General features: G+C 71.2%; 46 protein-coding genes and 1 tRNA gene (2 of these 47 running past the window's edge). 22 read left to right on the top strand and 25 right to left on the bottom strand.

Annotated features, from left to right (window positions below; translation table 11 throughout):
- Positions 1–4,214: the 3' portion of a glutamate synthase large subunit gene (gene gltB / locus ACIRVH_RS20305; protein WP_403955093.1), read on the top strand. It extends 379 nt beyond the left edge of the window; the window shows 4,214 of its 4,593 coding nt (coding positions 380–4,593); the start codon falls outside the window, past its left edge; it ends in the stop codon at positions 4,212–4,214.
- Complete coding sequence (locus ACIRVH_RS20310) at positions 4,207–5,670, top strand: glutamate synthase subunit beta (RefSeq protein WP_403955098.1); 1,464 nt, start codon at positions 4,207–4,209, stop codon at positions 5,668–5,670. Before gltB ends, ACIRVH_RS20310 begins: the two co-directional genes overlap by 8 nt.
- 98 nt (positions 5,671–5,768) lie before the next feature.
- On the opposite strand, the gene ACIRVH_RS20315 is transcribed toward ACIRVH_RS20310, so the two are convergent.
- The 3 genes from ACIRVH_RS20315 to ACIRVH_RS20325 all read right to left on the bottom strand — a co-directional run bounded on the left by ACIRVH_RS20315 (position 5,769) and on the right by ACIRVH_RS20325 (position 8,961).
- Positions 5,769–6,479: a calcium-binding protein gene (locus ACIRVH_RS20315; protein ID WP_403955101.1), complete on the bottom strand. Its 711-nt coding sequence runs from the start codon at positions 6,477–6,479 to the stop codon at positions 5,769–5,771.
- Entirely contained in the window at positions 6,476–7,639 is a 1,164-nt protein-coding gene (wecB, locus tag ACIRVH_RS20320) for a non-hydrolyzing UDP-N-acetylglucosamine 2-epimerase (protein ID WP_403955104.1), read from the bottom strand. Before wecB ends, ACIRVH_RS20315 begins: the two co-directional genes overlap by 4 nt.
- 122 nt (positions 7,640–7,761) lie before the next feature.
- On the bottom strand, positions 7,762–8,961 hold the full coding sequence (locus tag ACIRVH_RS20325; protein ID WP_403955748.1) for a glycosyltransferase: 1,200 nt from the start codon (positions 8,959–8,961) through the stop codon (positions 7,762–7,764).
- A 511-nt stretch (positions 8,962–9,472) separates the two neighbouring features.
- Between ACIRVH_RS20325 and ACIRVH_RS20330 the strand changes: the two genes are divergently transcribed.
- Together ACIRVH_RS20330 and ACIRVH_RS20335 are read left to right on the top strand one after the other, a co-directional pair.
- Positions 9,473–11,254 (top strand): DUF2334 domain-containing protein, encoded by a 1,782-nt coding sequence (locus ACIRVH_RS20330; RefSeq protein ID WP_403955107.1) that lies wholly within the window; start codon positions 9,473–9,475, stop codon positions 11,252–11,254.
- Positions 11,255–11,289: 35 nt separating this feature from the next.
- A complete protein-coding gene (locus tag ACIRVH_RS20335) occupies positions 11,290–12,315 on the top strand; it encodes a glycoside hydrolase family 113 (RefSeq protein ID WP_403955111.1) in 1,026 nt (341 codons plus the stop codon).
- A 13-nt stretch (positions 12,316–12,328) separates the two neighbouring features.
- Here ACIRVH_RS20335 and ACIRVH_RS20340 read toward each other — a convergent pair whose 3' ends face one another.
- Positions 12,329–13,219, bottom strand: coding sequence for a chitosanase (locus ACIRVH_RS20340; protein ID WP_403955113.1), 891 nt, complete (start codon positions 13,217–13,219; stop codon positions 12,329–12,331).
- Complete coding sequence (locus ACIRVH_RS20345; RefSeq protein WP_403955116.1) at positions 13,216–14,094, bottom strand: rhomboid family intramembrane serine protease; 879 nt, start codon at positions 14,092–14,094, stop codon at positions 13,216–13,218. Before ACIRVH_RS20345 ends, ACIRVH_RS20340 begins: the two co-directional genes overlap by 4 nt.
- A 143-nt stretch (positions 14,095–14,237) precedes the next feature.
- Between ACIRVH_RS20345 and ACIRVH_RS20350 the strand changes: the two genes are divergently transcribed.
- On the top strand, positions 14,238–14,963 hold the full coding sequence (locus tag ACIRVH_RS20350; RefSeq protein WP_403955119.1) for a VWA domain-containing protein: 726 nt from the start codon (positions 14,238–14,240) through the stop codon (positions 14,961–14,963).
- Positions 14,964–14,989: 26 nt separating this feature from the next.
- Here ACIRVH_RS20350 and ACIRVH_RS20355 read toward each other — a convergent pair whose 3' ends face one another.
- Complete coding sequence (locus ACIRVH_RS20355) at positions 14,990–15,940, bottom strand: acyl-CoA dehydrogenase family protein (protein ID WP_403955121.1); 951 nt, start codon at positions 15,938–15,940, stop codon at positions 14,990–14,992.
- The gene (locus ACIRVH_RS20360) at positions 15,940–17,079 is read right to left on the bottom strand and encodes an acyl-CoA dehydrogenase family protein (RefSeq protein WP_403955750.1); all 1,140 of its coding nucleotides are present in this window, start codon (positions 17,077–17,079) and stop codon (positions 15,940–15,942) included. The genes ACIRVH_RS20355 and ACIRVH_RS20360 overlap by 1 nt, the downstream gene beginning before the upstream one ends.
- Before the next feature lie 53 nt (positions 17,080–17,132).
- On the opposite strand from ACIRVH_RS20360, the gene ACIRVH_RS20365 reads away from it, so the two are divergent.
- From ACIRVH_RS20365 to ACIRVH_RS20375, 3 genes are read left to right on the top strand one after another with little or no spacing between them, the layout of a single operon-like run.
- A complete protein-coding gene (locus ACIRVH_RS20365) occupies positions 17,133–17,918 on the top strand; it encodes an SDR family oxidoreductase (RefSeq protein ID WP_403955124.1) in 786 nt (261 codons plus the stop codon).
- A gap of 24 nt (positions 17,919–17,942) precedes the next feature.
- Positions 17,943–18,650: a TetR/AcrR family transcriptional regulator gene (locus tag ACIRVH_RS20370; RefSeq protein WP_403955126.1), complete on the top strand. Its 708-nt coding sequence runs from the start codon at positions 17,943–17,945 to the stop codon at positions 18,648–18,650.
- Between the two features lie 38 nt (positions 18,651–18,688).
- Positions 18,689–19,846: an acetyl-CoA C-acetyltransferase gene (locus ACIRVH_RS20375; protein WP_403955129.1), complete on the top strand. Its 1,158-nt coding sequence runs from the start codon at positions 18,689–18,691 to the stop codon at positions 19,844–19,846.
- A 152-nt stretch (positions 19,847–19,998) separates the two neighbouring features.
- Here the strand turns inward: ACIRVH_RS20375 and ACIRVH_RS20380 are convergent, their stop codons facing one another.
- The 4 genes from ACIRVH_RS20380 to ACIRVH_RS20395 are packed head-to-tail and all read right to left on the bottom strand — an operon-like array spanning position 19,999 to position 23,413.
- Complete coding sequence (locus ACIRVH_RS20380; RefSeq protein WP_403955131.1) at positions 19,999–21,057, bottom strand: NAD(P)H-dependent flavin oxidoreductase; 1,059 nt, start codon at positions 21,055–21,057, stop codon at positions 19,999–20,001.
- The gene (locus ACIRVH_RS20385) at positions 21,057–21,821 is read right to left on the bottom strand and encodes a CoA-transferase subunit beta (protein WP_403955134.1); all 765 of its coding nucleotides are present in this window, start codon (positions 21,819–21,821) and stop codon (positions 21,057–21,059) included. The genes ACIRVH_RS20380 and ACIRVH_RS20385 overlap by 1 nt, the downstream gene beginning before the upstream one ends.
- Positions 21,818–22,669 carry a CoA transferase subunit A gene (locus ACIRVH_RS20390; protein WP_403955136.1) on the bottom strand — a complete coding sequence of 284 codons (852 nt, stop codon included), beginning with the start codon at positions 22,667–22,669 and terminating at the stop codon, positions 21,818–21,820. Before ACIRVH_RS20390 ends, ACIRVH_RS20385 begins: the two co-directional genes overlap by 4 nt.
- On the bottom strand, positions 22,670–23,413 hold the full coding sequence (locus ACIRVH_RS20395) for an enoyl-CoA hydratase family protein (RefSeq protein WP_403955139.1): 744 nt from the start codon (positions 23,411–23,413) through the stop codon (positions 22,670–22,672).
- A gap of 100 nt (positions 23,414–23,513) precedes the next feature.
- On the opposite strand from ACIRVH_RS20395, the gene ACIRVH_RS20400 reads away from it, so the two are divergent.
- On the top strand, positions 23,514–24,299 hold the full coding sequence (locus tag ACIRVH_RS20400) for an SDR family oxidoreductase (protein WP_403955142.1): 786 nt from the start codon (positions 23,514–23,516) through the stop codon (positions 24,297–24,299).
- Positions 24,296–25,207 carry an SDR family oxidoreductase gene (locus ACIRVH_RS20405; protein WP_403955144.1) on the top strand — a complete coding sequence of 304 codons (912 nt, stop codon included), beginning with the start codon at positions 24,296–24,298 and terminating at the stop codon, positions 25,205–25,207. Before ACIRVH_RS20400 ends, ACIRVH_RS20405 begins: the two co-directional genes overlap by 4 nt.
- A gap of 130 nt (positions 25,208–25,337) precedes the next feature.
- Here the strand turns inward: ACIRVH_RS20405 and ACIRVH_RS20410 are convergent, their stop codons facing one another.
- Positions 25,338–26,213, bottom strand: coding sequence for a hypothetical protein (locus ACIRVH_RS20410; RefSeq protein ID WP_403955147.1), 876 nt, complete (start codon positions 26,211–26,213; stop codon positions 25,338–25,340).
- A 113-nt stretch (positions 26,214–26,326) separates the two neighbouring features.
- The gene (locus ACIRVH_RS20415) at positions 26,327–28,084 is read right to left on the bottom strand and encodes a beta-galactosidase family protein (RefSeq protein ID WP_403955150.1); all 1,758 of its coding nucleotides are present in this window, start codon (positions 28,082–28,084) and stop codon (positions 26,327–26,329) included.
- Between the two features lie 98 nt (positions 28,085–28,182).
- Here ACIRVH_RS20415 and ACIRVH_RS20420 point away from each other — a divergent pair, with 98 nt between their 5' ends.
- The 6 genes from ACIRVH_RS20420 (at position 28,183) to ACIRVH_RS20445 (ending at position 36,171) form a co-directional block, all read left to right on the top strand.
- Positions 28,183–29,061 carry an AraC family transcriptional regulator gene (locus ACIRVH_RS20420; RefSeq protein ID WP_403955151.1) on the top strand — a complete coding sequence of 293 codons (879 nt, stop codon included), beginning with the start codon at positions 28,183–28,185 and terminating at the stop codon, positions 29,059–29,061.
- Between the two features lie 56 nt (positions 29,062–29,117).
- A complete protein-coding gene (locus tag ACIRVH_RS20425; RefSeq protein ID WP_403955153.1) occupies positions 29,118–29,459 on the top strand; it encodes a chorismate mutase in 342 nt (113 codons plus the stop codon).
- A 103-nt stretch (positions 29,460–29,562) separates the two neighbouring features.
- Complete coding sequence (pepN, locus tag ACIRVH_RS20430; RefSeq protein ID WP_403955155.1) at positions 29,563–32,043, top strand: aminopeptidase N; 2,481 nt, start codon at positions 29,563–29,565, stop codon at positions 32,041–32,043.
- Positions 32,044–32,170: 127 nt separating this feature from the next.
- A complete protein-coding gene (locus tag ACIRVH_RS20435; RefSeq protein WP_403955158.1) occupies positions 32,171–33,007 on the top strand; it encodes an NAD(P)H-binding protein in 837 nt (278 codons plus the stop codon).
- 396 nt (positions 33,008–33,403) lie between these two features.
- Positions 33,404–34,762 (top strand): pyridoxal phosphate-dependent decarboxylase family protein, encoded by a 1,359-nt coding sequence (locus ACIRVH_RS20440; protein ID WP_403955161.1) that lies wholly within the window; start codon positions 33,404–33,406, stop codon positions 34,760–34,762.
- On the top strand, positions 34,759–36,171 hold the full coding sequence (locus ACIRVH_RS20445) for a lysine N(6)-hydroxylase/L-ornithine N(5)-oxygenase family protein (protein WP_403955164.1): 1,413 nt from the start codon (positions 34,759–34,761) through the stop codon (positions 36,169–36,171). Before ACIRVH_RS20440 ends, ACIRVH_RS20445 begins: the two co-directional genes overlap by 4 nt.
- Positions 36,172–36,244: 73 nt before the next feature.
- On the opposite strand, the gene ACIRVH_RS20450 is transcribed toward ACIRVH_RS20445, so the two are convergent.
- Complete coding sequence (locus ACIRVH_RS20450) at positions 36,245–38,050, bottom strand: bifunctional metallophosphatase/5'-nucleotidase (protein WP_403955166.1); 1,806 nt, start codon at positions 38,048–38,050, stop codon at positions 36,245–36,247.
- Between the two features lie 149 nt (positions 38,051–38,199).
- On the opposite strand from ACIRVH_RS20450, the gene ACIRVH_RS20455 reads away from it, so the two are divergent.
- Both ACIRVH_RS20455 and pyk read left to right on the top strand, forming a co-directional pair.
- The gene (locus ACIRVH_RS20455) at positions 38,200–38,895 is read left to right on the top strand and encodes an SIMPL domain-containing protein (RefSeq protein WP_403955169.1); all 696 of its coding nucleotides are present in this window, start codon (positions 38,200–38,202) and stop codon (positions 38,893–38,895) included.
- Between the two features lie 154 nt (positions 38,896–39,049).
- Entirely contained in the window at positions 39,050–40,486 is a 1,437-nt protein-coding gene (gene pyk, locus ACIRVH_RS20460) for a pyruvate kinase (RefSeq protein WP_403955172.1), read from the top strand.
- An 88-nt stretch (positions 40,487–40,574) separates the two neighbouring features.
- Here the strand turns inward: pyk and ACIRVH_RS20465 are convergent.
- Positions 40,575–40,649, bottom strand: a tRNA-Leu gene (locus tag ACIRVH_RS20465).
- 100 nt (positions 40,650–40,749) lie between these two features.
- On the opposite strand from ACIRVH_RS20465, the gene ACIRVH_RS20470 reads away from it, so the two are divergent.
- Positions 40,750–41,406: an ANTAR domain-containing response regulator gene (locus ACIRVH_RS20470; protein ID WP_403955175.1), complete on the top strand. Its 657-nt coding sequence runs from the start codon at positions 40,750–40,752 to the stop codon at positions 41,404–41,406.
- A 96-nt stretch (positions 41,407–41,502) separates the two neighbouring features.
- Here ACIRVH_RS20470 and ACIRVH_RS20475 read toward each other — a convergent pair whose 3' ends face one another.
- The 9 genes from ACIRVH_RS20475 to ACIRVH_RS20515 form a co-directional block, all read right to left on the bottom strand.
- Positions 41,503–42,219: an ABC transporter ATP-binding protein gene (locus ACIRVH_RS20475; RefSeq protein WP_403955178.1), complete on the bottom strand. Its 717-nt coding sequence runs from the start codon at positions 42,217–42,219 to the stop codon at positions 41,503–41,505.
- Positions 42,216–43,127: an ABC transporter ATP-binding protein gene (locus ACIRVH_RS20480; protein WP_403955180.1), complete on the bottom strand. Its 912-nt coding sequence runs from the start codon at positions 43,125–43,127 to the stop codon at positions 42,216–42,218. The genes ACIRVH_RS20475 and ACIRVH_RS20480 overlap by 4 nt, the downstream gene beginning before the upstream one ends.
- A 5-nt stretch (positions 43,128–43,132) precedes the next feature.
- Complete coding sequence (locus ACIRVH_RS20485) at positions 43,133–44,956, bottom strand: branched-chain amino acid ABC transporter permease (RefSeq protein WP_403955183.1); 1,824 nt, start codon at positions 44,954–44,956, stop codon at positions 43,133–43,135.
- A 5-nt stretch (positions 44,957–44,961) separates the two neighbouring features.
- The gene (locus ACIRVH_RS20490) at positions 44,962–45,894 is read right to left on the bottom strand and encodes a branched-chain amino acid ABC transporter permease (protein ID WP_403955185.1); all 933 of its coding nucleotides are present in this window, start codon (positions 45,892–45,894) and stop codon (positions 44,962–44,964) included.
- Positions 45,895–46,003: 109 nt separating this feature from the next.
- Positions 46,004–47,242, bottom strand: coding sequence for a branched-chain amino acid ABC transporter substrate-binding protein (locus tag ACIRVH_RS20495; protein ID WP_403955188.1), 1,239 nt, complete (start codon positions 47,240–47,242; stop codon positions 46,004–46,006).
- A 290-nt stretch (positions 47,243–47,532) separates the two neighbouring features.
- On the bottom strand, positions 47,533–48,141 hold the full coding sequence (locus ACIRVH_RS20500) for a Tat pathway signal sequence domain protein (protein WP_403955189.1): 609 nt from the start codon (positions 48,139–48,141) through the stop codon (positions 47,533–47,535).
- Complete coding sequence (locus ACIRVH_RS20505; protein ID WP_403955191.1) at positions 48,138–48,575, bottom strand: hypothetical protein; 438 nt, start codon at positions 48,573–48,575, stop codon at positions 48,138–48,140. Before ACIRVH_RS20505 ends, ACIRVH_RS20500 begins: the two co-directional genes overlap by 4 nt.
- Positions 48,576–48,630: 55 nt before the next feature.
- Positions 48,631–49,122, bottom strand: a complete 492-nt coding sequence (locus ACIRVH_RS20510) for a hotdog fold thioesterase (protein WP_403955194.1) — start codon at positions 49,120–49,122, stop codon at positions 48,631–48,633.
- Between the two features lie 48 nt (positions 49,123–49,170).
- Entirely contained in the window at positions 49,171–51,513 is a 2,343-nt protein-coding gene (locus tag ACIRVH_RS20515; RefSeq protein WP_403955197.1) for an FdhF/YdeP family oxidoreductase, read from the bottom strand.
- 229 nt (positions 51,514–51,742) lie between these two features.
- Here ACIRVH_RS20515 and polA point away from each other — a divergent pair, with 229 nt between their 5' ends.
- Positions 51,743–54,469: a DNA polymerase I gene (gene polA / locus ACIRVH_RS20520; RefSeq protein WP_403955200.1), complete on the top strand. Its 2,727-nt coding sequence runs from the start codon at positions 51,743–51,745 to the stop codon at positions 54,467–54,469.
- A 281-nt stretch (positions 54,470–54,750) separates the two neighbouring features.
- The gene (locus ACIRVH_RS20525) at positions 54,751–55,158 is read left to right on the top strand and encodes a hypothetical protein (protein WP_403955201.1); all 408 of its coding nucleotides are present in this window, start codon (positions 54,751–54,753) and stop codon (positions 55,156–55,158) included.
- Here ACIRVH_RS20525 and ACIRVH_RS20530 read toward each other — a convergent pair.
- Positions 55,076–55,933 carry a DUF4184 family protein gene (locus ACIRVH_RS20530; RefSeq protein ID WP_403955204.1) on the bottom strand — a complete coding sequence of 286 codons (858 nt, stop codon included), beginning with the start codon at positions 55,931–55,933 and terminating at the stop codon, positions 55,076–55,078. The two genes, ACIRVH_RS20525 and ACIRVH_RS20530, sit on opposite strands and share 83 nt — an antisense overlap.
- 319 nt (positions 55,934–56,252) lie before the next feature.
- On the opposite strand from ACIRVH_RS20530, the gene ACIRVH_RS20535 reads away from it, so the two are divergent.
- Positions 56,253–57,671 carry the 5' portion of a lytic transglycosylase domain-containing protein gene (locus ACIRVH_RS20535; protein ID WP_403955207.1) on the top strand. The gene runs 273 nt beyond the window's last position, so only the first 1,419 of its 1,692 coding nucleotides appear in the window; its start codon is at positions 56,253–56,255; its stop codon lies beyond the right edge, outside the window.

Genomic DNA, 57,671 nt, shown 5'->3' on the forward strand with positions numbered 1-57,671 from the left:
AGACGATCGCGGCCGACGAGGGCCTGACCGTCCTCGGCTGGCGCGAGGTTCCCGTCGCACCGGAACTGCTGGGCGCCACCGCCCGGTCCACCATGCCGGTCTTCCGGCAGGTCTTCGTCGCCGACGGCGCCAGCGAGGGCATCGCGCTGGACCGCAAGGCCTTCGTGCTGCGCAAGCGCGCCGAGCGGGAGGTCGGTGTCTACTTCCCGTCCCTCTCCGCCCGCACCATCGTCTACAAGGGCATGCTGACCACCGGCCAGCTGGAGCCCTTCTTCCCGGACCTGTCCGACCGCCGCTTCGCCTCGGCCGTCGCGCTCGTCCACTCGCGCTTCTCCACGAACACCTTCCCGTCGTGGCCGCTCGCGCACCCCTACCGCTTCGTCGCCCACAACGGTGAGATCAACACCGTCAAGGGCAACCGCAACTGGATGCGCGCCCGCGAGTCCCAGCTGGTCTCGGACCTCTTCGGGGACAAGGGCCTGGAGCGGATCTTCCCGGTCTGCACGCCGGACGCCTCCGACTCCGCCTCCTTCGACGAGGTGCTGGAGCTGCTCCACCTCGGCGGCCGCTCGCTGCCGCACTCCGTGCTGATGATGATCCCGGAGGCGTGGGAGAACCACGACTCCATGGAGCCGGCCCAGCGCGCCTTCTACGGCTTCCACTCCACGATGATGGAGCCCTGGGACGGCCCCGCCTGCGTCACCTTCACCGACGGCACCCAGGTCGGCGCCGTGCTCGACCGCAACGGTCTGCGTCCCGGCCGCTACTGGGTCACCGACGACGGCCTCGTCGTCCTCGGCTCCGAGGTCGGCGTCCTCGACATCGACCCGGCCAAGGTCGTCCGCAAGGGCCGCCTGCAGCCCGGCAAGATGTTCCTCGTCGACACCGCCGAGCACCGCATCATCGAGGACGACGAGATCAAGGCGTCCCTCGCCGCCGAGCAGCCGTACGCCGAGTGGCTGGAGACCGGTGAGATCGAGCTGGGCGACCTGCCCGAGCGCGAGCACATCGTCCACACCCACGCCTCGGTCACCCGCCGCCAGCAGACCTTCGGCTACACCGAGGAAGAGCTGCGCGTCATCCTCGCGCCGATGGCCAAGGCCGGCGCCGAGCCGATCGGCTCGATGGGCACCGACTCGCCGATCGCCGCCCTCTCCGAGCGCCCGCGGCTGCTCTTCGACTACTTCACCCAGCTGTTCGCGCAGGTCACCAACCCGCCGCTGGACGCGATCCGCGAGGAGCTGGTCACCTCCCTGCGCAGCTCGCTGGGCCCGCAGGGCAACCTGCTCGACCCGACCGCCGCCTCCTGCCGCTCCGTCGTGCTGCCCTTCCCGGTCATCGACAACGACGAGCTGGCCAAGCTCATCCACATCAACGCCGACGGCGACATGCCCGGCTTCAAGGCCGCGACCCTCTCCGGCCTGTACCGGGTCTCCGGCGGCGGCGACACCCTCGCCGCGCGCATCGAGGAGATCTGCGCCGAGGCCGACGCGGCCATCGAGAACGGCGCCCGGCTGATCGTCCTCTCGGACCGGCACTCGGACGCCGAGCACGCGCCGATCCCGTCGCTGCTGCTCACCGCGGCCGTCCACCACCACCTCATCCGCACCAAGCAGCGCACCCACGTGGGCCTGCTGGTCGAGGCCGGCGACGTCCGCGAGGTCCACCACGTCGCGCTGCTGATCGGCTTCGGCGCCGCGGCCGTGAACCCGTACCTGGCGATGGAGTCCGTCGAGGACCTGGTCCGCGCGGGCACCTTCCTGTCGGACATAGAGCCCGAGCAGGCCATCCGCAACCTGATCTACGCCCTCGGCAAGGGCGTCCTGAAGGTCATGTCCAAGATGGGCATCTCGACGGTCGCCTCCTACCGCGGCGCCCAGGTCTTCGAGGCCGTCGGCCTGGAGGACACCTTCGTCGAGAAGTACTTCAACGGCACCGCCAGCAAGATCGGCGGCGTGGGCATCGACGTCGTCGCCAAGGAGGTCGCCGCCCGCCACGCCAAGGCCTACCCGGCCTCCGGCATCGCCCCGGCGCACCGCGCGCTGGAGATCGGCGGCGAGTACCAGTGGCGCCGCGAGGGCGAGCCGCACCTGTTCGACCCGGACACGGTCTTCCGCCTGCAGCACTCCACGCGCTCCGGCCGGTACGACATCTTCAAGAAGTACACCGAGCGGGTGAACGAGCAGTCCGAGCGCCTGATGACGCTGCGCGGTCTGTTCGGCTTCAAGTCCGACCGTCGGCCGATCTCCGTCGACGAGGTCGAGCCCGCGAGCGAGATCGTCAAGCGGTTCTCGACCGGCGCCATGTCGTACGGCTCCATCTCCAAGGAGGCGCACGAGACCCTCGCCATCGCCATGAACCAGCTGGGCGGCAAGTCCAACACCGGTGAGGGCGGCGAGGACCCGGAGCGCCTGTACGACCCGGCGCGCCGGTCCAGCATCAAGCAGGTCGCCTCCGGCCGCTTCGGTGTGACCTCCGAGTACCTGGTCAACGCGGACGACATCCAGATCAAGATGGCCCAGGGCGCCAAGCCCGGTGAGGGCGGTCAGCTGCCCGGCCACAAGGTCTACCCGTGGGTCGCGAAGACGCGTCACTCGACGCCGGGCGTGGGCCTCATCTCCCCGCCGCCGCACCACGACATCTACTCCATCGAGGACCTGGCCCAGCTGATCCACGACCTCAAGAACGCCAACCCGGCCGCACGTATCCACGTGAAGCTGGTGTCGGAGGTCGGTGTCGGCACGGTCGCGGCCGGTGTGTCCAAGGCGCACGCGGACGTGGTCCTCATCTCGGGTCACGACGGCGGTACGGGTGCCTCCCCGCTGACCTCGCTCAAGCACGCGGGCGGCCCCTGGGAGCTGGGCCTGGCCGAGACGCAGCAGACGCTGCTGCTCAACGGCCTGCGCGACCGGATCGTGGTCCAGACGGACGGCCAGCTGAAGACCGGCCGTGACGTGGTCATCGCCGCGCTGCTCGGCGCCGAGGAGTTCGGTTTCGCGACCGCTCCGCTCGTCGTCTCCGGCTGCGTGATGATGCGCGTCTGCCACCTGGACACCTGCCCGGTCGGCATCGCCACCCAGAACCCGACCCTGCGCGACCGCTTCAACGGCAAGGCCGAGTACGTGGTGAACTTCTTCCGGTTCATCGCCGAGGAGGTCCGCGAGATCCTCGCCGAGCTGGGCTTCCGCTCCATCGAGGAGGCCGTCGGCCACGCCGAGGCGCTCGACGTCGCCCGTGCCGTCGACCACTGGAAGGCACAGGGCCTGAACCTGGAACCGCTGTTCCACGTGCCGTCGCTGCCCGAGGGCGCGGTGCGTCACCAGATCGTCGAGCAGGACCACGGCCTGGAGAAGGCCCTGGACAACGAGCTCATCAAGCTGGCCGCCGACGCGCTCGCCGCCTCGGACGCCACCGAGGCACAGCCGGTGCGCGCCCAGGTCGCCATCCGCAACATCAACCGCACGGTCGGCACCATGCTCGGCCACGAGGTGACGAAGAAGTTCGGTGGCGCGGGCCTGCCCGACGACACCATCGACATCACCTTCACCGGCTCCGCCGGCCAGTCCTTCGGCGCGTTCCTGCCGCGCGGCGTCACGCTGCGCCTGGAGGGCGACGCCAACGACTACGTCGGCAAGGGCCTCTCCGGCGGCCGCGTCGTCGTCCGCCCGGACCGCGCGGCCGACCACCTCGCCGAGTACTCGACCATCGCGGGCAACACCATCGCCTACGGCGCCACCGGCGGCGAGCTGTTCCTGCGCGGCCGTACCGGTGAGCGGTTCTGCGTCCGCAACTCCGGCGCGCTGGTCGTCTCGGAGGGCGTGGGCGACCACGGCTGCGAGTACATGACCGGCGGTCGCGCGGTGGTCCTCGGCGCGACCGGCCGCAACTTCGCGGCGGGCATGTCCGGCGGCATCGCGTACGTCATCGACCTCGACCGCGACAACGTCAACGTCGGCAACGTCGGCGCGGTCGAGACGCTGGACGACTCGGACAAGCAGTGGCTGCACGACGTGGTGCGCCGTCACGCCGAGGAGACCGGCTCGACGGTCGCCGAGAAGCTGCTGGCCGACTGGGACGTGGCCGTGGCGCGGTTCAGCAAGATCATCCCCAGCACGTACAAGGCAGTGCTCGCCGCCAAGGACGCCGCCGAGCGAGCCGGTCTCTCCGAGACCGAGATCACCGAGAAGATGATGGAGGCGGCGATCAATGGCTGACCCGAAGGGCTTCCTGAACCACGGCCGTGAGGTCGCCGAGACCCGCCCCGTCACCGAGCGCGTCAAGGACTGGAACGAGGTCTACGTCCCCGGCTCCCTGCTGCCGATCATCAGCAAGCAGGCCAGCCGGTGCATGGACTGCGGCATCCCGTTCTGCCACAACGGCTGTCCGCTGGGGAACCTGATCCCCGAGTGGAACGACTACGCCTACCGCGAGGACTGGGCGGCCGCTCAGGAGCGCCTGCACGCGACCAACAACTTCCCGGAGTTCACCGGTCGCCTCTGCCCGGCCCCCTGCGAGTCGGCGTGCGTGCTCGGCATCAACCAGGCGCCGGTCACCATCAAGAACGTCGAGGTCTCGATCATCGACAAGGCGTGGGAGACCGGGGACGTCGCCCCGCAGATCCCCGAGCGCCTGTCCGGCAAGACGGTCGCGGTCATCGGCTCGGGCCCGGCGGGCCTCGCCGCCGCCCAGCAGCTGACCCGGGCCGGTCACACGGTCGCCGTCTACGAGCGCGCGGACCGCATCGGAGGCCTCCTCCGGTACGGCATCCCCGAGTTCAAGATGGAGAAGCGGCACATCAACCGCCGTATCGAGCAGATGCGCGCGGAGGGCACCCGCTTCCGCACCGGTATCGAGATCGGCCGCGACCTCAGGGCGACCGACCTGAAGAAGCGGTACGACGCGATCGTGATCGCCGCCGGCGCCACGACCGCCCGTGACCTGCCGGTGCCGGGCCGCGAGCTCAAGGGCATCTACCAGGCGATGGAGTACCTGCCGCTGGCCAACAAGGTGCAGGAGGGCGACTACGTCACCACGCCGATCTCGGCCGAGGGCAAGCACGTCGTCGTCATCGGCGGTGGCGACACCGGCGCCGACTGCGTGGGCACCGCCCACCGCCAGGGCGCGGCCTCCGTCACCCAGCTGGAGATCATGCCCCGCCCGAACGACGAGCGGCACCCGACCAGCCAGCCCTGGCCGACCTTCCCGATGCTCTACAAGGTCACCTCGGCGCACGAGGAGGGCGGCGAGCGGGTCTACTCCGTCTCGACGACCCACTTCGAGGGCGACGAGGACGGCAACGTGCAGTGGCTGCACCTGACCGAGGTCGAGTTCGTCGACGGCAGGCCGACCCCGAAGCCGGGCACCGAGCGCAAGATCCCGGCCCAGCTGGTCACCCTCGCCATGGGCTTCACCGGCACCGACCGGGAGAACGGCCTGGTGGAGCAGTTCGGCCTGGCCCTCGACGAGCGCGGTAACATCGCTCGCGACGCCGACTTCCACACCAACGTGCCGGGTGTGTTCGTCGCCGGTGACGCCGGCCGCGGCCAGTCCCTCATCGTGTGGGCGATCGCGGAGGGCCGCTCGGCCGCCCGCGGTGTCGACCGGCACCTGACCGGAGCCAGCGACCTGCCGGCCCCGATCCGCCCGACGGACCGCTCGCTGATGGTCTGACGGTTCCGCAGAAGAACGTCCCGTACAAAGGCGTACGGAACACTGGTGGCGCCTGCCCCACAGTCCCCGACCGGACGTGGGCAGGCGTCGCCGCCTTTTCAGCGCGAACTCGCGGTCAGCCCCTGGAACTTCACGGTCGCGTCCTCGGTGTAGGCGCCCACCCTGCCCTCGGTGTACGGCCGTTCGGCGTCGACGAAGGCCACCAGGTGCCTGCCGCTCACCTCGACGGTGAGCTTCCCACCGTTCTGCTCCACCCGGACGGTGTACCAGGCGCCCACCGGGTACACCGTCCGCCCGGTCGCCAGGAAGCGCTGGCCCCCCGGATAGGCCGGATCCCGCTTCCCCAGCTCCCAGCCGTTCGGCTTGAGGGTGATGTAGTAGAAGTGCTCCGGATCGGTGTACGCCCAGACCAGCCACGGCACTTCCCACGGGTTCGGGTCGGGATCGCGCAGCTGCTCCACCGTCCGCATCCGCGCCTCGTACCGCACGTCCCTGTACGAGGCGGTGCTCACCACGAGGCCCGCATGGGTGGTGCCGGGGTCCTCCGCGGCCCTGGGGGAGAGCGACAGGGAGTCGTCGTCGCCCAGGTTGGTGCCGTGGCCGTTGAACACCGAGAGCCAACGGCCGTGGATCGTGCCGTCGATCCACGGCTTGGGCGGCGGTGCGGTGTCGCCCCGGCACTGGGTCAGGGTGACCGCCAGGAGCGCGGTCAGTGTGATCGCCAGTGCCAGGGCGGTGAGCAGACGACCCCTGCGCCCCTGCGGGATCGACGGGATCCGGCGGCGGGGGCGCAGGAGTGACGACGTCATGCCGCAGAGTATGGCCCGGACGCGGTGAGGCCGACCGGAACTTCGGCGGCGAAGTCCTCGGCCAGTTGGGCGAGTACGCGCCCGGCGGCCTGTCCGTCCCCGAACGGGTTGCCCGCGGTCGCCATCCGCCGGTACTCCAGCGGATCGTCCAGCAGCCGCTCGGCCCAGGTCACGATGGCGTCCGGGTCCGTGCCGATCAGCCGGGCCGCGCCGGCCTCGACCGCCTCCGGGCGCTCGGTGGTCGTACGCAGCACCAGTGCGGGCTTGCTCAGGCTCGGGGCCTCCTCCTGGATGCCGCCGGAGTCGGTGAGCACCAGGTCGCACTCGGCCAGCGTGGCCGCGAAGTCCAGGTAGTCGAGCGGTTCGACGAGCGAGATACCGGCGTGGCCGTCGAGTTCGGGCAGCAGCGCGTCCCGTACGGCGGGGCTCTTGTGCAGCGGCAGCACGATCTCCACGTCCCCGCGCCCGGCGAGCCGGGTGAGCGCACGGCCCATGCCGCGCATCCGTTCGCCCTGGTTCTCCCGGCGGTGCAGGGTCACCAGGACCCGCCGGGCGCCGGTGCGGAACGCGGAGGTGCCGGTGCCCTCGGCCAGCACCCACAGCAGGTTGTCGATGACGGTGTTGCCGGTGGTGAACACCTGCTCCGCCGGGACGCCCTCGTCGGTCAGATGCCGTGCCGCGCGCGAGGTCGGGGCGAAGTGCCAGCGGGCCATGCGTCCGATGAGGCTGCGGTTGAGCTCCTCCGGGAACGGGTTGTCGATGACTCCGGTACGCAGTCCCGCCTCGACGTGGGCGACCGGGATCTTCTCGTAGAACGCGGCCATGGCGCCGGCCAGTGCGGTCGTGGTGTCCCCCTGCACCACGACCAGGTCCGGCCGCTGCTCCCGCATGGCCTCGCCGAGCTCGCCGACCAGGCGGGCGGTCAGCTCGGACAGCTGCTGCCGGCTGCGCATCACGTCGAGCGCGATCCGTACGTCGACGCAGAGCAGACCGAGCATCTGGTGGAGCATCTCGCGGTGCTGGCCGGTGGTGACGACGATCGGTTCGAACTGCTCGCTGTCGGCCATGGCCCGAGCCACCGGCGCCAGTTTGATCGCTTCCGGCCGGGTGCCCAGCACGAGCATGGCGCGTACGGGCAGGGTTGACGGAGGTGTGGACATGGAAGGCCCCCCTAGGGCATGCGCGATCGTCGCAGGACCGCGCAAGAGTGTGAGCGGTGCGGAGATGAGAGAAGAGAGGAGAGACGCGCGGCGGGAAGGCCGCGGGAGAGGGACGGTCGCCCTCAGGTGCGCGCGGTCTTCAGCCAGGTCTGCTTGCCGGTGAGCATCCGCCAGAACCCCCACCAGCCGGCGAAGAACCAGATGTAGCCGTAGAAGACGAAGACATGGGCGAGGAGCACACAACGCACCAGCCCGAGCTGCCGCTCACGCTTGAAGTACACGTAGCCGTACGTGTAGGCGGCCGTGAACGACAGGACGTACGGCCCGAGCAGCCACATCGGTGACACGAGCGCGTGGCCCACCTGGACGGAGGCCATGACGGTGGCACCGAGGGCCACCAGGAAGGAGATCGGCAGCAGCGAGGTGAGCAGGATCAGGACCGGGCTCGACAGGTGGTAGAGCATGTCCAGCGCCGGCCGGGTCGGCACGTCCCTGAGGATGAGCGGGACGAGACCGGCGGACTGCAGATGACCCTGGAACCAGCGGGATCGCTGCCGGACCAGGCGCCGCAGGCTGAGCACGGCCTGCTGGGACACCGCGGCGGTGGTGCAGTGCATGTTGGTCCAGCCCTTGGCGATCAGCCGCACCCCGAGGTCGAGGTCCTCGGTGAGGCTGTCGCTCCACGGGCCGGCGCCGTCCAGCGTGTTGAGCGCCGACAGCCGCATGAACTGCCCGTTGCCGCCCATGCCCACGCTGCCGATGAAGCGCCGGGCGCTCTGGAACACGTCGCCGTACACGACGAACTCCATGTCCTGCATGCGGGCGAGCAGCCCCAGGTGCCGGTTGTACATACGGACGCAGACCTGAACCGCGCCCGTACGCGGGTCGTCGAAGTACGGGTCGACGGACTGCACGACGTGCGGGTCGAGCCGCCCGTCCGCGTCGACCACGCACAGCACGACGTCCGCCGGGTCGTGCCCGGCGAGCAGGCCGGACTCCCTGAGGTGCCGCACCCCGTCGTTGAGTGCGGCGCCCTTGCCCCGGCGTGCGTTCGGAGGAGTGCGCCGGTGCAGCCGGACCAGGTTCGGGTCGGCGGCCAGCGCGATTTCACTGGTGCGATCGTCGGAGCCGTCGTCTATCACCAGGGCCAGGAAATTCCCGGCGGGTAACGAAGTGATGCGCGCAAGGCTTTCCGCGAGAACTTGCTCCTCGTTCAGACACGCCAGCAGGAATACGTAAAAACGTTCTCTACGGTCTGTCCTGGAGCGCCGAATTCTGCGTCGTGAGAGCAGGAAAAGACTGGTGTTGTAGCAGCCGGCCATCACGATCAGAGTGATGCTCGACCAAAGGAGCAACTCAATGATCACGGCTGCCCCCGGCGTGGGCCCGCATCCGCTGTCCCTGACGTCGCAGATGTATCCGGGCCAGCAGTATCAGGCACGCCGTCAGGCAGTAGAACAGAAATCCGGCCCCGGCTACCGCTTGTAGCGCCTTGGCCAAAGGTAGTCCGGGTATTGCTTCCGGTGCGGCCATCGCTCCTGCCAAGGGCAGCAGTGCCCCCAGGGCGGGTCGTCCGTACATTGTCCCCCCATATTCGGTGCGCATCCCCAATGCGCGAGGCGAACTTAGCAGACCTTCCGGGACCGAGATGGACATTTGACAGTCATCGAGGTGGCCAGAAGAATCTGGTCTTCCTAACGCCAAATGCTTTGTCAATCATTTGGCAAAGTGGGGGGGAAGATCGTGAGACGACTGATCCCGCTTCGGAAGCGGGCACGCAGCCGAATTTCCGTCGTTCTACTACTCGTCGCCGCTCTGCTGAGCGGCACGTTCATGGCCACCAACGCCCAGGCCGCCGGGGGGCAGCACCGCAGGGGCGAGGCCGCCGGCACCAGGTCCGGACTCAACCGGGTCGACCTCAAGGGCTGGGCGAGGGCCCAGTTCCAGGCCGACCAGACGCGGCGCACCCGGCCGCACCCGAAGACCACCCCGACCACCCGCGCGGCCGCGGCCGCCGTCCCGGTCCGCACCGCGACCAGGGCGACCACCGCGACCCGGCAGAAGGCCCTGCTCGCCCCTGCCGACGCGGCCGCGGACGCCACTGAGACCGCACTCGTCCTCTACGACACGGCGGGCCCCTACGGGCAGCTGGGCGAGCTGTACGCGATGGCCACGGCCAACCTCGCCGGCCACTTCGGCACGGTGACGGCCAAGCCGGTCCAGCAGTACACCGCCGGAATGATCGACTCGTACTCGGCCGTGATCTACATCGGCTCGACGTACTACGGCGGCACCATTCCGGACGCCGTCCCGGCCGCGTTCTACGCCGACGCGTCGGCGAGCACCAAGCCGGTGATCTGGATGGGCGCCAACATCTGGAACATGGCGGGGGCGGTGGGCGCGGCCCAGTTCACGCAGAAGTACGGCTGGGACCCGACGACGTCGTACTACGAGGACGGCGGTTCGGTCGGCGACGTCACGCAGGTGACGTACCGCGGCCAGACGCTGACCCGCACCATTCCGGCCGGGCAGGACGGCGGTGTGCTGCGCCCCAACGTCCTGACCGGGCCCGGGTATCCGGCCGTCACCCGGCTCGCGGAGGGCCTGGACAGCTCGAACGGGCACACCTTCGGCTGGGCGGTCCGCTCGTCCAACCTCACCTACATCGGTGAGATCCCGTTCGCCTACGTCTCCGAGACCGACCGCGTCATCGCCTTCGAGGACCTGCTCTTCGACGCCCTCGCCCCGGCCACCACCGAGCGGCACCGGGCGATGATGCGCCTGGAGGACATCAGCCCCGACGCCGACCCCACCGAGCTGCGGGCGATGGCCGACTACCTCTACTCGGAGCACATCCCGTACGGCATCAACGTGATCCCCGTCTACACGGACCCCAACGGCACCTACAACGACGGCGTCCCGCAGACGATCACGCTCGCCCAGCGCCCGCAGGTGGTCAGCGCGCTGAAGTACATGCTGGCCAGGGGCGCGGTCCTGATGGACCACGGCTACACCCACCAGTACGGCAACGTCGCCAACCCCTACAACGGCGTCACCGGCGACGACTTCGAGTTCTACCGGGCGCACGTCGACTCCGCGAACAACGTCGTCTACGACGGCCCGGTCGCCGAGGACTCCGGCCTCTGGGCGCAGACCCGGGTCACCAGCGCGCTCGCCCAGTTCGCGCTGGCGGGCCTGCCCAAGCCGACGCTGTGGACCACCCCGCACTACGCGGGCTCCGCGGCCGACTACAAGGTCTTCAGCTCCAACTTCTCGGCGCGCCTCGAGCGTTCGCTCTACTTCGCCGGGACGCTGAGCGGGGCCCAGTCCGACCCGAACCGGTTCATCGGCCAGTTCTTCCCGTACGTCGTGAAGGACGTCTACGGCACCAAGGTGCTGCCCGAGAACATCGGCAACTACGAGCCGGAGGCGTACAACAACCACCCGGCGCGCCTGCCCGCCGACCTCATCGCCTCGGCGAAGGCCAACCTGGCGGTGCGCGACGGAGTGGCGAGCTTCTTCTACCACCCGTACTACCCGGTGCAGCCGTTGAAGGACACGATCGACGGCATCAGGGCACTCGGCTACACCTTCGTCAGCCCGGCGGCGCTGTGACGGCGCCCGCCCCCAGGAGGAGGACCGTCGCCGTCATGGCGGCGGTCCTCCTCGCCGCCGGCGGCTGCGTGTCCACCGGGCCGGGCCACGGCTCCGGCCCCGGCAGCACGCACGCCTCCCGCCCGGAGACCGGGACCACCACCCTGCGCGGCATCACCCTGCCCTCGTGGTACCGCACCGACTACGACAGCCCGGCCGTGCCGCGCTATCTGCGCGACATCAAGGCCACCGGGGCACGCTGGGTCACCTTCACCCCGACCTGGTACCAGAAGCGGGTCACCGACTCCGGCCCGCACACCACGGAGGAGACCGCGAGCGACGCGAGCCTGCGCAGGATCGTCGAGCGCGCCCACGCGGCCGGACTCAACGTGATGATCAAACCGCACGTGGACCTGCCCGGCGACCAGGACCGCGCCGAGATCCGTCCCCGCGACCGGTCCGCCTGGTTCGCCGCCTACCGCCGCTTCATCACTCACTACGCGGACATCGCCGCCGACACCGGAGCCGAACAGCTCGCGATCGGCACCGAACTCGCCGGGGTCTCCGGCGACACCGCCGCCTGGACGAAGGTGATCAAGGCGGTCCGCGCCCACTACGACGGCCCGCTGACCTACGCCGCCAACTACGACGAGTACCAGCACATCCACTTCTGGAAGGACCTCGACCTCATCGGCATCGACGCCTACTGGCCGCTCGCGGAGAAACCCACCACCGATCCCGCCCTGCTGAACCGCGCCTGGGCCCCGATCCGGCAGAAGCTCGCCGCCTACTCGGCAGGCCAGCACCGCCGGATCCTGTTCACCGAGGCCGGCTACGTCAGCCAGCGCGGCTCCACCACCGCCCCGTACTCCTGGACCGTCAGCACCCACCCGGCCGACGCCGAACAGGCCGCCGCCTACCGGGCACTCCTCGACTCCTTCGAGGGCCGCCCGTGGTGGGCCGGAGTCTGCTGGTGGATGTGGGACGACTGGCCGGACAGCGGCGAGACCCCGGCACGCCTGGCGTACACCCCGCACGGCAAACCCGCGGAGGAGGTGCTGCGCCGGAAGTGGGCCGGCTGACGTCCGTGACGCGCTACGGAATCCGGTACGGCTCCTTGTACACCCGCCACTCCAGCGGAGTGTCCAGGTCGAGGTTGCCGTCGTAGAGGAACCGCCGCTGGGCCGTGTCGACGCGGGAGGTGTCGACGCCCGGCCTCTTCGCCCTCATGGCCCGGCGGCGGACGTCGAGGAAGATGTCGAGGTAGTTCTTCTCGCTGCCGCCCTCGGCGGGGGTGTCGGCCTCCTTCAGGGCGCGTTCGCGCAGTCCGTTGAAGCTGTCGGGGCCGGCGCCGGGGCCGTGATAGACCATCGCGTCGTAGTAGATGAACTGGCCCAGTGTGCCGAGGCCGTCGAGCTTGGCGCGGCGGACCGCGGGGTCGAAGTAGACGCGGTCGCGCTCCTCGTCCTGGGCCTTGCGGAAGGCCGGGAGCTTGGCCTCCGCCTTCCAGGCCGCGATGAAGCCGGGGCCCAGGCCCTCGTGCGAGTGTGAGCCGTCGACCTTGCGCAGGGCCGGCAGATACGTCGCGAGGCCGTTGTCCGGGTGGGCTCCGGTGTAGCGCTCGACCAGGGTGAGCAGGTCGTGGGTGCCGGTGCAGAAGCCGATGATGCCGGCGGTGTAGCCCTGCCCGTCGCCGATGTCCTCGATGTAGCCGTAGGCGGTGCGCCAGTCGAGCGTGGAGTTCTCGGCGCTGGCCACGATCTGCTGCGCCAGCTCCTTCTTGGCGGGCGCGGCCAGGCCCGGCGGGGCGTCGGCGATGACCTCCGCGTCCTGGTCCCGCGCCGACCCGGCCCGCCCGGCGGCCTCCCGGGAAGCCGTGGCGTGCTTGCCCTCCGGGGAGCCGGACCGATCGGGGCCGGTGGCGTACACCGCCGCCGCGACGACCACCGGCACGGCCGCGAGCAGCAGGATTCCCGCCCGCCTCATGCGGCCGCGCCTCCCGTGAGATCCCCGGCCTTGACCCAGGCGAGGACCAGCAGCAGCGCCATTAGGGCCACGCACGCGCCCGCCTGGATCAGGACGCGACGGTTGTCCCGGGGCGCGTACGCGTACGCCAGCGTCACCGCCCCGCCCGCCAGCAGGCCCCCGAGGTGGCCCTGCCAGGAGGTCAGCCATGCGGAGATCACCAGCCACAGCAGCAGACCGCCCATGTACTGGTTGACCGCACGCATGTCGTAGCCGAGGCGACGGCCCATGACGTAGTACGCGGCGCCCAGCCCGAAGACGGCCCCGGAGGCGCCGACCGTGAGGGTCTCGGGGGCGAGCAGCAGCACCAGGACCGAGCCGCCGAGCGCCGACAGCAGGTACAGGGCGAGATAGCGGACCCGGCCCAGCTGGGCCTCGACCACCCGGCCGACGTTCCACAGCGCCAGCATGTTCATCAGGATGTGCGCGATGCCGAACGTGCCCTCGGCGGGCGTCAGATGCAGGAACGCTCCGGTCAGCAGTCGGTACCACTCGCCGTGGGCGACGCCCTCCGGGTGGTAACCCGCCGGCACGGTGCCCAGCATGCCGAACCGGTCCTCGATCGACGGCCGCGCCAACTCGGCCAGGTAGGCGAGCACGTTGAGCCCGATCAGCACGTACGTCACCACCGGCACCGCGCTGATCCGGCCGCCGAACGCCGTGCGCGCCTGCCGGACCGAGCGTGCCCCCTCCTTCACGCACTCCACGCACTGATGACCGACCGCGGCCTCCCGCATGCAGGACGGGCAGATGTGGCGGTCGCAGCGCGTGCAGCGGACGTGGGACTCCACCTTGGGGTGACGAAAACAGGTGGTGACGGCGGACTCGGCGGTCACGGCCGGCTCCTCTGAGGAAAGTTCGGGACAAGGTGAGCCGGTGGGGACGGCGGCGAACAAAATAGCGAACTGATGTGACGGGAGCGACAGCAGGGGCCTGTGATCCCTTAGGCTCGGCTTCCCGCACAGCCGAGGGGGGAACCATGGCCGCGATCAGCCTGCGCAAGGTGGAGGAGACCGCGCCCGCGCTCGTCGAGCCGTACCGCTCGGCCGGCGTCTGCCTGCGCAAACACGGCCTGGACGGGCTGCGGGCCGCCGTGTACCTGGTGGTCGACTACTCGGGCTCGATGAAGCCGTACTACAAGGACGGCAGCGTGCAGGCGCTCGCCGACCGGGTGCTGGGCCTGTCCGCGCACCTGGACGACGACGGCCGGGTGCCCGTGGTGTTCTTCTCCACGGACGTCGACGCGGTCACCGACATCGCCCTCGACGGCCACGAGGGCCGCATCGAACGGATCGCGGCCGGGCTCGGGCACATGGGCAAGACCAGCTATCACCTGGCGATGGACGCCGTCATCGACCACTACATGGACAGCGGCGCCACCGACCCCGCGCTGGTCGTCTTCCAGACCGACGGCGGCCCGATCAACAAGCTCGCCGCGGAACGCTACCTGTGCAAGGCGGCGAAGCTGCCACTGTTCTGGCAGTTCGTCGGCTTCGGTGACCCGGGCAGCCGCCAGTTCGAGTTCCTGCGCAAACTGGACGAGCTGGCGGTCCCCGGCAAGCGGCCCGTGGACAACGCCGGCTTCTTCCACGCGGGCCAGGATCCCCGGCAGGTCTCCGACGCCGAGCTGTACGACCGTCTCGTCGCCGAGTTCCCCCAGTGGCTCGCGGCCGCACGCGCCGCGGGCATCGCGCGGCCTGCCTGAGCCGTGCGCCGGCCGGCCCCGACCGCCTAGCCGGCGTCCCCGAGCACCGTGTCCCTGCACTCGTCGGGCGTGCCCCACGCGGTGCGCAGGGCACGGGCCTTGGTCAGCCACAGGGACAGGTCGTACTCCGCCGTGTACCCGATCGCGCCGTGCAGCTGCAGTGCCGTGCGGGCGGTGGCGTAGGCCGCCTCGCAGGCCTTCAGCTTGGCGGCCGCCACGTCCGCGGGGCGCAGGGACAGCGCCGCTCCGAAGAGCAGGGGCCGGGCGAACTCCAGGGCGATCTTCGCGTCGGCGAGGCGGTGCTTGACGGCCTGGAACGAGCCGATGGGGACACCGAACTGTGTGCGCTGCCGGACGTGGGCGACCGTCCGGTCGAGCAGGGCGTGTCCCACGCCGAGGGCCTGTGCGGCGGTGGCCAGGCGCGCCCAGGTGAGGGCTCGGGTGTCCGGTGGGCCGGCGGACAGCAGTTCGCCGCCGGGGGCCAGCGGGGTCAGCCGGCGGGCGGGGTCGAGGGAGGGGCGGACCGGGCCGGGACCTGGCGACAGGTGCAGTCCATCCGGTGCCGGGACGAGGTGGAGCACGGCCGCGTCGCCGTCGAGGGCGTACCCGGTGGGCGCCGCCACGGTGGCGATGATCTCGCCCGCCGCGAGCCCGGGCAGGAACCGCTTGGCCGGCTCGACGGCACCGAGCAGTACGGCTGCAGCGACCGTCTCCACCAGTGGTCCGGGCACCGCGTGCCTGCCCAACTCCACGAACGCGACGGTCAGTTCCACCGGGTGCGGCCCCAGCCCCCCGTACTCCTCGGGCACGGCAAGACCGAACACCCCCGCGTCCGCGATACGGCGCCACAGCGCGCGGCCGCCCGTATGGTCGCCGCGGCTCCAGTCCCGGACCACCGCCGGGGTGTCCGCCGCCGTCAGCATCGCGTGCAGCGAGTCGGCGAAGGCGCGCTGCTCGGTGTCGAGGAGGAAGCGCATCAGCGGCGTCCCTTCGGCAGGCCGAGCAGGCGCTCGGCGACGATGTCGCGCTGGATCTCGTTGGCCCCCGCGTAGATGGGTCCGGCCAGCGAGAAGACGTACCCCTCCGCCCAGTCCGTGTCCGCCGACTCGCCCTCCGTGCCGAGGAGATCGAGCGCCGTCTCGTGCAGCGCCAGGTCGTACTCGGACCAGAACACCTTGTTCATGCTGGACTCCGGGCCGAGTGCGCCGCCCTCCAGGAAGCGGGCAGCGGCCGCGTAGGTGAACAGCTGGTAGGCGCGGGCGCCGATCAGGGCGTCCGCCACCCGGGCGCGCGCCTGCTCCGGGCGGCCCTGTGCCCTCCACAGCTCCAGCAGCCGGGCGGCGGAGGCGAGGAAGCGGCCGGGGGAGCGCAGGGTGAGGCCGCGTTCGTTGCCCGCCGTGGACATCGCGATCCGCCAGCCCTGGCCGGGCTCTCCGATCACGTCCTCGTCCGGCACGAACACCTCGTCCAGGAACAGCTCCGCGAAGGCCGGCTTGCCGTCCAGGCGGCCGATCGGGCGGACGGTGACGCCGGGGGCCCGCAGGTCGAACATCAGATACGTGAGCCCCTGGTGCGGCTTCGGGGCCTCGGGGTCGCTGCGGAACAGGCCGAAGGCCCGGTCGGCGAAGGCCGCCCGAGAGGACCAGGTCTTCTGGCCGCTCAGCAGCCAGCCGCCGTCCGTCCGTACCGCCCCGGACGTGAGCGAGGCCAGGTCGGAGCCCGCCTCCGGCTCGGACCAGGCCTGCGCCCAGACCACCTCGGCGGAGGCCATCGGTGGCAGCACACGCGCGCGTTGCTCCGCCGTGCCGTGGTCGAAGAGGGTCGGCGCGAGCAGGCTGATGCCGTTCTGGCCGACCCGGCCCGGCGCGCCCGCCGCCCAGTACTCCTCCTCGAACACCAGCCACCTGAGGACGGTGGCCGCACGGCCACCGTACTGCTCGGGCCAGGACACCACCGACCAGCGGTCCGCGGCCAGTTCGGCCTCCCAGGCGCGGTGCGCCGCGAAGCCCTCCGCGGTCTCCAGGGAGGGGAGCGGGGTGCGGGGCACGTGTGCCGCCAGCCAGGCGCGGGCCTCGGCGCGGAACTCCTCGTCGGCCGGAGCGTGGGTCAGGTCCACGGTCGCCGTCACCATCCTTCCCTAACAAGTGTTTGGTAGGTTAGCGTGGCCCTATGACAGGCGTCGAGAGTCCGGCGTACGAGCCCGGGCACGGGCTGCTGAAGGGGCGCACCGCCGTCATCACCGCGGCGGCCGGCGCGGGGATCGGCGGGGCCACCGCGCGCCGCTTCCTGGAGGAGGGCGCCCGGGTGCTGATCAGCGACGCGCACACGCGCCGCCTGAAGGAGCACGAGGCCCGGCTCGTCCGGGAGTTCCCCGGCGCGGTGGCCGCGGTGCCCTGCGACGTCACCGACGAGACCCAGGTGGGCGCACTCTTCGAGGCGGCCGTACAGGAACACGGAAGGCTCGACATCGTCGTCAACAACGCGGGGCTGGGCGGCACCTCGGACCTTGTCGACATGACCGACGAGCAATGGTCCCGCGTCCTCGACGTCACACTGAACGGCACCTTCCGCTGCACCCGGGCGGCCCTGCGCGCCATGCGGGACACCGGCGGCGGGGTGATCGTCAACAACGCCTCCGTCGTCGGCTGGCGCGCCCAGGCCGGCCAGGCCCACTACGCCGCCGCCAAGGCCGGCGTGATGGCGCTGACCCGGTGCGCGGCGATCGAGGCGGCCGCCTACGGGGTGCGGGTCAACGCGGTGGCGCCCAGCCTCGCCATGCATCCGCACCTGGTGAAGGTCACCTCCGCCGAACTGCTCCGGGAACTGACCGCACGGGAGGCCTTCGGGCGGTACGCGGAGCCCTGGGAGGTGGCCAACGTGATCGTGTTCCTGGCCTCCGGCTACTCCTCGTACCTGACCGGCGAGGTCGTCGCCGTCAGCAGCCAGCATCCCTGACGACGGGCAGACCACAATGGGTTCGTGCCGACCAAGAAGAAGCCCCAGGTGACCGCCCCGAAGAAGCCTGCGGCCGCCGCCCCGAAGAAGCCCACGGCCGCCGCCGCGAGGAAGCCTGCGGCTGCCGCCACGAGGAAGCCCGCGGCTGCCGCCGCTCAGGACCGCCGTCACGAACTCCTCGGCACCGCCGCCGAGGTCTTCGCCGAGCAGGGCTACAACGCCACCACCGTCCGCACCATCGCCGACCACGCGGGGATGCTCGCGGGCAGCCTCTACTACCACTTCGACTCCAAGGAGTCGATGCTGGAGGAGATCCTGCGGACCTTCCTGGACGAGCTGTGGGACGGCTACGACACCGTCCTGGCCTCCGGGCTCGGGCCCCGCGAGACCCTGGAGGCCCTGGTCACCGAGTCCTTCCGGGAGATCGACCGGCACCGCGCCGCCGTCGCGATCTACCAGAAGGAGAGCAAGCAGCTCGTCGCGCAGGACCGCTTCGCCTTCCTCGCCGACTCGCAGCGCCGGTTCGAGAAGGCATGGCTGTCCACGCTGGAGCGCGGAGTCGCCGAGCGCGTCTTCCGCGCCGACCTGGACGTCCGGCTCACCTACCGGTTCGTCCGGGACACGGTGTGGGTCGCCGCGTCCTGGTACCGGCCCGGCGGACAGCACAGCCCGGAGGAGATCGCCCGCCAGTACCTGTCGATGGTGCTGGACGGGATCGCCGTACGCGAATGACATCACGCTCAACACCCCTTTCTTGTGAGGGAGTCGCCATGGCCGAGGCCTACATAGTCGAAGCGGTCCGCACGCCCGTCGGGCGGCGTGGGGGAGGGCTCAGCGGGGTCCACCCGGCCGATCTGGGCGCCCATGTGCTCAAGGCGCTCGTGGAACGGGCCGGGATCGACCCGGCCGCCGTGGAGGACGTCGTCTTCGGCTGCCTGGACGCGGTCGGGCCGCAGGCCGGGGACATCGCCCGCACCTGCTGGCTGGCCGCAGGGCTGCCCGAGGAGGTACCGGGCGTCACCGTCGACCGGCAGTGCGGCTCCTCCCAGCAGGCCGTGCACTTCGCCGCGCAGGCCGTGCTCTCCGGCACCCAGGACCTGGTGGTCGCGGGCGGGGTGCAGAACATGTCCCAGATCCCCATCGCCTTCGCCTCCCGACAGGCCGCCGCCCCCCTCGGCCTCACCGACGGGCCCTTCCTCGGCAGCACCGGCTGGCGCGCCCGCTACGGCGACCAGCCCGTCAACCAGTTCGCCGGCGCCGAGATGATCGCCGCCAAGTGGGGCATCAGCCGCGCGGACCAGGAGGAGTTCGCCCTGCGCTCGCACCGGCGGGCGGTCTGGGCCATCGACACCGGCCGCTTCGAGCGCGAGACCGTTCCCTACGGCGAGGTCACCGTCGACGAGGGCCCGCGCCGGGACACCTCCCCGCAGAAGATGGCCGCGCTCAAGCCCGTCCTCGACGGCGGCACCATCACCGCGGCCTGCTCCTCCCAGGTCTCCGACGGGGCCGCGGCCATGCTGCTCGCCTCCGAGCGGGCGGTGCGGGAACACGGGCTGCGCCCGCGGGCCCGCGTCCACCACCTCTCCGTGCGCGGCGAGGACCCCATCCGCATGCTCTCCGCGCCCATCCCGGCCACCGCCCACGCCCTGAAGAAGACCGGCCTGACCATCGACGCCATCGACCTCGTGGAGATCAACGAGGCCTTCGCCCCCGTCGTGCTCGCCTGGCTGAAGGAGACCGGCGCCGACCCGGAGAAGGTCAACGTCAACGGCGGCGCCATCTCCCTCGGCCACCCACTCGGCGCCACCGGTGTCCGGCTGATGACGACCCTGCTGCACGAACTGGAGCGCACCGGCGGCCGGTTCGGCCTCCAGACCATGTGCGAGGGCGGCGGTCAGGCGAACGTGACGATCATCGAACGCGTGTGACCGGAGCGACGACAAGGGCGGCCACCCGCTTCGGCGGACGGAGTCCGGCGCAGGCTCCCGAAGCCTGGGAGGCCCCCTGGGGCCGAGCAGTGCGAGGGGGCCGTCGGGGATGGTGCCGATGTGCGAGGGCGGCGGTCAGGCGAACGTGACGATCATCGAGCGCCTCTGAGTCTCTCCAGTCCCGCCAGCACCTCCTCCGCCTCCTTCACGATCCGCTCCACCAGCTCCGCGCACGACGGCAGGTCGTCGATCACCCCGGCGACCTGCCCGGAGGCCATCACCCCGAGGTCCGTACGGCCGTCCACCATCGCCGACTTCAGCAGCATCGGCGTGTTCGCGGCCAGCAGCACCTGACTCCAGGACAGCTCCTTGCCGTGCCTGAGGGCCAGGCCGTCCCGGACCAGTTGCGGCCAGGTGAGCCCCGACAGCCGCCGGAAGCCCGAGGCCCGCCGCACCGCGTGGGTGAGGGCCCGTACGCGGCCGGACCGCTCCAGCGCGTCGACCAGGTCCGTGCGCAGCATTCGGTGCGGCAGCCCGTCCACCGCCCGGGTGACCGTCACGTCCCGGACCGTCGCCGCCAGATACCGGGCCTTCACCGCGTCCGGCACCGTCGAGTCCGAGGTCAGCAGGAACCGCGTGCCCATCGCCACTCCGGCCGCCCCGTAGGCCAGCGCCGCGACCAGGCCCCGCCCGTCGAAGAAGCCGCCCGCCGCCACGACCGGTATCCGCACGGCGTCCACCACCTGCGGCAGCAGCACGGTCGTCGCCACCTCGCCGGTGTGCCCGCCGCCCTCGCCGCCCTGCACGATCACCGCGTCCGCGCCCCACGCGGCCACCTTCTCGGCGTGCCGCCGCGCCCCGACGGACGGCACGACCACCACACCGGCCTCCTTGAGCCGGCTGATCAGCTCGGGGGAGGGGGCGAGGGCGAAGGAGGCCACCCGGACGTGCTCGTCCAGCATGATCTGCACCCGGTCGTCCGCATCGGCCGCGTCCGCCCGCAGGTTCACCCCGAACGGCGCCCGGGTCCGCGACCGGACCTCCCGTATCGCCGACCGCAGCTGGTCGACGGTCATCGTCGCGGAGGCCAGGATGCCCAGCGCCCCCGCGTTCGCCGCCGCCGTGACCAGCCGGGGGCCGGCCACCCAGCCCATCCCGGTCTGCACGATCGGATGCCGGACCCCCACCAGCCGGGTCAGCGCGGTCTCCATCACCCCCTCGCCCCCTCGGGCACCTCACGCGCGCGGGCCCCCGCCGGATCCAGCACCTCGCGGATCAGCCGCAGCTCCTCCTCGCCGGGGGCCCGGGTGTACGGCACCTCGTCGGGCACGGCGAGCGTGAAGCCCGTCGCCTCCCGCACCTGCTCGACGCTCACCCCCGGATGCAGCGAAGCCAGCCGCATGGACCGGTCGGGGGTGGCGAAGTCGAAGACGCCGAGGTCGGAGACGACCCGGGGGACGCGGTGGAAGCGGGCCGTGCTCCCCAGCTCCGCCGCCCGGTCGTACCCCACCCCGCACACCATGTCCACCCGCTCCACGAACACCCGCCCGGAGTGCCTCGGGATCCAGTAACTCGTCGGATTGTTCAGTGTGTTCAGCGGTGCTCCGCGCACCCCGAGCAGCTGCCGCCGGGGCCGGTCCCAGTCGCCGATGCAGGAGATGTTCTGGTTGCCGTACCGGTCGATCTGGCTCGCGCCCATCATCACGTGCCGGCGTCCGCCCGCCACCAGCGCCAGATGCTGCCGGTAGGGCAGCCAGCCCTCGGGCGTGCCGTCCGGGCGGACCAGCAGCGCCTCCCCGTCGGTGAGCAGCAGGTCCGGCGCGAAGGTGAGCCGGGCCAGCCGCGCGCCCAGCGACGGGATCAGGCCCATCGGACTGGCCAGGATCTCCCCGCCGCCCCGCCAGGCCTCGGCGCAGGCGATCACGCAGTACTCGGCGCGGGTGGGCGGGGGAAGTGGGGCCCGGGTGACCTTCATGATTCCCGCTCCTTCCGCCACTCCCGCACCGCCGACCGGTACGCCTCCTCGTCCCCGGACAGGTACCGCTCGGCGAACTCCGGCCACGGCGTGGACGCATACTCCCGCTGGTACTCCTCGTCCCGGCCGTAGTCCGGCGCGCAGGAGGTGAAGTGTGCGCCGTTCGGTGCCTCGACCACACCCGTCACCGCGAGCCGCTTGAGCAGCAGCGACTGCGGGGCCGCCTCCTTCGTCAACTCGGCCGTGTCGACGATCCGTTCGCAGGAGGCGTAGGCCGCGTCCGCCGCCTCGCAGAACAGGTCGTCGAAGTAGGGGTCCGGGCCCAGGTACTGCCCGTTGCCCAACCGGTCCGCGCGGTTGACGTGCACCAGGGCCACGTCCATCCGCAGGGCGGGCATGGCCACGAAGGTCTCCCCGTCCTCGTACGGCGAAGTGACCGTCCTCAGGTCCGGGTTGACCCGCATGACGTCCGAGCCGAGCCCCGCTCGCACCGGAAGGAAGGGCAGCCGGCCGGCGGCCGCGCGCAGCCCCCACATGAACATCCCCTCGTCGACCTCCGTCAGCTCGAAGTCCCCGCGCTCTCGGGCCGCCCGGTAGTGCGGTTCGAGCGGGATGGAGTCGAGGGTGACGAAAGCGGTGACCAGTTTGCGGATCCGGCCGGCCGCGGCCAGCATGCCGATGTCCGGGCCGCCGTACGAGATGACCGTGAGGTCCCCGATATCGGCTCTCAGCAGGGCCCTGACCAGTGCCATCGGCTTGCGCCGTGAACCCCAGCCGCCGATGCCCAGGGTCATCCCGCTGGACAGCCGGGAGACCACCTCGTCGGCGGTCATCGTCTTGTCGCCCACCTACGCACCCTCCTTCCCGAACGTGTCGCGGACCCGGTCGGCCAGCCCGCTGAGGTTGGCCTCGAACGTGAAGCCCTGTTCGAAGCGGTAACTGCGGCGCACGTCGACGGGATCGATCCCGTTGATGGCGGCCTTGGCCATGCGCAGCAGCCGTCCGTCCTTGGCGGCGATCTCGCGCGCCAGCTCCAGCGCAGCCGCCCGCAGCCGCGCCCGGGGCACCACCCGCCACACCGACCCGTGCGCGTGCAGCTCGGCGGCGCTCGCCGTGCGCGAGGTGTAGTAGAGCGCGCGCATCAGGTGCTGCGGGACCAGCCGGGCCAGATGCGTGGCGGCACCCAGCGCGCCCCGGTCCAGCTCCGGCAGCCCGAAGGAGGCGTCGTCGCTCGCCACGATCGCGTCCGCGTTCCCCACCAGGCCTATTCCGCCGCCCAGACAGAACCCGTGCACCGCCGCTATCACAGGTGTCTCGCACTCGTACACCGCCGCGAAGGCCTCCGCGCAGCCCTGGTTGGCGCCGATCAGCGCTTCCTGGCCCGCCGCCTGTATCTCCTTGATGTCCACGCCCGCGTTGAAACCGCGCCCCTCGGCGGCCAGCACCACGCACCGCACCTCGGGGTCACGGCCCGCCGCGCGCACGGCCTCGGCCAGGGCGAACCAGCCGCGCACCGGCAGCGCGTTCACCGGCGGGAAGTCGACGGTGACTACGGAAATCCCCTTTTCCGGGGCCGACATGGAGACACCCATGGACGCATCAGCTACCTTCGCACTCAACGCCTTTCCACCAAACATTTGTTAGGTGTGAGGCTTCGAAGCTAGCAGTCGGCGAAGACGAGCGGGAGAGCCTGTGGAAAACTCCGCGGCAGGGCCTGTGGACAACTCGCTGCACGGCAGGACCGTCGTCGTCACCGGCGGCACCCGGGGCGTCGGGGAGGGCATCGCGCAGGCCTTCGCCCAGGCCGGCGCCCAGGTGCTGGCCTGCGCCCGGCGGCCGCCCGAACAGCCCCTCGACGGCGTGGAGTTCGTGCCCCTCGACCTGCGCGACCCGCCCGCCGTCAGCGCCTTCTTCGCCGCGCTGCCCCGGCTCGACGTCCTCGTCAACAACGCGGGCGGCACCCCGTACCGACGGCTGGCCGACGTGGACGCCGAGCGGCACGCCCGGGTCATCGAGCTGAACCTCGTCACCCCGCTGACCGCCTCCCTGGCCGCCTACGACCGGCTCCGGCACACCCGAGGCTCGGTCGTCATGGTCGGCAGCGTGAGCGGCGGCCGTCCCTCGCCCGGCTCGGCGGCCTACGGCGCGGCCAAGGCGGGCCTGGCGAACCTGGCCGCGTCGATGGCCGTGGAATGGGCGCCGGAGGTCCGCGTCAACACGCTGGTCGTCGGCATGGTCCGCACCGAGCAGTCCCATCTGCACTACGGCGGCCCGGACGGCATCGCCGCGGTCTCCCGCACCGTCCCGCTGGGCCGGCTGGCCACCCCCTCGGACGTCGGTGCGGCCGCCGTCTTCCTCGCCTCCGACGCGGCCGCCTACATCAGCGGGGCGAGTCTGCTGGTGCACGGGGGCGGGGAGCGGCCCGCCTTCCTGGACGCCGCGACCGCCGACAAGGAAGAACAAGGAGGCCTGGCATGACCGGAATCTGCGCAGGGCGAGTCGTCGTCGTCACCGGAGCCGGACGGGGGCTGGGCCGCGCCCACGCCCTCGCCTTCGCCGCCGAGGGCGCCCGGGTCGTCGTCAACGACCTCGGCGTCGGACTGGACGGGGTGCCCGGACCCGACAGCCCGGCGGCGGCCGTCGTCGCGGAGATCAGGGAGGCGGGCGGCGAGGCGGTCGTGCACGGCGGCGACATCGCGACCACCGAGGGCGCCGCCTCCCTGATCAGGACCGCCGTCGAGACGTACGGCCGCCTCGACACCCTCGTCAACAACGCCGGCTTCCTGCGCGACCGCATGCTCGTCAACCTCGACGAGGACGACTGGGACGCCGTGATCCGTGTCCACCTCAAGGGGCACTTCCTCCCCCTCAAACACGCCGCCGCGCACTGGCGGGCCGAGGCCAAGGCAGGCCGCACACCGGTCGCCCGGATCGTCGGCACCAGCAGCGGGGCAGGCCTGCTGGGCTCGGTCGGGCAGGGGAACTACAGCGCCGCCAAGGCCGGGATCATCGGCCTGACCCTCGTCGCGGCGGCCGAACTCGCCCGCTACGGCGTCCAGGTCAACGCCGTCGCCCCGGCGGCCCGCACCCGCATGACGGAACGCACCTTCGCCGAGACCATGGCGGCTCCGGTCGCCGGCTTCGACGCCATGGCGCCCGAGAACGTCTCTCCGCTGGTCGTCTGGCTCGGTTCCGCCGCGTGCGCAGGTGTGAGCGGCCGGGTGTTCGAGGCGGAGGGGGGCCGGATCACGGTCATGGAGGGCTGGCGCCCGGGGCCCGGCATGGACAAGGGGGCGCGCTGGGCCCCGGCCGAGGCGGGGGAGGCCGTGTTGAAGTTGTTGGCGGAGGCGGAGCCGGCGGGGGCGGTGTACGGGGCCCCGGAGTAGGGGCCGCCGAGTAGTCGGACCTGCACTGGGCCCACCACGGGGCTCCGCCCCCCTGGACCCCCGCCTATGCCCACCCACCAACCGACTCGGTGGGTCGAGAAGCGCAGCTACAAACGAGGGTGTTGCGCACCTAGGTGTCGCACTCCAGAACCGTCCTGCACAACCCGCACCGCGCCCGCACCCGCCCCCGGACCGGGACCCTGATGCGCTGGTGGCAGGTGGGGCAGGGGAAGGAGACGCGGAGGTGGCCGGCGGGGTCGGGGCTGAAGGCGTAGGGCGCTCCGGGCGGGACGCCGTGGCGGCGGTCGTGGGCGTAGCGGCGGCGGCCCGCCCAGCCGGCCGCGGTCAGCGGCGGCTGCTGCTCGTCCCGCCGGGCCCGCTCCATACCCTTGACGTAGGCCGTGTACGCCTGCGGGCTGGTGAACCACACGGAGGGATCCTCGCCGAAGAGCCGGGCCCGTTTGGCGAGGACGTAACCGAACTCCTCGGGGGTGAGATAGCCGAGCTTCTGGGAGGAGGCGCCGTCCTCGCGGTAGGCGTCCAGCAGCAGCCACCCCGCGCCCAGGTAGGTCGTCGCCGTGTCCGTGAGGATCTCGTTCTCCGCCGTGGTGGGGAAGGCCAGGTCGAGGCGGTGCAGGTAGACGTGGGTCACCTCGTGGGCGAGGGCCGCGCCGATGTCCCTGCGGTGGGTGCGGAAGCGGTCGTTCAGCTCGACGAAGTACTCGGGGCCCGCCGCCAGTTCGACATTGGCCGCGTGGCTCATCTCCCGGAAGCCGACGATCAGCCGGGCATCGGGCAGCCGGAAGTGCCGCACGATCTCGCGGGCCACGCGCTGCGCGCCCAGATGCACGTCGTCCGTGTCGCTGAAGGCCACGTCGACGGGGGCCACACTGGTCGAGAAGGTCTGCACGGTGTCGTACGACAGCCGCTTGTACAGCGCGGTGATCGCGGCCCGCACCGTCTCCAGATGCGGGTAGCCGTGCTCGACCGGTCCGCCGTTCGCCACGTCCGACCCCCTAAGACGCCCAGAACTGCCATCCACTCTAGGCGGGTGTGAGCGGATTTCGCCGGTGGCGGCCTGAGTACCCTCGAACAAGCCGCGGTCGCCGGACCGGGGGCTCAGACCGGCAGCAGCCTCGGTGCGCACGGACCCGGCCCCGCCTCCTGCAGCTCCAGCACCCACACCTCGTTCTCGCCCTCCCGCAGCACCGGCCCGGGGACGTACAGGGACCGCTGCGGCCCCACGGACCAGTAGCGGCCCAGGCCGAAGCCGTTGAGCCAGACGAAGCCCCGCGCCCAGCCGGGCAGTTCGAGCCGGGCGTCCCCGGCCCCGCGGACCGTGACGCTGCCCCGGTACAGCCCCGGGGCGCCGTCCCCGGACACCGCGCCGAAGGCCACCGCCTCCAGGCCGTCGTCGAAGGCGTCCAGATCGAGCCCGCGCGCGCGTACCCCGTGCAGATACTGCCGCTCGTGCAGGACGCCCCCGGTGATGCCCTTCGCCTCGCCGGAGCGCGGCCCGTAGTTCACCCTCCCCAGGGACTCCACCCACAGCTCCACGCGCGCGGGGCCCGCGACAGGCTCCTTCAGCCGGGCCTCCTCCTCGGTGAGCACCCCGGCCCGCTCGCCGTCGACGTACACCACCGCGAGATCCCTGAGTCCGCGCACCGTCAGCGGGTACGGCTGCCGCGGTCCCGGCACGCTCACCTCGTAGCGCACCACGCCCCGGGCGACGCCCAGCTCCTCGAAGGACGGCGGTACGGGGGTGACGGTCTCCTCGCCGCCGAGCGCCTCCAGGACGTCACCCATGGGTGCCCATCCGGTGAGCGCCACCTCCGTCGGAGAAACCAACCGGGCAGGCGGGGGCGGAAGTTCGGGCAGCGGATCGGGGTGGTACTCGGCCAGCACGTCGCGGAAGCACCAGAACTTCTCCGTGGGGCGCCCGTACTCGTCGACCGGTGCGTCGTAGTCGTACGAGGTCACGTCCGGCTCCAGCGGACCCTCGTGCAGCTCGCCGCCGCCCCGGTTGGCGCCCGCCCAGCCGCCGAAACTCGTGCCGCCGTGCGCCATGTACAGGTTCACCGAGGCACCGCACTCCAGGATCTCCCGCAGGGCCTCGGTGGCCTCCCCGGGGTCCCGTACGACGTGTTCGCCGTCCCAGTGGTCGAACCAGCCGCACCAGAACTCCATGCACATCAGCGGGCCCCCGGGGCGGTGGCGGCGCAGCGTCTCGAAGGCCGCGCGCGCGTGGGAGCCGAAGTTCACCGTGGCGAGCACACCGGGCAGCGAGCCGCCGGTGAGCATGTGGTCCTCGGGGCCGTCCGAGGTGAACAGCGGCACGGTGACGCCCTTGACCCGCAGCAGGTCGGCGAGCTGTTCCAGGTAGTCCGCGTCCGAGCCGTAGCTGCCGTACTCGTTCTCGACCTGCACCATGATCACCGGCCCGCCCCGGTCGATCTGCCGGGGCACGATCTCGTGCAGCAGGTGGTGGAACCAGTTCCGCACGTGGAACAGGAAGCGCTCGTCACGGGTACGCGCGTGCGTGCCCGGCTCGCCGGTCACCCAGTGGGGCAGCCCGCCGTTCTCCCACTCGGCGCAGATGTACGGACCCGGCCGCACGATGGCCCACAGGCCGGCCTCGTGGACCGCGTCCAGGAACCGGCCGACCGCCCGCACGTCCCGGAAGCGCCCCGGGCCCGGCTGGTGCAGATTCCACGGGACGTACGTCTCCACGCAGTTGAGGCCCATCGCCCGCAGCATCTCCAGCCGGTGCCGCCAGTGCGCCTCGTGCACCCGGAAGTAGTGCAGCGCCCCGGACAGCAGCCGTACCGGCCGTCCGTCCAGCAGGAAGTCGGATTCCCCCACCGTGAACTCGCTCATGCACCCCAGCCTCGGCCCTGGCGGTGATCGACGCCATGGACGAAGATCGGCGCTGCTTGGACAAAAGTCCGCCGTCGCCGACGCCGGGAGGAGCACCGATGTACCAGACCTGGATGCGGTTCTTCAGCCCCGGCCCCGCCCACCACCGCCTCGGCCTGGTCTGCCTCGGCGTCGGCCTCCAGTACGGCGCGCTGCCCACGGTCGGCCCCCGCACCCTCGACCACCACGTAGCCGTCGTGGTCAGCACGGGCGGCGGCTGGTACCAGGGCGCCGACGGCCGCCGTACGACCGTCACCGCGCCCGCACTGCTCTGGCTCACCCCCGGAGTGCCGCACCACTACGGGCCCGACCCGGACACCGGCTGGGACGAGGGCTTCGTCGACTTCGCCGGGCCCGCCACCACGACCTACACCGAACTCGGCTACATCGAGCCCGAACGCCCCGTCGTCCCGCTCTCGGACGCCACCGGCCCCCGCGCGGTCGTCGCCCGCATCGCCCGTGCCGCCCGCCGCGGCAACCCCCTGCTGGAGGTCGAGACCGGCGCCGCCGTCCACGAACTCCTCGTCGCCCTGCGCCGCGCCCGTGCCGACCTCGCCCCCGACGGCGATCAGGTGCTGCAGGCCCTGGCCCGGGACGCCTGCCGGCCGATGAGCGTCGCCGACCACGCCGCCCGGCACGGCATGACCCCCGCCGAGCTGCGCAATGCCGTCCGCCGCGCCGCCGGATGCAGCCCCAAGGACTATCTCCTCGGTATCCGCCTGGGCCGCGCCAAGGAGCTCCTGGCCGCCACCGAGCTGCCCGTCGCCGCCGTCGCCCGCCGCGTCGGCTACGACGACCCCGCCTACTTCTCCCGCCTGTTCTCCCGCCGGGTCGGCCTCGCCCCCGTCCGCTTCCGCGCCCAGCAGGGCCGCAGCGTCCCCGGCGGCTGGAGCGACCGGATCCCGGATCCGGACGATCCTCCGACGATCGGCGGCTGATCGCATGCTGATCAGCCGGTGAACGGGAGGTGCCCCGCCCCTTAGGGTTGACGCCCATGACCATCAGGAACACCGGTAGCGGTGACGTCGACCCCGCGGTCCGCCAGGAACTGGAGCGGCTGCGCGAGAGCATCGACAACATCGACGCGGCCGTCGTCCACATGCTCGCCGAGCGCTTCAAGTGCACCCAGCAGGTCGGCCGGCTCAAGGCGGTGCACCAGCTGCCGCCCGCCGACCCGGACCGCGAGGCCCGGCAGATCGAGCGGCTGCGCAGCCTCGCCGCGAACGCCAAGCTCGACCCGGCGTTCGCGGAGAAGTTCCTGAACTTCATCATCGCCGAGGTGATCCGGCACCACGAGTCCATCGCCGAGGACACCGCGAACGGGCAGCCCGCCTGATCCCCACCACCGGGCACACCGGGCGGCGGGCGCGGGACCGGACATATGCCATGTACCGATCCACCCCTGTGCGCTGTCGGCGGCATCGGGCAGCATGGCCTGCATGTCCGTCATCACGCGCGACGAAGCGCAGCTCCGAGCACAGTTCCTCGACGTCCATCGTTACTCGATCGAACTCGACCTCACCACGGGGGACGAGACCTTCGACTCCCGTACCGTGATCAGGTTCACCGCGCGGACCGACGGGGACACGTTCGTCGAGCTGAAGCCCACCGAGCTGCGCACGGTCACGCTGGACGGACAGCCCCTCGACCCGGAGACCTTCCAGGACGAACGGCTGCCGCTGAAGAACCTCACCGCCGGCGAGCACGAACTGCGGGTCGAAGCGGTCATGCCCTACTCCCGCACCGGCGAGGGCATGCACCGCTTCACCGACCCCACCGACGGCGAGACGTACGTCTACACCCAGCTGTTCCTGGACGACGTCCAGAGGGTCTTCGCCGCCTTCGACCAGCCCGACCTGAAGGCCGTCTTCGAGCTCACCGTCACGGCGCCCGACGGCTGGAACGTCCTCGCCAACGGCATCACCGAGCACCTCGGCGAGGGCCGCTGGCGGGCCGCCCCGACCCCGCTGATCTCCACCTACCTCGTCGCCGTCGCCGCAGGCCCCTGGCACTCCGTGCGCAGCGAGCACCGCGGCCTGCCCTTCGGTATCCACTGCCGCCGCTCCCTCGCGCCCCACCTCGAGGCCGACGCCGAGGAGATCTTCGAGGTCACGCGCGCGTGCTTCGACCGCTACCACGAGAAGTTCGAGGAGCCCTACCCCTTCGACTCCTACGACCAGGCGTTCGTCCCCGAGTTCAACGCCGGTGCCATGGAGAACCCCGGACTGGTCACCTTCCGCGACGAGTTCGTCTTCCGCTCGGCCGTCACCGAAACCGAGCGGCAGACCCGCGCCATGGTCATCGCCCACGAGATGGCCCACATGTGGTTCGGCGACCTCGTGACCCTCAAGTGGTGGGACGACATCTGGCTGAACGAGTCCTTCGCCGAGTACATGGGCTACCAGACCACCGCCGAGGCCACCCGCTTCACCGACACCTGGACCGACTTCGGGGTCGCCCGCAAGGCCTGGGGCTACGACGCCGACCAGCGTCCTTCCACCCACCCCGTCGCCCCCGAGGCGGTCGACGACACCGCCGCCGCCCTGCTCAACTTCGACGGCATCTCCTACGCCAAGGGCGCCTCCGCGCTGCGCCAGCTGGTGGCCTGGCTCGGGGAGAAGGACTTCCTCGCCGGCATCAACATCCACTTCAAGCGGCACCGGTTCGCCAACGCCACCCTCGCCGACTTCATCGACTCCCTCGCCGCGGCCACCGAGCGCGACGTGCACGCCTGGGCCGACGCCTGGCTGCGCACCACCGGTGTCGACACGCTCACCCCGGCGATCAAGTCCGTCGACGGCTCCTTCGCCCTGACCGTCGACCGCGCGGGCAGCCGCCCGCACCGCGTCACCGCCGGCCTCTACGACCGCGACCTCGGCGACGAGGGCCGTCTCACCCTGCGCGAGCGCATCGACCTCGACGTCCCGCAGACCGCCCCGCAGCCCATCGGCAAGCGCCCCGCGCTGCTCCTGCTCAACGACGGCGACCTGACCTACGCCAAGGTCCGCTTCGACGCCGACTCCTTCGAGGCGGTCCGCACGGGCCTGTCCGGGCTGCCCGACCCGCTCACCCGCGCGGTGGTGTGGAACGCCCTCAGGGACGCCGTCCGCGACGGCGAACTTCCGCCCCAGGCCTATCTGGAGACGGCCCGCGCCCACCTCCCGCTGGAGACCGACCTGGCCCTCGTCCAGGGTGTCCTCGCGTTCGCCTCCACCTACGTCGCCGACCGCTTCCTGCGCCCCGAGGACCGCCCGGCCGCCCTCGCCACCCTCAGCTCCCTCTGCCGCGACCTGCTGCGCCGCACCGAGGACGGCGACAACCCCGGCCTGCGCCTGGTCGCCGTACGGCACTTCATCGACGTCGCCGCCCACCCCGACACCATCGCCGCCTGGTTCGCCGACGGCACGGTGCCCGGCGGGCCGGAACTCGACCCCGAGCTGCGCTGGCGCATCCTCGTCCGGCTCGCCGTGCTCGGCGCCACCGACGAGGCCGCCATCGCCGCCGAGCTGGAGCGCGACCCGTCCGCCACCGGCCGGGAGGGCGCCGCCACCTGCCGCGCCGCCCTGCCCGACCCCGAGGCCAAGCGCGCGGCCTGGGAGTCGATGTTCGTCACGGACGAGCTCTCCAACTACCTGTTCACGGCCACCGCGCGGGGCTTCTGGCAGCCCGAACAGGCCGACCTGGTACGCGAGTACGTGCCGCGCTACTACGAGGACGTGGTCGCCCTCGCCGCCCGCCGCGGCCCCGCCATCGCCGTCGCCGCCGGACGCTGGGCCTTCCCGCACCACGCCGTCGACGCGGAGACCCTCGCCCTCGGCGAGGCCTGCCTGAACGAGGCCGACCCGGTCGTCGCCCTCCGCCGCAAGCTGGTCGACGAACTGGACGACCTGGCCCGGGCGTTGCGGGTACGGGGGGAGTAGGGCCGGGAACGTAGGGCGCGGCCGGGGCGGCTGGTCCCTGACGACGATGCGGAGGGCCGATCGTCCTTCCTAGGCTCGGAGGGCCAAGGACGACCAGGACGATCAACCCGAGCCCAGGAGGCAACCCGTGATCGTAGTCACCGGTGCGACCGGCAACGTCGGCCGTGCCCTCGTCGAGCGTCTCGTCGCCGCCGGCCGGCCGGTACGGGCACTGACCCGCGACCCCGAGCGCGCGGGTCTGCCCCGGCAGGCCGAGGTGGTGACGTTCGCGCCGGAGGAGCCCGCCGCCCTCTTCGAGGGAGCGAGCAAGCTCTTCCTGTACGTCCAGGCGGGCGGCGAGCGGACCGCCGCCCTGCTGGCGGCCGCGCGCACGGCCGGGGTGCGCCACGTCGTGCTGCTCTCTTCCGGGATCATCCAGGAGGGCGCCGACGAGACCCATCCCATCCACGTCATGCACGCCACCGCCGAGCGGCAGGTCCGCGACAGCGGCCTGGAGTGGACGTTCCTGCGCCCCAACGCCTTCGCCACCAACGCGTTGCAGTGGGCGCCGCAGATCCGTGCCGGCAACACCGTCCACGGTGTCTTCGCGGGCATGCTCACGGCGCCCATCCACGAGGACGACATCGCCGCCGTGGCCGAACGCGCCCTGCTGGACGACGGACACGAAGGCGCCGTCCACCGTCTCACCGGGCCCGGGGCGACCACCAACACCGACCAGATCGCCGCGATCGGCCGGGCGGTGGGCCGCGATCTGACCTTCGTCGAAGTGTCCCCGGAAGAAGCGGGACCCAAGCTGTTCCCGCACGCCCCGCCGGAGTTCGTCCAGCCCTTGCTGAAGAGCTTCGCCGCCACGGTGGGCGTACCCCCCGAGATCACCACCACGGTCGAGGACGTCACGGGCACTCCGGCGCGCACCTTCGACCAGTGGGCACAGGATCACGTGGACGACTTCCGAGGCGTCTAGAACCTCAACTCAGCCCGCCGTACGTCCCCTTCGCCTCGCCCCGCCCGCCGATTGTCCACCTCGGCCGGGCGGGAGCAGGGGCGGTCACGTTGAAGCCGAGGCGCTCCAGGAAGCGCTCACCGGAGTGCCGGCCGGGACCGTGGCCGCCACCCGCTCACCGGGTACGTCGATCACCCACGCGTCAACCACCCGACCGACGTCAGCCGCAGGTCATCCCACTCCAACGCGTTTTCCCCGTACGGCAGTACCCACTTTCGGGTTCCGATCGTTGGGCTTTCCGGACGCGTGGGACTCTTCCCGTACAAACTGGAAGACGCCGTACAGCCGTACAGAGGTCCCTGCACCAGCCGGAAGCCCCCATGGTCGCCCCCATGTCCCCGCGCCCCAGGAGAGCCCATGAGCATGCCGCCCCTCGCCTCAGGACCCGACGGCCCCGGAGCCCTGCGGCCGCTCCTGGACACCGTCATGGACGCGCTCGCAAGCGGTGCCCGGGCCCGCGGCGGACCGCTGCCGGCCGGCGGGCCCGAGGCCGTCGCCGCACGGATCGCCGACGCCCTCGGGGACGTCCTGCCGGACGACGGCGACCCCGACGCGCTGCGCGCCCTCGTGCACGCCCTCGCCGAGGGCGCCGCCGACCCCGCCGACCCGCTGTGCGCGGCCCATCTGCACTGCCCGCCGCTCGCCGTCGCCACCGCCGCCGACCTCGCCGCCGGCGTCCTCAACCCGTCCCTGGACTCCTGGGACCAGGCCCCGGCGGCCTCCGCGCTGGAAGCCGAGGTCACCCGAGCCCTCGCCCAGGAGATCGGTCTCGCCGACGCCGTGGTCACCACCGGCGGCACCGAGTCCAACCAGCTCGCCCTGCTGCTCGCCCGCGAGGCCCACGGCGGCAGCGTCCAGCTGGTCTGCGGGGCCAACGCCCACCACTCGCTGCCCCGCGCCGCCTGGCTGCTCGGCCTGCCCGAGCCGGTCGTCGTCCCCGCCCCGGGCGGCATCCTCGACCCGGCCGCCCTGGACGCGGCCCTCACCGCGCTCTCCGGCCCGCTGCTGGTCGCCGCCACCGCCGGCACCACCGACGCCGGGCTCATCGACCCGCTGCCCGAGATCGCCGGCCTGTGCACCGCCCACGGTGCCCGCCTGCACATCGACGCCGCCTACGGCGGCGGCCTCGCCTTCAGCGACCGGCAGCGGGACAAGCTCGTCGGACTCGAAGCCGCCCACTCCGTCACCCTCGACCTGCACAAACTCGGCTGGCAGCCGGCCGCAGCCGGCCTCCTCGCCGTGGCCCGGCCCCGCGACCTCGCCGCCCTGCACCAGCGCGCCGACTACCTGAACGCGGACGACGACACCGAGGCCGGACTCCCCGACCTGCTCGGCCGCTCCCTGCGCACCACCCGCCGCCCGGACATCCTCAAGATCGCCGTCACCCTGAAGACGCTGGGCCGCAGCGGGCTCGGCGCCCTGGTCGACCAGGTCTGCGCCCGCGCGCGGGAGTTCGCCGCGCTCGTCCAGGGCCACACCGGCTTCGAGCTGTACGACCGGCCCGTCATCAGCACGGTCCTGTTCCGGCCCGTCGACGCGGACGACGACACGGTGGCCACCGTACGCCGCAGGCTGCTGCACGAGGGCCGGGCCGTCCTCGGCCGCGCCCGGCTCGACGACCGTCTCTGGCTCAAGGCCACCTTCCTCAACCCGCACACCCGGCCGGACGAACTGGCCCAGCTCGTCAAACTCGTAGAAGGAACGACCCCCAGATGACCATCCCTCCACGCCACGAGCCCGAGTCCCCGCGCGACCTGGTCGGCATCGGCATCGGCCCCTGCAACCTCTCCCTCGCCGCCCTCGCCCACCCGCTCGCCGAACTCGACGCCGTCTTCTACGAACAGCGCCACGCCTTCGCCTGGCACCCCGGCCTCCTCATCGAGGGCGCCACCATCCAGGTGCCGTTCCTCGCCGACCTGGTGACCCTCGCCGACCCCACCAGCCCCTGGAGCTTCCTCAACTACCTCAGGACGCGCGAGCGGCTCTTCCCCTTCTACTTCGCCGAGCGCTTCCAGATCCAGCGTGCCGAGTACGACGCCTACTGCCGCTGGGTCTCCGAGAACCTCCCCGGGCTGCGTTTCCGCCACCAGGTCGACGCCGTCCGCTGGAACCCCGAACGCGACGTGTTCGAGGTCGACTTCACCCAGCTCGACGCCGAGGGCGAGGCCGAGGCGCTGGGCCGCACCTACACCCGCAACGTCGTCCTCGGCGTGGGCACCGCCCCCTACGTGCCCGACCCGCTGCAGCCCCTCGTCGAGGCGCCCGGCGTCCCGGTCGTCCACGCCGCCGACTACCTCGACCACCGCGCCACCGTGCTCGCCGCCGAGCACGTCACCGTCGTCGGCTCCGGACAGTCCGGCGCCGAGGTCTTCCTCGACCTGTTGCGCCACCGCCCGGCCGGACGCGAGAGGCTGCACTGGATCGGCCGCAGCGAGGCGTTCGCGCCGATGGAGTACTCCAAGCTCGGCCTGGAACACTTCACGCCCGACTACACCCGCTACTTCCACGCCCTCGCCGAACCCGTCCGCGACCGGCTGGTCGCCGCCCAGTGGCAGCTGCACAAGGGCATCGACGCCGGCACCCTCGCCGACATCCACGACGAGCTGTACCGGCGCACCCTGGACGGAGGCTGGCCCGACGCGGTCCTGACTCCCGGGGTCCGCGTCCGTACCGCCGGCCGGGTCGCCACCACCAAGGTCGAACTCCACCTGGAGCACGTCCAGCAGGGCAGCCGTTCCCGGCTCACCACGGACGCCGTCGTCCTCGCCACCGGCTACCGCGAGCGCCCGCTGGGCCGCCTCCTCGCGGGACTCGACCCCTACATGCGCCGCGACAGCAGCGAACGCCCGCGTATCGAGGGATCGTTCCGGCTGCTTCTCGACCCCTCGGTCACCGGGTCGGTGTACGTCCAGAACGCCGGGCTCCACGCCCACGGCGTCGGCACCCCCGACCTGGGGCTCGCCGCCTGGCGCAGCGCCACCATCCTCAACTCCCTGACGGGCAAGGAGCCGTACCCGCTGCCCACCCGGACGTCCTTCACCACGTACGGACTCCAGGAGCCGCAGTCCCGGGTGCCGCAGACCAGGCAGGCGACGCAGCTGACCCCGCTGGTGGACGAACGGTAGAAGGCCCCCCGGGACGGTGACACGCATCCTGTGCGTGGCCGGTCCCGGGAGGCCGGTTCCCTGCTCGTGCGGCTTAGAAGACGGGCGTGCCGTTCCGCGTGAGCTTCCAGTCCACGGACGCGAAGTCCTTCGGGTCCAGGACGCCCTTCGTGGTGACCCACTCGGCGATCCGGGTGCGGATCTCCGTCGACTCCGACCACAGTTCCTTGGCCGACGCGACGTGCGGGAAGGCGCCGCCGCCGTTGGCGCGGTAGTTGTTCACCGCGAACACGAACTGCTGGGCGTCGTCCAGCGCGGCACCGTCGAAGGTGAGGTTCTTGATCCGCGAACCGACCGGCTGGGCGATGTCGATGTCGTACGACAGGCCCGAGACGTAGTCGTAGTTGTAGTCGGGACGGCCGCCCTCGTTGGTCAGCTTCTCGACGTCGACGGCGGCGTCGGCGGCCGTCTGGATGTAGTACGCCGCCGAGTACTCCAGGTACGCCCGCACCTGCGCGCCCGTCAGCAGCTTGGCGACCAGCGTGTTGTCGTACACGTACAGGCTCGACAGGTCCCGGATGGTCACGTTGCCGGCCGGGATCTCGGAGGTGCGGGAGAACGGCGAGGCCTGCGCGATGACCGGCAGCGAGGCGTACTCGGTGCCCGCCAGCGCGGCCTTGACCACGTCCTCCTGGACCTTGGTGATCAGGTCGATGATCGGGGCGTCCTTGTAGCGGGCCTCGACCGTCGTCAGGGTCGCGGTTGCGGTCCCGACGACCTGGTTCACGTACGTGACGACCTTCGCGTGCTCGTCGCTGAGCAGCTTGGTGATCTTCGGGTCGTCGGCGACCGAGTTGGAGTTGAGCACCTTCGAGGAGACGGACTCGACGGTCCACCGGCCCTTCTCGAAGACCAGCTCGATGTCGAACACGGACAGCCGCTCCGCGTAGGCCAGCGGCTCCGACAGCACGACCGTCTTCCCGGTCTGATCGTTGGTGACCTTCAGCTCCGGGATCTCCACGTGCGCGTGCCCGACGAGGATCGCGTCGATGTCCGGGACCTGCTTGGCCACGTTGGCGGCCGCGTTCTCCACGTACGGCAGCTGGTCACCGTAGGACGAGGTGCCGGAGGACCCGGAGTGCGCCGACACCACGACGACGTCCGCGCCGAGCGCCTTCAGCTTCGGCACCCACTTCGCGGCCTGCTCCTCCAGGCCCGGGAACGCCAGCTTGCCCTGCACGTACGCCTTGTCCCAGATCGCGATGCCGGGGTTGGTCAGGCCGAGCACGGCGACCTTGACCGGACGGGCGCCCGGCACGTGGAACGTCTTGATGAAGTAGGGCGGGAAGGCGGGCCGCAGCGTCTTCGCGTCGACCGCGTTGGCGCCGAGCAGCGGGAAGTCCAGCTGGTCCTCGAACTTGCGCAGGGTCTCGATGCCGTAGTTGAACTCGTGGTTGCCGAGCGCCGCGGCGTCGTACCCGATCGCGTTCATCGCCTGCGCCATCGGGTGCACCGGGCCGCCCTTGGCGGTGATCGGGTCGACCTTGGCGTAGTAGTACGTCAGCGGGGTGCCCTGGATCGTGTCGCCGGCGTCCAGCAGCAGCGTGTTGCAGCGGCCCTTCTCCGCGCGGATCCGGTCGACCAGGGTCGAGATCCGGGCCAGGCCCTGGGCGTTGCCCGCCTTGTCGGTGTACTCCGCGTTCTTGAAGTAGTCCCAGTTGAAGACGTGGCCGTGCAGGTCGGTGGTGCCCATGACGGTGAGCGAGTGGCGCTTCACATGCTTCCCGGGCGTCTGCTGCTCGGCCGCCTCGGCCGCCGGAGCCGCCGCCGCACCGGCGATCGCGACTCCCGCGCCCGTCGCGGCGGACTTCTTCAGGAACTTCCGGCGGTTCAAAGGCATCTCTCGGTCTCCTCGGCGAATGGTCAACGACGCGCGTAGATTCTGACCTGGTCATGACTGACGGCAACAGGTCCAAGAGGTTGCGATCTGGTGACCTGATGCGTGAACTCCGGCCGCCGAAGCGGGAGGTGCGTGACAGAGTGGGACGTATGACCTCTCCGTCGGCCGTCCCGTACGGCACCCCCGACGCCCCTCTCCTCGTGGTCCGCGGCGAGGCCGAACTCGACGTCGAGCCCGAGATCGCCCGCATCGGCGTGACCGTGACCGCCCGCGGCCGCGACCGGCGCTCCACCCTGGACGACCTCACCCGGCGCAACGCCGCCGTCCTCGACCTCGTGAAGTCCTACGGGGACGCGGTGGAGGAGCTGTCCACCGGCGCCTTCTCCATCACCCCGGAGCTCACCGAGCGCGGCCGGGGTGAGCGGGTGCGCAGCTACCAGGGCCGGGTCCACCTCGGCGCGGAATTCTCGGACTTCACCGTCCTCGGTGAACTGACCACGCGCCTGGCCGACTTGGAGCTGACCCGGGTCGACGGCCCCTGGTGGTCCCTGCGCCCCGGCTCGCCGGTGCACGCCGAGGCCCGGCGGCGGGCGGTCGGCGAGGCGCTCCAGCGGGCCCGGGAGTACGCCGAGGCCCTCGGCACCTCGATCGCCGCTCTGGTCGAACTGGCCGACACCGGCGCCGAGCGACCGCGGGGCGGCGGGGCCGCCTTCGCGCGGGGTGTCCGGCGCATGAGCATGGCCGAAGAGGCAGAGCCCGCCGAACCTCTCGATCTGGAACCCTCGCGACTGCGTGTCACCGCCCAGGTCAGCGCCCAATTCACACTGGTACCACCGCGGCTGTGAATTCCGGGCACGGAGAAGCTATGACCGAAAAGAATCGCTCATAGGAGCGGGCTGCCGCACAATTCAACACTTGTCAACAGCCCTTTACTCAAAGGTTGTTGAGTGGTCATGTGGCCCGGATTCTCTACCGACGGGTAAGGCCTAGGCTCGAATCATGCGCCGAGCAAAGATCGTCTGTACTCTGGGCCCCGCCACCGACTCGTACGACCAGATCAAGGCACTGGTCGAGGCCGGAATGGACGTCGCCCGCTTCAACCTCAGCCACGGCACTCACGCCGAGCACGAGGAGCGATACCGGCACGTACGAAAGGCGGCCGACGAGACCGGTCGCAGCGTCGGAATCCTCGCCGACCTTCAAGGTCCGAAGATCCGGCTCGGCCGCTTCAGCGAAGGCCCCGTACTCCTTGAACGCGGCGACTCCTTCACCATCACCGTGGAGGAGGGTGTCGAGGGCGACCGCCATGCCTGCGGCACCACCTACGCCGGCCTCGCCGCCGATGTCACCCCGGGTGAGCGCGTCCTCGTGGACGACGGCAAGGTCTGCCTGGAGGTCACCGCCGTCGACGGCCCCCGGGTCCACACCCGGGTGATCGAGGGCGGCGTCATCTCCGACCACAAGGGCCTGAACCTCCCCGGCGTCGCCGTCTCCGTGCCCGCCCTCTCCAAGAAGGACGAGGACGACCTGCGCTGGGCGCTGCGCACCGGCTTCGACGTCGTCGCCCTCTCCTTCGTGCGCAGCGGCAAGGACGCCGCGGACGTCCACCGCGTCATGGGCGAGGAGGGTCGCCGCCTCCCGGTGATCGCCAAGGTGGAGAAGCCGCAGGCGGTCGAGAACATCGACGACATCGTCGCCGCCTTCGACGGCATCATGGTCGCGCGCGGCGACCTGGGTGTGGAGATGCCGCTGGAGCAGGTCCCGATCGTGCAGAAGCGCGCCGTCAAGCTCGCCAAGCGCAACGCCAAGCCGGTCATCGTGGCCACCCAGATGCTGGACTCGATGATCGACAACTCCCGCCCGACCCGTGCCGAGGCCTCGGACGTCGCCAACGCGGTCATCGACGGCACGGACGCGGTGATGCTGTCCGGCGAGACCAGCGTCGGCAAGTACCCGATCGAGACCGTGCGGACCATGGCGAAGATCGTCGAGGCCGCCGAGGAGGACCTGCTCGCCAAGGGCCTGCCGCCGCTGACCGAGCGGAACAAGCCCCGTACCCAGGGCGGCGCCGTCGCCCGGGCCGCGGCCGAGATGGGCGACTTCCTCGGGGCGAAGTTCCTGGTGGCGTTCACCCAGTCGGGAGACACGGCCCGCCGGCTGTCCCGCTACCGCTCGCCCATCCCGTTGCTGGCCTTCACCCCGGAGCAGGCCACCCGCTCCCAGCTCAGCCTCACCTGGGGTGCGGAGACCTTCCTCGGCCCGCACGTCGACTCCACGGACGCCATGGTCGACCAGGTGGACGAGCTGCTGCTGAAGTACGGCCGCTGCCAGAAGGGCGACGTCGTGGTCATCACGGCGGGTTCCCCGCCCGGTGTCTCCGGCTCGACCAACATGGTCCGGGTGCACCACATCGGCGAGGACGACAGTCCCAAATAGCGGACCCAAAGTGGGACCAGGGAACGGAAAAGGGCCCCTCGTCCGGAGGGGCCCCGCCAATTCAGTGACCTTGGAATCCAAGGAAAAGTGCCCCGGGTCGGACTCGAACCGACACTGTACGGGTTTTGAATCCGTTGCCTGCTGCCAATTGGGCTACCGGGGCTCGCAGAATCCAAGGTTTCCCCCGACCCTCCGCGCGTCCACCATACCGTAGCTAGGTAGGCTCTTGTCAGCAGTACCCCTGCCCTGAACGAGGAGCCCCAGTGACCGCCGAGTCGCCCCAGCCCGTAGACGCGCCCGACGACGACAAGTCGCACGTGCCTCCGCTGACGACCCGTGTCGTCATCGCCGAGGACGAGGCACTGATCCGGCTCGACCTGAAAGAGATGCTGGAGGAGGAGGGGTACACCGTCGTCGGCGAGGCCGGGGACGGGGAGCAGGCCGTGGAGCTGGCCCGCGAGCACCGGCCGGACCTGGTGATCCTCGATGTGAAGATGCCCAAGCTGGACGGCATCTCCGCGGCCGAGAAGATCGCCGAGGAGTCCATCGCCCCGGTCCTCATGCTCACCGCGTTCTCCCAGCGCGACCTCGTCGAGCGCGCCCGGGACGCCGGTGCCATGGCCTACCTGGTGAAGCCGTTCAGCAAGAGCGACGTCGTACCGGCCATCGAGATGGCCGTCTCCCGCTTCACCGAACTGAAGCAGCTGGAGCAGGAGGTCGCCGACCTCACCCTGCGGCTGGAGACCCGCAAGCTGGTCGACCGCGCGAAGTCCGTCCTGCAGACCGAGTACGGGCTGACCGAGCCCGCCGCCTTCCGCTGGATCCAGAAGACCTCCATGGACCGCCGGATGTCGATGCAGCAGGTCGCCGAGGCGGTCATCGCGGACAACGAGGAGAAGAAGGCCACGAAGAAGGCCTGACACCCCGCACGTGAACAAGGCCTGACACTCTGCACGTGAACGAAGAGGCCCGCGCCCCGGAGAAGGGGGCGCGGGCCTCTTCGTGTGCCCCGGCGGTCAGTCCTCGCCGAGGTACGCCTTGCGGACCGACTCGTCGTGCAGCAGGTCCTGGCCCGTGCCGGACAGGACGATGTTGCCGACCTCCATGACATGGCCCTGGTCGGCGAGCGAGAGCGCCGCCTGGGCGTTCTGCTCGACCAGCAGGATCGTCGTGCCCTGGGACTTCAGCTGGGCGATCGTCGCCATGATCTTCTGCATCATGATCGGCGACAGACCCATGGACGGCTCGTCCAGCATCAGCAGCTTCGGCTGGGACATCAGGGCGCGGCCCATCGCCAGCATCTGCTGCTCACCGCCGGAGAGGGTGCCGGCCGCCTGCTTCCTGCGCTCCCCGAGGATGGGGAAGAGGTCGTAGGCGCGCTGGATGTCCTTCTCGATGCCCGGCTTGTCGCTCCGCAGGAACGCACCGAGGCGCAGGTTGTCCTCGATCGTCATGCGCGGGAAGATGTGCCGCCCCTCGGGGGAGTGGGCGAGCCCCAGCGAGACCACCTGGTGGGCCGGGATCTTCTTCAGCGACTTGCCGTTGAACCTGATCTGCCCGCCGACCGGCTTGAGCAGGCCGGAGAGCGTGCGCAGGGTGGTGGTCTTGCCGGCGCCGTTGGTGCCGATGAGGGTGACCACCTCGCCGGCCTCGACCTTGAAGGAGATGCCCTTGACGGCCTCGATCTTGCCGTAGGCGACCCGCAGGTCCTCTACTTCGAGCAGTGCGGTCATCGGTCGTTCTCCTTGCCGGGCGCGGCGTCCGTCGTGGCCTCGGCGTGCGCCTCGGCCGCCTCGACCTCGGCGACCTCCTCGTCGCCGGGAGCGTTCTCGAAGGGTTCGCCGAGGTACGCGGCGACGACCCGCTCGTCGCCCTGGACGGTCGCGCTGTCGCCCTCGACGAGCTTCTGGCCCTGCACGAGGACGGCGACGCGGTCGCAGAGATTGAAGATGAAGCGCATGTCGTGCTCGATGACGAGCACGGCGATGCCCTTGTCCCGGATGGCGAAGACCAGTTCCTCGGTGGCCCGGGTCTCCTGCGGGTTCATACCGGCGGTCGGCTCGTCCAGGAGCAGCAGGCCGGGCTCGCTGGCCAGCGCCCGGGCGATCTCCAGCTTGCGCTGCTCGCCGTAGGGGAGGTTGCGGGCGAGGTGCTCGGCCTTCGCCTCCAGGCCCACGAACTGCAGGAGTTCCATGGCACGGGCGCGGGAGGCCGCCTCGGCCTTGTGGAAGCCGGGGCCGCGCAGCAGCGCGGACCACAGGCCCTCCTTGGTGCGGGTGTGCCGGCCGACCAGCACGTTCTCCAGGACCGTCATGTTGCCGAACAGACGGATGTTCTGGAAGGTACGGGCGATGCCCGCCGCCGTGACCTTGAAGGACTTCGGCGGCAGGACCTGGCCCTTGTAGCGGACCTCGCCCTCGGTGGGGACGTACAGACCGGTGAGGCAGTTGAAGAACGTGGTCTTGCCGGCGCCGTTGGGGCCGATCAGACCGACGATCTCGCCGCTGTTGACGGTGAAGTCGACATTGCGTACGGCCGTCAGACCGCCGAAGCGCATCGTGACACCGCGGGCGTCGAGCACGACCTCGCCGGGGGCGGAAGCGCCGGGGGCGGCGTCCTGGGTGGTGGTGTCGGTGGTCATGGTGGTCACGCCCCTGCCTTGCTGAGGACGGCGGGCGCTTCTGCCTCTTCGTGGAATTCGAGCTGGCGGCGCCGGTTGGGGATGAGGCCCTCGGGGCGGAAGCGCATCAGGATTACGAGCGCGACGCCGAAGGCGAAGAGCTGGTAGTCGCCCAGGAACTGGAGCTTGGCCGGGATCAGGTACAGCAGCGCGGCACCGACCAGCGGACCGGAGATGGTGCCCATGCCGCCGAGGACCACCGCGGCCAGCAGGAAGGCCGAGTTGGGCGGCACGACGTGCGCGAACTGGTACTGCTCCGGGGTCACCGTGTACGTGACGTGGGCCTGGACGGAACCGGCGAGGCCGGCCATGGAGGCGCCCAGGGCGAACGCGATGAGCTTGACCCGGAAGCCGTTGATACCCATGGCGAGTGCGGCGGTCTCGTCCTCGCGGATGGCGATCCAGGCGCGGCCGATGCGGGAGTCGCTGCTGCGCCGGAACACCACGACCACGATGAGCGTGATGACCAGCATCAGCAGGAAGTAGTTCGCGAACCGGCCGACGGTGGCGCCGAGGAACTGGTGCTCCTGGCCGAAGTCGAAGCCGAGGATGTTCAGGTTCGGGATCGAGGAGATGCCGTTGGAGCCGTTGGTGACGTCCGGGCCCGAGGTGCCGTCCATGTTGAGGACGGTGATGCGGAAGATCTCACCGAAGCCGAGGGTCACGATGGCGAGGTAGTCGCCACGCAGTCGCAGGGTCGGGGCGCCGATCAGCACACCGAAGACCATCGCGACGGCCGCGCCGCACAGCGCCGAGGCCCAGAACGGCAGGTTGACGTGCAGCGGCGAGGACGGCGAGCCGGAGACCAGGGCCGCGGTGTAGGCGCCGACACCGAGGAAGGCGACGTAACCGAGGTCGAGGAGGCCGGCGAGGCCGACGACGATGTTCAGGCCGAGCGCGACGGTGGCGAAGATCAGGATGTAGACGCCGATCGTCGCGTACTGGTCGTCGGACTGGGTGAACGGGAAGGCGGCCGCGGCGGCGAAGGCACCGGTCATGGTGATGTTGCGGTGGCGCGCGGTGATCGTCGAGACCCGGGCCACGAGCCCGGCCTTGGCGAGGGCGCCGAAGCCGAAGCCGGCGGTGATGAGGAAGCCGATGAACAGCTGGTCGTACGCGGTGCCGATGCCGTAGGTGAAGACGATCAGACCGACCGCCATCGCCGCGATGATGACGAGGATCTCGGCGTAGGCGGGCAGCTTGGGGGCCGGCGCCGGGGCCTTGGCGGCGAAGGCCGCCTTGAAGTTGTTCCAGTTCTGCCGGGACTGGTGGCGGAACTTCTCCAGGCCGGTGTCGTCCGGGTCGGCGAGGTCCGGAGCCGGCCGCTCGTACGGCAGGGCCAGCGCGCCGACCAGGGCCGCCAGCGTGGCGATGGCCACGATGAAGCCGCCGGCCTCCAGGTTCACCAGACCGCCCAGCTTGGCGCTGATGGCGATGACCGTGTACCAGGCGGTGGCGAAGGTGCCGAGCGCGGCCGTCTTCAGGGCGCTGTCGGCGCTGCCCGGGGTCAGCCACTTCAGGCCCTTGACGCCGTAGGAGGCGAGACCGAAGGCGGTGGTGAGAATGCCGCCGATCAGGACGAGGACCTGAAGGCCGCCCGGGTAGCCGTAGACGGTGAGGTCGCCGGGGAACGCGGCGGTCCAGGTCCAGGCGAGGAAGGTGGAGAGGATCGTCAGGACGCCGCCGCCGGTGGCGAGGGCCCGGCCGAGCGGGGCGGGCAGGCCGATCAGGCCGGACGGGGCGGCCGCGGGAGCGCTCGGGGTCTCGGATGCGGTGGTCTGTGTGGTCATCGGTGTCACGCCCTGTCCGCGACGCGTTCGCCGAGCAGACCCTGGGGCCTGAACAGCAGAACGAGGATGAGGAGTACGAACGCCCAGACGTCTGCCCAGGACTGGCTGCCGAACTTGTCCATGCCGGGGATGTCGGCGATGTAGGCGGTGGACAGGGCCTCGGCGACGCCGAGGACGAGGCCGCCGAGCATGGCGCCGTAGATGTTGCCGATACCGCCGAGGACGGCCGCGGTGAACGCCTTCAGGCCGAGGATGAAGCCCATGCGGAAGTCGATCTGGCCGTACTTGAGGCCGTAGGCCACGGATCCGACGGCGGCGAAGGTGGCACCGAGGGCGAACGCGATCACGATGATGCGGTCGGTGTTGACGCCCATCAGCTTCGCGGTGTCCGGGTCCTGGGCGGTGGCCTGCATGCCGCGCCCGGTACGGGTGCGCATCACGAAGTAGGCGAGGAACGCCATGCTGAGCGGCGCCGCGCAGACCAGGAAGATGTCACCGGTCTGGATCGTGACGTTGCCGATCTCGAAGGGCCCGCCGGGGATGCTCGGGAAGGTACGGGCGGACTTGGCGCCCGGGTACCAGGCCCACACCGCCTGCTGGAGGGCGAGGGAGAGACCGATGGCGGTGATGAGGGGAGCGAGGCGGGGTGCGCTGCGCAGAGGGCGGTAGGCGAACCGTTCCGCTCCGACGGCGACCGTGACGGCGACGAGGATGGCGCCGACGAGCATGAGCGGCAGGGCCACCCACATCGAGGTGCCGTCGGGAAGGATGTAGGCGTAGACCGTGAGCGCGCCGAACGCTCCGGTCATGAATATCTCGCCGTGGGCGAAGTTGATGAGCTGGACAATGCCATAGACCATCGTGTAGCCAATGGCGACCAGCCCGTACATGGATCCAAGTAGCAGGCCGTTGACCAGCTGCTGCGGCAGTTCGTTCACCGCATGTCCTCCGAGCGTTCGGAAAGTTCGACGGATGTGTCCGGATGCGAGTCCGCGCGGGGCGCCTGTGGAACAGCGCCCCGCGCGGCTCGGCTGGTGCGGGTGTGGGTCAGCTGCCGTTGTAGGTGCCGGACTCCACGGCCTTCCAGGCACTGCCCGTGACGGAGTAGACGGTGAGCTGCTTGTTGGTCGCGTCACCGTACTCGTCGAAGGAGACCTTGCCGGTCACACCGTCGAAGGAGACGCTCTGCATCGCGGCGGTGATCTTCGCGCGGGCGTCGGACGGCAGCTTGCCGCCGTTGTCGTCGACGACCTTCTTCACGGCCTCGATGATCGACCAGGCGGAGTCGTAGGAGTAACCGCCGTACGCCGCGTACGCCTCCTTGTAGCCCGCCGCCTTGTAGTTGGCGACGAACTCCTTGGCGGAGTCGAGCGTCTCGACCGGCGCGCCGACCGAGGTGGCCAGGTCACCCTTGCCGGAGGCGCCGGCCAGCTTGATGAAGTCGTCGGCGTAGATGCCGTCACCGCCGACCAGCGGGATCTTGGACCCGGCGGCCTTGATCTGCTTGCTGAGCGGACCGGCCTGCGGGTACTCGCCGCCGTAGTACACCACCTGGGCACCGGAGTTCTTCACCTTGGTGGCGACCGCGGAGAAGTCCTTGGTGTCGGGGTTGATGTGCTCGGTGCCGACGATCTTGCCGCCGAGCTTCTTGAACTCGTCGGTGAACGTCCCGGCGAGGCCGGCGCCGTACGTCTTCTTGTCGTCGATGACGAAGGCCTTGGTCTTCTTGGCCTTGTTGTAGACGTACTGGGCGGCGAACGGGCCCTGGATGGCGTCCGTGGTCGCGGTGCGGAAGTACGACTTGTACTGGCGCGACTTCGACTTCCGCCAGTCGGGACCCTGGGTCAGGTCCGGGCTGGTGTTGGCCGGGGAGACCTCGACCAGCTTGGCGTCGTCGAAGACCTTCTGCATCGACTGGGCGACGGAGGAGTTCAGCGGACCGACCACACCGAGGACGCCGGACTCACCGACGAACTTGCTGGCGTTCGTCTGACCCGAGGAGGGCTGGGCCTGGTCGTCGAGGGCCTCGACCTTGAAGGTGACGCCCTTGACGTAGTTCTTCTTGTTGGCCGTCTTGGCCGCCAGGTCCACCGAGTTGCGGATGCCCAGGCCGAGCGCGGACAGGTCGCCGGTCAGCGGGGCGTCGACGCCGATGGTGACGGTGGTGCCGCCGCCGTTGCCGGAGTCCGAACCCTTGTCGCCGCTGTCGCGCGAGCCGCAGGCGGTGAGGGTGAGTGCACCCGCCGCCAGGGCGGCGGTGATGGCGATGAGCGAACGTTGACGCACGATCAGTCCTTTCCGATCGACGACCGCATCCCCGTGGAAACGGTCGAGCCGCTCGCGCCTGGCCGAAGTGGGAATCCGACTGCGCGGTGACTGGCCGTGACTCTAGGCGCGTGTGGGGAACGTGGAGGAGGGTCTGACCAATGCTGTGACGCTCTTGTTATGACACGAGGTAATGCAGAGCGGTACTCCGTGGGGGGAACGCCGGAATTCAGGCCGATTCGCCCCGTCCGCATTGTGAGAACCCGCAGGACTCACCGTGATCCGTTCAGGTGTCTCGAGGGTTTTGGTGATTACACACCACTGTTGCTGCAGGCGACTTTCAGGGCGTGTGAGAGGTGCTGTGCGTAGCGGGGGCCGAGGATGAAACTCTGAATCTGGATTGCGCGCGTATTACGCAGAGTTACTTCCAGGAAAGGCATCCCGGCGTCCTTCGGAACCTTTCCGCATTCCGTCACTTGCATGGTTATGGTGATCTTGCGGGGAGCGCCTGCCTTTGTCCGGATGGGGGCATGTGGCGTAGCGGCCACCGCGAGGCCGGCGTACGGCTGGGTCACCCGGGTCACGGTGACCGGCGGTCCCGACTCCACCTTCAACAGCACCTCGAAGCTGAAGCTGCGGGCCGGCGCACCGGGCGGGGTGGCCCGCTCGCGCAGGTACGACATCGTCACCACCTGGGCGGGGTACGGCACTTGGGGCGGTGGCGGTTGCTGCGGGCGGGTCGCGTAGAGATAGCCGCCGCCCGTGAGCAGGAGCGCGACGGCGGCGAGGACCAGGACGGCCCGGCGGTGGCGGGCGTACAGGGACGAGATCAGTGCGTGCCTTCGGCCGCGGGGCGCTTGCGGCGCGGTGTCCCACGCCTGCGTACCCTCGCCGGGCTCCAGGGGGCCGATGCCGCTCATCGCCACGGACCTCCGCTCGGGGTTCCGTGCCGGTACCGCTCGGCGCAGGACTCGTGGGCCTGACGGCCGATCAACTCATCGGCGGCAGCGGCCCCTTGGCGCCGCTCGGCCGCCCGCGCCGCGTCCACGACGTCGCGCAGGATCTCGTACTGCCCGTTGGACAGCCCCATGGACTGGTAGTCGCCGTAGGTGCCGCTGTCGAGCACCTTCCGCGACCAGTGCGCGACGATCCTCGCGCACAGCTCCGCGTCGGAGGCCGGCGACGCGGACGCGGCGGCCGGGCCGCGGGCCGAGTGCCCGGGGCCGCCGGAGCCGCCCGCACCTCGCCCGGCGCCGTCCGCCCCGCCGCAGCTCGTCGTCCACAGCAGTGCCGGCAGCGCCAGTGAGAACACCAGGAACCTCACCCCCGGCCGGGGGCCCCCATGCCGTCCCATGTGCCGAAGCTAAGGGGAGGGACGGCGGGGGAGCAACGGGGCGGCGGGGACGCTCTCAGTCGCCGGCGGGCCGGACGTGCGCCTCGTCACCGGCCCGCACGTCGCGCAGCAGGCAGGTCAGCCGGGCACTGCACACCCGGCGGCCCTCCTCGTCACTGATCACGATCTCGTACGTCGCCGTCGACCGTCCCCGGTGCACCGGCGTCGCCACGCCCGTCACCAGGCCCGAGCGGGCCCCGCGGTGGTGCGTGCAGTTCAGGTCCACGCCGACCGCGATCTTCGAGCTGCCGCCGTGCAGCATGGAGCCGACCGAGCCCAGCGTCTCCGCCAGCACCGCGGACGCGCCTCCGTGCAGCAGCCCGTACGGCTGGGTGTTGCCCTCCACCGGCATCGTGCCGACGACCCGCTCCGCCGATGCCTCCAGGATCTGCACGCCCATCCGCGTCCCGAGGTGGCCCGCCGAGAACAGCGCGGGCAGGTCGACACCGAGCGCCGCGTACTCGTCGATGACGTCCTGCGGGAATTTCACCTGCTGCTGCTCGCCCATGGCCCCGGCTCCGTTCGTCGTACACCTGTCTCTTGGCTGAGCAAACGCTCAGTCGGTCGCCGATTGTTCCAGACGGGCTTCCGGCCGGGTCGCCGGGCGGCCCTCCAGCGCGCTCTCCAGGCGCACCACGACGGACTTGCTGGCCGGGGTGTTGCTGGTGTCGGCGGTGGCGTCCAGCGGCACGAGCACGTTGGTCTCCGGGTAGTACGCCGCCGCGCAGCCCCGCGTCGTCGGGTACTGCACGACACGGAAGCCGGGAGCCCGCCGCTCCACGCCGTCCTTCCATTCGCTCACCAGGTCCACGTACGACCCGTCGGTGACCCCCAGGGCCCGCGCGTCCTCAGGGTTCACCAGCACCACCCGGCGGCCGTTGGTGATGCCCCGGTAGCGGTCGTCCAGACCGTAGATCGTGGTGTTGTACTGGTCGTGCGAGCGCAGCGTCTGCAGCAGCAGCCGGCCCTCGGGCAGCTCCGGGTACTCCACCGGCGCCGCCGTGAAGTTCGCCTTGCCGGTCGCGGTCGGGAAGCGGCGCTCGTCGCGCGGCGCGTGCGGCAGCGTGAAGCCGCCCGGGCGGGCCACGCGCACGTTGAAGTCCTCGAAACCGGGGATCACGCGCGCGATGCGGTCGCGGATCGTCGCGTAGTCCTTCTCGAACTCCTCCCACGGCACCTTGCTGTCCGCGCCGAGCACCCGGCGCGCCAGCCGGCACACGATCGCGGGCTCGGACAGCAGCTGCGGGCTCGCCGGCGCGAGCCGCCCGCGCGAGGCGTGCACCATGCCCATGGAGTCCTCGACCGTGACGAACTGCTCCGTGCTCTTCCCGTTCGGGCCGACCTGCAGATCGCGCTCCGTGCGGCCGAGCGTCGGCAGGATGAGGGCACGCGCGCCCGTGACGACGTGCGAGCGGTTGAGCTTGGTCGACACGTGCACGGTCAGCCGCGCGCGCCGCATGGCCGCCTCGGTGACGTCCGTGTCGGGGGAGGCGGAGACGAAGTTGCCGCCCATGGCGAAGAACACCTTCGCCTCGCCGTCCCGCAGCGCGCGGATCGCCCGCACGACGTCGAATCCGTGCTCGCGCGGGGGCGCGAACCCGAACTCCTTCTCCAGCGCGTCCAGGAAGGCCGGGGCGGGCCGCTCGAAGATGCCCATCGTGCGGTCGCCCTGCACGTTGGAGTGGCCGCGCACCGGGCACACGCCCGCGCCCGGGCGGCCGATGTTGCCGCGCAGGAGCAGGAAGTTGACCACTTCGCGGATGGTCGGGACGGCGTGCTTGTGCTGGGTGAGGCCCATCGCCCAGCAGACGATGGTCCGCTCGGAGGCGAGGACCATGCCGAGGGCCTGCTCGATCTCCGTGCGGGACAGGCCGGTCGCCCGGAGCGTCTCGTCCCAGTCGGCGGCACGCGCGGCCGCGGCGAACTCCTCGTACCCGTGCGTGTACTCGCGGACGAACTCCTCGTCGACCGCGCCCTCGCTCTCCAGGATCAGCTTGTTGAGGAGACGGAACAGGGCCTGGTCGCCGCCGATGCGGATCTGCAGGAACAGATCGGTGAGGGCGGCGCCCTTGAGCATGCCCTGCGGGGTCTGCGGGTTCTTGAACCGCTCCAGGCCGGCCTCGGGCAGCGGGTTGATGCTGATGATCCGCGCGCCGTTCGCCTTGGCCTTCTCCAGCGCCGAGAGCATGCGCGGGTGGTTCGTCCCCGGGTTCTGCCCCGCGACGACGATCAGGTCGGCCTTGTACAGGTCCTCCAGCAGGACGCTGCCCTTGCCGATGCCGATCGTCTCGGAGAGCGCCGAGCCGGACGACTCGTGGCACATGTTCGAGCAGTCGGGCAGGTTGTTCGTGCCCAGCTCGCGCGCGAAGAGCTGGTACAGGAACGCGGCCTCGTTGCTGGTCCGCCCCGAGGTGTAGAAGACGGACTCGTCGGGGGAACCGAGGGCGGAGATCTCCTCGGCGATGATGTCGAAGGCACGCTCCCAGCTCACCGGCTCGTAGTGATCTCCGCCTTCGGGGAGATGCATGGGATGCGTGAGCCGCCCCTGCTGTCCCAGCCAGTACCCGCTCCTGGTGGCCAGGTCGGCCACCGAGTGCGCGGCGAAGAACTCCGGGGTGACCCGGCGCAGGGTGGCCTCCTCGGCGACCGCCTTGGCGCCGTTCTCGCAGAACTCCGCCTTGTGCCGGTGGTCCGGCTCCGGCCAGGCGCAGCCCGGGCAGTCGAAGCCGTCCTTCTGGTTCACCCGCAGCAGGGTCAGTGCGGTGCGCTTCACGCCCATCTGCTGCTGGGCGATGCGCAGGGTGTGCCCGATGGCGGGCAGCCCCGCCGCCGCGTGCTTCGGCTCCGCGACCTGCGGCGCGTCCTGAACCGGATCACCCTTGGGCGGCTTGGTCGCCATCGCACGGTCCCCTTCGACTGCGTATGAGAAGTACGCCTCCGATCCTCCCACGGGGCACCGACAGCGATGAGCCCCGGTCCTGCCGGGCGACGGGCGCCATGCCTGCGCCGGGGTCTGCGGGGTTCCAGCCGGGATCCGCGGGCTTCCGGCCCGTGTCCGTGGGGTTCCGCGCGCGGTGCCGAACCCGCCGCGGCCCGGAGTGTCAGTGGGGCGTGGCAGGATCGGGGGCGTGGCAGAGACAGCATCGAAGAAGACCGACAAGAACCCCGGCGGCACCCGTCCCCGGCTGATGCTCATGGACGGGCACTCGCTGGCCTACCGCGCGTTCTTCGCGCTGCCCGCGGAGAACTTCACGACCGCGACGGGCCAGCCCACGAACGCGATCTACGGTTTCGCGTCGATGCTGGCCAACACCCTGCGTGACGAGGCCCCCACGCACTTCGCGGTGGCCTTCGACGTCTCCCGCAAGACCTGGCGCTCCGAGCAGTTCACCGAGTACAAGGCGAACCGCTCGAAGACCCCGGACGAGTTCAAGGGCCAGGTCGAACTGATCGGCGAGCTGCTCGACGCCATGCACGCGCCGCGCTTCGCCGTCGAGGGCTTCGAGGCCGACGACATCATCGCCACCCTCGCCACCCAGGCCGAGGCCGAGGGCTTCGAGGTGCTGATCGTCACCGGCGACCGCGACTCCTTCCAGCTGGTCACCGAGAACACGACCGTGCTGTACCCGACGAAGGGTGTCTCGGAGCTGACCCGCTTCACCCCGGAGAAGGTTTTCGAGAAGTACGGGTTGACACCCGTCCAGTACCCCGACTTCGCGGCCCTGCGCGGCGACCCGTCCGACAACCTCCCCGGCATCCCCGGGGTCGGCGAGAAGACCGCCGCGAAGTGGATCAACCAGTTCGGCTCGTTCGCGGAGCTGGTCGAGCGCGTCGACGAGGTCAAGGGCAAGGCCGGGCAGAACCTCCGCGACCACCTGGAGGCGGTCAAGCTCAACCGCCGCCTCACCGAGCTGGAGCGCCAGGTCGAGCTGCCGAAGACGGTCACCGACCTGGAGCGGGGCCCGTACGACCGCAAGACCGTCGCGATGGTCCTGGACACCCTGGAGATCCGCAACCCCTCCCTGCGCGAGCGTCTCTACGCCGTCGACCCGGGCACCGAGGAGGCCGAGACCACCCCGGTCGCGGCGGACGGCGTGGAACTGGACGGCAAGATCCTCGGCGCCGGCGAGCTGGCCCCCTGGCTGGCCGAGCACGGCACCGGGACCCTCGGCGTCGCCACGGTCGACACCTGGGCCCTGGGCACCGGCTCGGTCGCCGAGGTCGCCCTGGCAGCGGCCGGGGGAGCGGCCGCCTGGTTCGACCCCGCCGAGCTGGACGAGACCGACGAGAACGCGTTCGCGGCCTGGCTGGCCGACGCCGGCCGCGCCAAGGTGTTCCACAGCGCCAAGGGCGCGATGCGTGTCCTCGCCGAGCACGGCTGGAGCGTCGAGGGCGTCGCCATGGACACCGCCCTCGCCGCCTACCTGGTCAAGCCGGGCCGCCGCTCCTTCGACCTGGACGCGCTGTCCCTGGAGTACCTGCACCGCGAGCTGGCCCCCGCCGCCGCGGCCGACGGCCAGCTAGCCTTCGGCGCGGACGACGGCGCCGAGGCCGAGGCGCTGATGATCCAGGCCCGCGCCGTCCTCGACCTGGGCGAGGCCTTCGAGGCCCGCCTCCAGGAGGTCGGTGCCGCCGACCTCCTCCGGGACATGGAGCTGCCCACCTCCGCCCTGCTCGCCGGCATGGAGCGCCACGGCATCGCCGCCGACCGCGCGCACCTCGAGGCGATGGAGCAGATGTTCGCCGGTGCCGTGCGGCAGGCCGTGAAGGAGGCACACGCGGCCGCCGGCCACGAGTTCAACCTGGGCTCCCCGAAGCAGCTCCAGGAGGTCCTCTTCGGCGAGCTGGCCCTGCCGAAGACGAAGAAGACCAAGACCGGCTACACCACCGACGCCGACGCCCTCGCCTGGCTCGCCACCCAGACCGACAACGAACTGCCGGTGATCATGCTCCGGCACCGCGAGCAGGCGAAGCTCCGCGTCACGGTCGAGGGCCTGATCAAGACCGTCGCCGGCGACGGCCGTATCCACACCACCTTCAACCAGACGGTGGCCGCGACCGGCCGGCTGTCCTCCACGGACCCGAACCTGCAGAACATCCCGGTCCGCACCGACGAGGGCCGGGCGATCCGCCGCGGCTTCGTGGTCGGCGAGGGCTTCGAGTCCCTGATGACCGCCGACTACAGCCAGATCGAGCTGCGCGTGATGGCCCACCTCTCCGAGGACGAGGGCCTGATCGAGGCGTTCACCTCCGGCGAGGACCTGCACACCACGGTCGCCTCCCAGGTCTTCTCGGTCGAGCGGGACGCGGTGGACGCGGAGATGCGCCGCAAGATCAAGGCCATGTCGTACGGCCTGGCGTACGGCCTCTCCGCCTTCGGCCTCTCCCAGCAGCTGAACATCGAGGCGGCCGAGGCACGCGCCCTGATGGACACCTACTTCGAGCGCTTCGGCGGCGTCCGGGACTATCTGCGCCGGGCGGTCGACGAGGCGCGGGCGACGGGCTACACGGCGACGCTCTTCGGGCGCCGCCGCTACCTCCCCGACCTCAACAGCGACAACCGTCAGCGCCGCGAGGCGGCCGAACGCATGGCACTGAACGCGCCGATCCAGGGCACGGCGGCCGACATCGTCAAGATCGCCATGCTCAACGTCCACCGGGCCCTGCGCGAGGCGGAGCTCAAGTCCCGCATGCTCCTCCAGGTGCACGACGAAATCGTCCTGGAGATCGCCCCCGGCGAGCGCAGGGCCACCGAGGAGATCGTCCGCCACGAGATGGCGAACGCGGTCCAGCTGAGGGCCCCGCTCGACGTCTCGGTGGGTGTGGGCCCGGACTGGGAGTCGGCGGCGCACTAGCCTTCGGCGATTCGGCGTAGGGGCGTTGTCCGACCGAGGGCCGGACAACGCCTCTACGCCGCCCGACGGTCGCTTCTTCCGCACCGGGCGCCGGTCACTTCGCCGCCGTAACGGCGATCGACCCCCATCGGTGCTCCCGTGGTGCCGAACGCGCCGAACCCACGGCACCTCGACGGCCCTCACCCACCCGCACCCGTCCCGGCCGAACCCCCGGAGGGCGTTTCACTCACGTGGCCCCCGCCAAAACGCCCCCCGAGCCCCGCAACCGCAACACTGCGAGCATGGGTATACGCATGCTCCACCGCCGGACGCCCGAGGCGCCGGGCGGCACCCCGGCCCCGGCGGACACCGCCACGGACGGGGCCACGCCCGCCTCGCCGGTTCCGGCCCTAGCGGCCGACGCAAGCACCGCCCGCATCCCCGCCGACCTGGCCACGACCGTGCGCAGCGCCGCGGTGGACCTCCGGCGCCGACTGGCCGCCCGCACCCGCCACGCCCCCGACTGGCGCGCCTGGCCAGATCTCGCCCGTGGCTATGTCGCGCTGCTGATCACCCTGATCCCCAGAACGCGGCCCCGGCGCACCCTCACCGTGTTCGTGGCCCCTGTCATCGAGCGGCGGACCGGTCCCGGCGCGCACCGACCGCCGCTGCGGGACTGCCCGGAACCGGGGCAGGGCGCCACACCCTGACCCCGGCCGCGTACACCAGCACGCCGAGGACCAGCCCGGAGCCCACACCGAAGCACAGGGTGGGCACCAGGTCCCAGGGCTGCGCGTTCGCACCCCAGTACTCCCACCATCGCGTCGCCCGCTGCACCGCTCCCGCCAGGGCGCAGCCGCCGAGCACGGCGGCGGCCCACCAGCGGTCCCGTACGGACAGGGCGGGCACCCCCACCGGCTCGCCGGCCGGCGCCCGCCGCAGCGCGCCGACCAGGAACACGGCGATCACCACGGCGGCCACCGCGGACGTGCCGTACTGCAGCCACGAGTAGAGCGGCATGCCCGCCAGGCCCCGCCCGAGGGCCGGAACCAGCCGGGACCCCCACCGGTCGTGATGCGTGAACGCGTCCCACACGACATGCGTCAGCGCGCCGAGCACCGCGGAGACGTACCACCACAGCACCGAAACGGCCCGCACGCGCGCGCGTGGCGCACCGCAGCGCAGCAGGGCGGCCGGCCGGCCCTGCCGGGCCCGGGGCAGCAGGGCCACCAGCGGTTCCCGGACGAGCAGCCACAGCCCCACCAGCGCCCAGGAGATGGGCACGTCGACACCGGCCACACCGGTGAAGGAGTGCGTGACCGCCCCGAACTCCATGCCGCCCGGCAGGACGCTCGCGGCGTAGTAGGTCATGTCGGGCGCGAAGGAGCCCGCGACGAGCACCGACGGCACCAGCCGGCCCCGGCCACCGCCGTCCCGGCGGACGGCCGGCAGCACGGCCGCCGCATGGCTGAGCGTGAACGGCAACAGAGCCCCCTGGAGCGGTCGTCGGCCGAGGCGCCGGAACCGGTGATCATGCCCGTCCAGTATGCGTGAGTACCGTCCGACGCCCGCCACACCAACGGAAGTTGGCCAACCGGTGAAAAACGGGCGCGAACCCGTGCCCGCCTCAAGGAAGGTGTCGTAGGGTCACCTGGGTCGCGGTGCCGGGCGCACGTTCGAACGTACGTCGCGCGGGATGGAAAGACGGAACAGGGGCAACCAGAGCACCGGGTCAACCGTCAGACCAGAGCGAGGCACACGGACGGAGACGGACGCGCGGGCGTCCACGGGAGGGGTTCACTCTATGGCGGCGCACATCGGCAGGCGGCTGCGCAAGGGAGCGGCGACCACCGCCGTGGCCGCGGTAGCGGTCGCGGCTCTGTCCGCGTCCCAGGCTCCGGGAGCCCCCAGCGAGGACCACGGCAGACAGGCCGCGGCCGGCGCCAGCGCCCCGGTACCGGACGTGACCGCCGACGGCAACGCCACCGGCAACTCGCCGTACTACACGGACCTGCCGCCGCTCAACAGCCCCAACCCCAGCCCGTCGCCCACCATCGGCACGCCCGTCTCCCGGGGCCCGGCCGAGGCCGGTATCCCCGCGACGGTCCTCGACGCCTACAAGAAGGCCGAGGCCGAGCTGCGCACCTCCAAGCCGGGCTGCAACCTGCCCTGGCAACTCCTGGCCGCCATCGGCAAGGTCGAGTCGGGCCACGCCCGCGGCGGCCGCGTCGACGCCGACGGCACCACGCTGAGCCCGATCCTCGGCCCGCAGCTCGACGGCAACGGCTTCGCGCTCATCAAGGACACCGACCACGGCAAGTACGACGCCAACAGTGCCTACGACCAGGCCGTCGGTCCCATGCAGTTCATCCCGTCCACCTGGGCCTGGGCCGGCCGCGACGGCAACGGCGACGGCAAGGCGGACCCCAACAACGTCTACGACGCCGCGCTCGCCGCAGGCCACTACCTGTGCCGCAACGACTGGGACCTGTCCGGCGACGCCGGCCTGCACAGCGCGATCCTCAGCTACAACAACTCGCAGGACTACCTGAACCTGGTCCTGAGCTGGCTGGAGTACTACCGCAAGGGCAGCCACTCCGTGCCCGACGGCACCGGCGGCGTGCCCTCCCACCGCAGCGACGACGGCTCGAAGCACACCACGAAGCCCTCCGACCCGCCGAAGACCAAGCCGGGCAAGCCCGGCGGCGGCAAGGGACACCACGACCCGAAGCCGCCGACGCCGCCGAAGCCGCCCACCCCCTCCGACACCGTGGACCACCTGGAGGACGCGAGCACCGGCACCGCGAAGCTCACCGCGATGGCCGGCGACGCGTTCGCCCAGCGGATCAGCACCCGCGCCGAGACCAAGGCCGGGTCGGCCGTCGGCAAGGTCCGCATCCGGTTCACCATCACCGGCGACACCGACGCCACCTTCGCCGGCGGCGAGACCGTGGCCACGATCGCCACCGACGCCAAGGGCGTGGCGCAGGCACCGGCGCTGGAGGCGGGCGAGAAGACCGGCAACTTCAAGATCACCACGGCCGTCGTCGGACACAAGGCCAAGGGGGTCGACTACACGGCGACCGTCACCGCACGCGCCGCCGACGCCCTCGCCCGCACCAGCGACACCCCGCTGACCTGCACCCCGGGCGGCGAGTTCGCCGACCAGGTCCAGGTGAAGGCGACGTACAAGGGCGCCGTCGCCGACAAGGTGGCGGCCACC

It is taken from the genome of Streptomyces sp. NPDC101165 (genome assembly GCF_044768135.1).
Taxonomy (GTDB): domain Bacteria; phylum Actinomycetota; class Actinomycetes; order Streptomycetales; family Streptomycetaceae; genus Streptomyces.

Coding starts and splice junctions, on each gene's coding strand:
- ACIRVH_RS20310 (WP_403955098.1), top strand. CDS start 4,207: ATGGCTGACCCGAAGGGCTTCCTGAACCACGGCCGTGAGGTCGCCGAG.
- ACIRVH_RS20315 (WP_403955101.1), bottom strand. CDS start 6,479: ATGACGTCGTCACTCCTGCGCCCCCGCCGCCGGATCCCGTCGATCCCG.
- wecB (WP_403955104.1), bottom strand. CDS start 7,639: ATGTCCACACCTCCGTCAACCCTGCCCGTACGCGCCATGCTCGTGCTG.
- ACIRVH_RS20325 (WP_403955748.1), bottom strand. CDS start 8,961: ATGGCCGGCTGCTACAACACCAGTCTTTTCCTGCTCTCACGACGCAGA.
- ACIRVH_RS20330 (WP_403955107.1), top strand. CDS start 9,473: ATGGCCACCAACGCCCAGGCCGCCGGGGGGCAGCACCGCAGGGGCGAG.
- ACIRVH_RS20335 (WP_403955111.1), top strand. CDS start 11,290: ATGGCGGCGGTCCTCCTCGCCGCCGGCGGCTGCGTGTCCACCGGGCCG.
- ACIRVH_RS20340 (WP_403955113.1), bottom strand. CDS start 13,219: ATGAGGCGGGCGGGAATCCTGCTGCTCGCGGCCGTGCCGGTGGTCGTC.
- ACIRVH_RS20350 (WP_403955119.1), top strand. CDS start 14,238: ATGGCCGCGATCAGCCTGCGCAAGGTGGAGGAGACCGCGCCCGCGCTC.
- ACIRVH_RS20355 (WP_403955121.1), bottom strand. CDS start 15,940: ATGCGCTTCCTCCTCGACACCGAGCAGCGCGCCTTCGCCGACTCGCTG.
- ACIRVH_RS20365 (WP_403955124.1), top strand. CDS start 17,133: ATGACAGGCGTCGAGAGTCCGGCGTACGAGCCCGGGCACGGGCTGCTG.
- ACIRVH_RS20375 (WP_403955129.1), top strand. CDS start 18,689: ATGGCCGAGGCCTACATAGTCGAAGCGGTCCGCACGCCCGTCGGGCGG.
- ACIRVH_RS20380 (WP_403955131.1), bottom strand. CDS start 21,057: ATGGAGACCGCGCTGACCCGGCTGGTGGGGGTCCGGCATCCGATCGTG.
- ACIRVH_RS20385 (WP_403955134.1), bottom strand. CDS start 21,821: ATGAAGGTCACCCGGGCCCCACTTCCCCCGCCCACCCGCGCCGAGTAC.
- ACIRVH_RS20395 (WP_403955139.1), bottom strand. CDS start 23,413: ATGGGTGTCTCCATGTCGGCCCCGGAAAAGGGGATTTCCGTAGTCACC.
- ACIRVH_RS20405 (WP_403955144.1), top strand. CDS start 24,296: ATGACCGGAATCTGCGCAGGGCGAGTCGTCGTCGTCACCGGAGCCGGA.
- ACIRVH_RS20415 (WP_403955150.1), bottom strand. CDS start 28,084: ATGAGCGAGTTCACGGTGGGGGAATCCGACTTCCTGCTGGACGGACGG.
- ACIRVH_RS20420 (WP_403955151.1), top strand. CDS start 28,183: ATGTACCAGACCTGGATGCGGTTCTTCAGCCCCGGCCCCGCCCACCAC.
- ACIRVH_RS20425 (WP_403955153.1), top strand. CDS start 29,118: ATGACCATCAGGAACACCGGTAGCGGTGACGTCGACCCCGCGGTCCGC.
- pepN (WP_403955155.1), top strand. CDS start 29,563: ATGTCCGTCATCACGCGCGACGAAGCGCAGCTCCGAGCACAGTTCCTC.
- ACIRVH_RS20440 (WP_403955161.1), top strand. CDS start 33,404: ATGAGCATGCCGCCCCTCGCCTCAGGACCCGACGGCCCCGGAGCCCTG.
- ACIRVH_RS20445 (WP_403955164.1), top strand. CDS start 34,759: ATGACCATCCCTCCACGCCACGAGCCCGAGTCCCCGCGCGACCTGGTC.
- ACIRVH_RS20450 (WP_403955166.1), bottom strand. CDS start 38,050: ATGCCTTTGAACCGCCGGAAGTTCCTGAAGAAGTCCGCCGCGACGGGC.
- ACIRVH_RS20455 (WP_403955169.1), top strand. CDS start 38,200: ATGACCTCTCCGTCGGCCGTCCCGTACGGCACCCCCGACGCCCCTCTC.
- pyk (WP_403955172.1), top strand. CDS start 39,050: ATGCGCCGAGCAAAGATCGTCTGTACTCTGGGCCCCGCCACCGACTCG.
- ACIRVH_RS20475 (WP_403955178.1), bottom strand. CDS start 42,219: ATGACCGCACTGCTCGAAGTAGAGGACCTGCGGGTCGCCTACGGCAAG.
- ACIRVH_RS20480 (WP_403955180.1), bottom strand. CDS start 43,127: ATGACCACCGACACCACCACCCAGGACGCCGCCCCCGGCGCTTCCGCC.
- ACIRVH_RS20485 (WP_403955183.1), bottom strand. CDS start 44,956: ATGACCACACAGACCACCGCATCCGAGACCCCGAGCGCTCCCGCGGCC.
- ACIRVH_RS20500 (WP_403955189.1), bottom strand. CDS start 48,141: ATGAGCGGCATCGGCCCCCTGGAGCCCGGCGAGGGTACGCAGGCGTGG.
- ACIRVH_RS20505 (WP_403955191.1), bottom strand. CDS start 48,575: ATGGGACGGCATGGGGGCCCCCGGCCGGGGGTGAGGTTCCTGGTGTTC.
- ACIRVH_RS20510 (WP_403955194.1), bottom strand. CDS start 49,122: ATGGGCGAGCAGCAGCAGGTGAAATTCCCGCAGGACGTCATCGACGAG.
- ACIRVH_RS20515 (WP_403955197.1), bottom strand. CDS start 51,513: ATGGCGACCAAGCCGCCCAAGGGTGATCCGGTTCAGGACGCGCCGCAG.
- ACIRVH_RS20525 (WP_403955201.1), top strand. CDS start 54,751: ATGGGTATACGCATGCTCCACCGCCGGACGCCCGAGGCGCCGGGCGGC.